The organism is Dactylosporangium sucinum (assembly GCF_014647515.1).
In the GTDB taxonomy this organism is placed as follows: domain Bacteria; phylum Actinomycetota; class Actinomycetes; order Mycobacteriales; family Micromonosporaceae; genus Dactylosporangium; species Dactylosporangium sucinum.
On sequence record NZ_BMPI01000001.1, the window covers coordinates 288,358 to 345,866 of the forward strand.

Here is a 57,509-nt window from a genome sequence, read left to right on the forward strand (position 1 = left end):
GATCGAGCGGTACCGGCGATGCGGCGCCTGCGGTGGCAGGCGCCGCATCGTGCGGGGGTCCGGACTATGCGGGCTTCGCGGCGGCCTTGACCGTCGTTGCCAGCAGCGCGCTCTTCACCAGGGGCGCGTAGCCGCTGGCGTGCCCCGCCTGGTTGGGGTGGTAGGACTCCGACGTCGGGTTCGAGATGCCGTTGATCCACTCGGTCGCGTCGCAGACGGCGTGGCCGGTGAAGCTCGACCGGGGGTCGACGAACGCGAACCCGTGCGCCGCCGCGCGGCCCTTGATCGTGGTGGCGAGCAGATCCGCCGTGTCGTTGAGCTCGATCTGCTCCCCGGGGCTGATGCGGGCCAGCGACTGGCAGTCGCTCTCGTTGAACAGGCGGGGGTAGCCGACGACGACCACGCGGGCCTTGGGCGCCAGCGCCCGGATGCGGTTGTACAGGTTGTCCAGCGTGCCGGGCAGCGTGCTGGTGATGTACGCGTTGGCGTTGTCGATCTCGCCCCAGCACGTGTAGGGCCACGGCAGGGCGCATCTGCTGATGACGTTGCCGAAGCCGGCGTCGTTGCCGCCCACCGACACGGTGACGTGGGTCGTCGTGGCGGAGAGGCTGCCGAGCTGGGTGTTGAGCACATCGCTGACCTTCGCTCCGCTGCAGGCGGCGAAGGCGAACGTGGCGGCGCCGATCTGGCTCTTGACGAGGACCGGGTACGCCACCGGGGAGCGCTGGCAGTTCGTGCCGTCCGAGTAGTAGGAGCGGGTGCCGACGCCCGAGGCGTACGAGTCGCCGAGCGCGGTGTACACGACGGTCGCGGCGTGTGCGGGCAGGCTCCACGCCACGGACGCCGCGAGGGTGACGGCGAGGCCGGTGGCGAGGGTGAAGAGGCGCTGTCTCCAGCGTGACGCGGGGGTGGCCAAGGCGTTCCTCCTGAGGTAGCAGCCCACCGCACATGGTTCTCATCGGTACATGTCTATCGGTGGTGAGGCACTACTTTGATGGAGATCGCCGCCGATGGCAAGAGAGGATCTTCAGCGATCGCGGCGGCGGGCCGCGCGGGCGCCGCGTCCGGGCGATGTCGACCGGTTCCGCCCGACTGGGGTGGCCGTGGCCGATTACTCCACATGGCCAAGGGATCATGTCCGCTGCTACGCTCTATTCACCGTCGTGGATTTCACCGTCCTCAATGCTGCGGCCGGAAAGGCGGCTGGAGAGCGGAGCGGCATGGACATCGGCATCCTCGGGCCGGTCGAAGTCTCGGTGGACGGCCGGTCGCTCCAGCTCGGCGGGCCGCGGACCCACTCGGTGCTGGCCGTGTTGTGCCTCGAGGCGGGCCGGATGGTCCCGACCGACCGGTTGATCGAGGTGCTCTGGGGCGAGAACCCGCCGGCCACCGCGCGCTCCCAGGTCCAGATCTGCGTCTCCACCCTCCGGCGGGTGTTCGCCGCCGCGGCGTCGACCGGCCCGCCGGTGGTCATCGAGACCCGCCCGCCCGGCTACGCGCTGATGCTCACCGGTGCGCGGCTCGATGCGCGGCAGTTCGAGGAGCGGGCGGCGCAGGCGACCAGGCTGGCCGCCGACGGTGCGCTGCACGAGGCCGCCGGGCTGTTCCGCTCCGCACTGGAGCTGTGGCGCGGGCCGCCGCTCGCCGGGCTGACCGGCCCGATCCTGGAGGCCAGCGCCCTTCACCTCGAAGAGCGGCGGCTCGCCGTGCTGGAACGGCACATCGAGGTCGAGCTGCAGATCGGCCGGCACGCGGAGCTGGTCGGGGAGCTCGGCGAGCTCATCCTCCAGCACCCGCTGCACGAGTGGTTCTACGGCGCGCTGATGACCGCGCTGCACCGCTGCGGTCGACGAGCCAAAGCCCTGGACGTGTACCGGCAGGCCCGTACCGTCCTGGTCGGCGAGCTCGGCCTCGAACCGGGGGCGGAGTTACGCCGCATCGAACAGCTCGTGCTCGCCGGAGCCCCGGAGGGACCGGCCGCAGCGGAGCCGACTCGTGAACGGGCCGAGGTGCCGGTGCCGTCGGCCGACGATCCGCCCGGTCCGAACCGGCTCCGTCCGGCGGCGCCGAGCCAGCTGCCGATGCCGGCTGCCGACGATTCGCCAAGGGCGGCACGGTCCCGTCCGGTGACGCCGAACCTGCTGCCGCTGGACACCGCGGACTTCACCGGCCGCGCCGCCGAGGTGGCCCGGGTCACCTCGGCGGTCACCGGCGCAACCGGCCGCAGCGCGTCCCGGCAACCGGCGATCGTCGCCATCTCCGGCCCCGGCGGGGTCGGCAAGTCCGCCCTCGCGCTGCACGTCGCGCACAGCCTGCGCGCCGCGTTCCCCGACGGCACGCTGTACGCGAACCTCTCCGACGGCACCTGGCCCGTCCAGCCGGTGGAGATCCTCGGCCGGTTCCTGCGCGCGCTCGGCGTCAACGGGCTGGCCATACCCGGTGGCGTCGACGCCCTCGGCGAGGTCTACCGCGACCTGATCTCGGACCGGCGGATGCTCATCCTGCTCGACAGCGCCGTCAACGAGACCCAGGTGCTGCCGCTGTTACCCGGCAACGAACGGGCCGCCGTCATCGTGACCAGCCGTCATCGGCTGACCGCGCTGCCCGGCGCCGAGCACGTGTCGCTCGACGTGCTGCCGCCCGAGCCGTCGGTCGACCTGCTCGCGGCGGTGGTCGGGGCAGCCCGGGCCGGCCGCGACGACCCGGCCCTGACCGAGCTGGCCCTGCTCTGCGGCGGGCTGCCGCTCGCCCTGCGGATCGCCGGGGCCAGGCTCGCCTCCCGCCCGCACTGGAAGCCCAGCCGGCTGATCGGACGGATGCGCGACGAGACCCGCCGGCTCGACGAGCTGGAGCACGGTGCGCTCGGGGTACGGGCCAGCATCGCGGTGAGCTACTCCGGCCTCGGCCCCGACGCCCAGCGACTGCTGCGGCTGCTGGCCTGCCTCGACGCGCCCGAGTTCGGCTCGTGGGCCGCCGCCGCGCTGCTCGACGTGGCCCTGGACGACGCCGAGGACCTGGTCGACGACCTGGTCGAGGCGCACCTGCTGGCGGTGCTCGCCGAGACGGCCGACGGGCCGGTCCGGTTCCGGCTGCTCGACCTGGTGCGGGTGTTCGCGCGGGAGCGGGCCCAGTCCGAGGAGCCGGACGACCAGCGGGCCACTGCGGTCCGGCGAGCCCTCGCCGGCTGGCTGTACCTGGCCGAGGAGGCGCACCGCCGCGAGTACGGCGGGCAGTACACCATCCTCCACGGCGCCGAGCCCCGCTGGGTGCTGCCGAAGAGCGCGACCGCCGCCCTGCTGGAGCAGCCGCTCAGCTGGCTGGAGGCCGAGCGGCCGGCCCTCACGGCCGGGCTGCGCCAGGCGGTGCGCAACCGCTGGGACGAGCTGGCCTGGGACCTCGCGCTGACGCTGGTCACGCTGTTCGAGGCGCGCAGCTACCTGGTGGACTGGCGGGAATCGGCCGAGCTGGCGCTCGCACTGGTCCGTCAGCTGGACAACCGGCGAGGCATCGCCGCCATGCAGTACGCGCTGGGTGCGCTGCACATCGTCGAACAGCGCCACGCCGACGCGCGCGACCGGCTGCGCCAGGCCCTCGACGGCTTCACCGCCTGCGACGATCACCACGGGCGGGGGCTGGTCCTGCGCAACCTCGCCTTCCTCGACCGGATCGCCGGACGGCCGGACCTGGCCCGCCTCGGGTACGAGCAGGCGCTGCCGATCCTGCGTGAGGCCGGCGACCAGATCGCGGTGGCGCACGTGCTGTCCAGCCTGGCCGCGCTCCGGCTGGACGCGGGCGACGCCAACCAGGCGCAGAAGATTCTCGACGACGCTTTGGCGATCACCCAGATCGCCGGCAGCCGCCGGGTCGAGGGGCAGATCCTGTTCCGGCTCGGCGAGGTCTACCTGCGGCGGGACGAGCTGGACCGGGGCGCGGAGGCGTTCCATCAGGTCCTGCGCCTGGCCCGGGACCACGGCGATCGGCTCGGTGAGGCATACGCACTGCTGGGCCTCGGCCGGGTCCGGCACCGCGAGGGCCGGCACGGGGCGGCGGAGACCGCCTTGGCGCAGGTGTTGCAGCTGGCCGAGGCGCTCGGGGACCGGCTGGTGGAGGCGCACGCCCGGCAGGCGCTCGGCATGCTGGACATCGAGCGGGATGAACCGGCACGGGCTGACGAGTGGCTCGATGCCGCAGCGCGGACGTTCGGTGCGATCGGGGCGACCGTGCAGCAGGTCAACGCGCTGGTCGTGCTGGGGGAGCTACGGTTGCGCCTCGGCGACACGCACGGCGCCATGCGTGCCGCGGTCAGCGCGGGGGCCCTGCTGGGCGATGTCGATCGTGACGACGACACCGCGGAGGTTCGCGGGCTCCGGCAACGGATCAGCGAGCTGACCCGGCCGGCCTGAACGGGCTGCCCCAGTTGGTGTCGAGTCTGCGCGTCATCTCGGTGTCCCTCCCGATCGCCGGATACCCGTGTGGTACCGCTGGGACCACGGAAACCCCGCCGCCTTTCGATGATCTATTCGTCGGCCAATTCGGGTCGATGAATGCTCCACGGATAGCGGGCCGATAGCCCGGCGCCGCACAGTCTCCGTTTGTGGTTCACGGCGACGCACCCGAGCAATGCACCGCGCGCCTGGGGCTGACGGTCGCCGGCGCGCTGGTCAACCGCGGGGTGCTCACCGTCGGCCTGCTCGGCGCCGGTGCGCTCGCCGGCGAGTACCTCGCGCTGCTGCCCGACCTGCTGCCCACCGTCAGCCAGGTCTCGCTGTTCGACCACGACGAGCGGGCCGCCGACGAGCTGTGGGACCGGCTGGTCGAGCCGATGCGCCGCCGCGGCGTCCAGCTGTGCGTCGATCGGCACGTCCGTGACGTGGTCCGCGGCGCCGATCTGGTGCTCCCGGTCGACGCCGGGCACGCGGTACCGCTGCGGGCCAGCTGGCTCGCCGCGGGCGCGGTCGTGCTGAATCTCGGCGAACGGTGCCTGCCCACCCCGCTGCGGACCGCCGCCGACGTCCTGCTCACCGCCGCCGAGCCGCGGGCCGTGCTGCTCGCCGTCCTGGTCCGCCGGCTGCACGGGCCCCGCCTCGTCGTCGTGGACCTGGCGGGATAGCCACCGGATGCCCGCCCGATAGGCCGTCACGATGCACTGCCGCCAGCGTTCGATCGGTACTTCGAAGAGAGGCGGCCCATGAACCAAAAAATGATCAGCCTGGACCGGGTGGAGCAGCTGTCCACCAAGGAGGTGCACGAGCTCTACCGCCGCCACGTCAGCCGCAGTCAGGTCTCGTTGATGACCACCTTCGGCTTCGGCCGCGAGCTGGTCGAACGGGCCGAGGGCGCGGCGATCTGGCTGCGCGACGGCCGGCGGGTGCTCGACTTCACCGGCGGCGTCGGCGTGCTCAACCACGGCCACAACCACCCCCGCATCCTGCGGGCTCGGCAGCGGTACGCCGAGCAGGGCCGGATGGAGGTCCACAAGGCGTTCTTCTCGCCCTACCTGGCCGCGTTGAGCCACAACGTGGCCGCGCTGCTGCCCGGCGATCTGAACGTCTCGTACTTCCCCAACTCCGGCGCCGAGGCCAACGAGGGCGCCATCAAGATGGCGTACAAGTACCACGGCGGCAGCCGCGGCACGATCCTGCGGGCCGACATCAGCTTCCACGGCAAGACCCTGGGCGCCGGCAGCCTGACCGGTTCGACCGAGAACGCCTTCGCCTTCCCGGGCCTGCCGAACATCGGCGTCTACCCCTACGGCGATCTGGCCGGGCTGACCGCGGCGGTCGAGGCGGCCCGGCGCCCGGACGGCGGCTGCGACGTCTACGCGATCATGCTGGAGCCGTTCAGCGCCTCCAGCCTGCGCCACTGGTCCGAGGCCGACCTGTGGGCCGTGCGCGCGCTCTGCGACCGCAACGACATCATCCTGATCTTCGACGAGATCTACACCGGCTGGGGCAAGACCGGCAGCCTGTTCTACTTCATGCGGCACGCCGGCCTGGTACCGGACATCCTGACGTACTCGAAGTCGCTCGGTGGCGGAAAGGCGTCGATCTCCGGCTACACCGCCCGGGAGCCGGTGTTCCGCAAGGCGTACGACCGGCTGGCCGACGTGATCCTGCACAGCACCACGTACTACGGGTTCGGTGAGGAGACCGTCACCGCCATCGAGGCGGTCAACGTCGTGGTCGAGGACGACTACCCCGCCCGCGCCCGGCGGCTGGAAGCGGCGCTCGGCCCCGAACTGCACCGCGTCGCCAAGGCGCACCCGGACGTCGTCCGCGAGGTCAAGGGCACCGGGGCGCTGTGGGGCGTCTTCCTCGACGGCGGCCCGCGGATCCTGGACCTGGCCGGCAAGCTCGTGCCCGGATTCGGGCACGACCCGCGGTTCAGGACCAAGCTCATCACGCTGTCGGTGATCTCCCACCTGTTCCGCGAGCACGGGATCGTCACCTACTACAGCCCGAACGTCGAGAACCCGCTCATGGTCGCACCCAGCCTGGTCGTCTCCGACGAGGACGTGGAGCACTTCCTGGACAGCCTCGACGCCACGCTCAGCCGCGGCCTGCCCCGGCTGCTCACCTCGTTCGTCCGCGAGAAGGTGACCGGGCGATGACGGTTGTCGTGACCGGCGCGGCCGGCATGCTCGGCACGCACCTGGTCGAGCGGCTGCTCGCGACGGGCGAGCGGGTCCGCGGGGTCGACCGGCGCGGCAGCGCCGTGCCGCCGCACACCCGGCTGGAGCACGTCGAGGCCGACATCCGCGACTCGGCCGCCATGCGGCGGGCGTTCACCGGCGCGACCGCGGTCGTGCACTGCGCCTCGGCGCTGCCCAGCTATCCGGCCGACGTCATCCGATCGGTGATCGTCGACGGTACCCGCAGCGTGCTCGACGCGGCCGGGGAGGCCGGCGTGCCGCGCGTGGTGCAGATCAGCTCGACCGCGGTCTACGGCCTGCCGAAGGTCGTGCCCACCACCGAGGAGCACCCGCGCGAGCCGGTCGACGTCTACAGCGAGGCCAAGGCCGACGCCGAAGTCGTGGCGGACAAGGCCCGCGCCGACGGGATGTGCCTCACCACCCTGCGGCCGAAGACGTTCCTCGGTCCGGGCCGGATGGGGCTGTTCGCGATGCTGTTCGAGTGGGCCGAGGAGGGCCGCAACTTCCCGGTCCTCGGCCGCGGCGACGTCCGGGTGCAGATGCTGGCCGTCGAGGACCTGGTCACCGCGATCGAGACCGCCCTCGCCGCACCGCCGGACGTCGCGATCGACACCTACAACATCGCCGCCGCCGAGTTCGGCACGATCCGCGAGGACTTCCAGGCGGTGCTCGACGCCGCCGGACACGGCAGGCACGTCGTCGGGGTGCCGGGCCGGCCGGCCGTGGCGGTCCTCTCGATGCTGCAGCGTATCGGGCTGTCCCCGGTGTACGGGCGGCTGCTGCACAAGCTCCTCGCCGACTCCTACGTCAGCATCGCCAAGGCCCAGGACCGGCTCGGCTACGCGCCCACCCGGTCCAACCGGGACACGATCCTGGCCACGTTCGACTGGTGGCGCGAGCAGCGCGGCTCGCCGTCCGGGAACGGGGTCACCAGCCGGGAGCCGTGGAAGCAAGGGGCTCTCTCCGCCGCCAAGGCGTTCTTCTAGGACGGGAACCGCGATGACGACTCTGGAAACGACCCCCGCATCCACCGCCGTACCCACCCCGCTGGTGCTTGATCTCCTCCGGGTCGCCCGGCCGGCACACTGGGTCAAGAACGTCCTGGTGGTCCCGGCGGCCCTGCTCGCCGTGCCCACGGTCTCGGCGTCGAGCGCCGGGCACGTCCTGCTGGCCACCGTGGCGTTCACCCTCGCCTCGATCGCCGTGTACTTCGGCAACGACCTCGCCGACCGCGGCCGCGACCGGCTGCACGCGGTGAAGCGCCTGCGGCCGATCGCGTCCGGCCGGGTCTCCGGCGCCGTCGCCGTGACGGTCGCGACCGGCGTCCTGGGGCTGCTCGCCCTGCTGCTCATCGCCGTCCCGGACGTGCCGCCCGGCCCGATCCTGGCCTATCTGGTGCTCAACGTCCTGTACTGCCGGGTGCTCAAGCACGTACCGCTGGTGGATGCCGGCTGCGTCGCCGCCGGGTTCGTCCTGCGGGTGCTGGAGGGCTACCTGACCGTCGGTGCGCGCGTGGCCACCTGGCTGCTCGTGGCGGTCTTCTCGCTGTGCCTGCTGCTGGTCCTCGGCAAGCGGCGTCAGGAGCTGTCGGTCGGCGGCAGCGCTCACCGGCCCGCCCTGCGCGGCTACACCGTCGAGCTCACCGACCACCTGATCCAGCTGACCGCGGTCCTCACCGCCGTGGCGTTCCTGCTGTACCTGCGGGGCGACGCGCAACTCGGCGCGTTCGCGGAGCCGGCGATGCTGGCCTCGGTGCCGCTGGCCCTGTTCGCGCTCGCCCGGTACATCCAGGCGGTCCTGGTGCGCGGCGTGGGCGACCCCGTCCTCGTCCTGCTCCGGGACCGCGCGATCGTCGGTACCGGCCTGGTATGGGGCCTGCTGTTCGTCACCGCGCTGGTGCTGTCGCGCGACCCGGCGCTCGCCCACCGGCTCCAGTCCCTCATCAACTGACCAGCCGTCACCGACCAAGGAGAAGCCACCGTGTCCGTGCCCCGGGTCTCGGTCATCATGCCCAACTACAACCACGCCGACTCGCTCGACCGCACCATCGCGGCCGTCCGTGCGCAGACCGTGCCGCCGCTGGAGATCCTGTTCGTCGACGACTGCAGTACCGACGACTCCGTGGCGATCGCCAAGGCCGCCGGCGTCCGGGTCGTCAGCACGCCCGTCAACCGCGGACCGGCGGCAGCCCGCAACCTCGGCGCGCAGCTCGCGTCCGGCGACGTGCTGCTCTTCCTCGACTCCGACGTCGAACTGGCGCCGACCGTGATCGAGCGGGCCACGACGCTGCTGGACGCCCGGCCCGAGGTGGGCGCGGTCTGCGGCATGCTCGACGACGTCCCGCTCAAACGCGACAGCCTGCTGCAGGAGTGCCGGTGCCTCCAGGCGCACTACTGGCGGATCAGCTCCGAGGGCGTGGTGTCGTTCCTGTTCAGCGCGGTCTGTGCGATGCCGGCCGAGGTCTTCGCCGAGATGGGCCCGTTCGACCCGCGGCTGCGCGAGACCGAGGAGGTCGAGTACGGCCAGCGGCTCTCCACCCGATACCAGGTGCTGCTCACCTCGGCGCTGTCCGGCCGGCACCGCGACGAGCCGCGGCTCTGGCCGTTGCTGCGCAAGCTGTTCCGCCGCAGCCGGCTGCGTGTCCCGCTCTACACCAAGCGGCGCAGGTTCGCCAAGGGCTTCGAGACCTCGGCGCGCATCTTCGGCAGCGTCGCCGCCACCGCCGCGTTCCTGAGCCTTCCGGCGGTCCTGGCGGGTCCGCTCTTCGCGCTGGCGCCGGCTGCGCTGCTCGCCGCGTCGATCGGGTGCGACGCCGGGATGTACCGGTTCGTGTTCCGCCGCCGGGGAATCGGCTTCGGCCTGTTCTTCACCGGCGTGCAGGTGCTGCAGAGCGTGGCCATCGTGGCCGGCGCGGGCTTCGGCGCGCTGCAATGGCTCGCGTCGCGGGAGTTCCGCGGCCTGTACGACCTCGCCCCGCAGCCGCGGCCGATCCGGCTGTCAGCGGCATGAGCACGTGGTGCCGGGCTACCTGGCTCCTGCTTGCCGGGACCGGAGCCTGGCTGTCCTTCGTGGGCCTGCAGTGGCTGCTCACCGGGCGCTGGTGGCTCTGGCTGCTGCCCGACCTGATGCCGCCGCTGACGTTCCTGATCGTGCCGGTCCTGCTGGTCGCCGCGCTGCCGGCCGCCCGCCTGTCCGGCCGGCCGGTGCCGGCCAGCGCCACCTGGCTGGTCCTGGCGGGGACCATCACCGCCGGTGTGCTCGGCTGGCCGTACAACGGCCTCCATGTCCACGGTGGAGACTCCGACGCCGGCCCGGGGCTGCGGGTGTTCGCGTGGAACACCGAGTACTGGGGCCAGAACGTGGGGCGGGACCGGCTCTACGCGTTCCTGCGGGCACAGCACGCCGACGTCTACCTGCTGCAGGAGTACCTGCACTGGGACGAGGCGGCCGGGTTGGACGGCGCCCGGCAGGTGGACGACGAGGCGGCGCTGCGGGCCGCGTTCCCCGGCTACTCGATCGCCAGCCGCGGTGAGCTGCTGACGCTCAGCCGATTCCCGATCGTGGCCCGGCCGCCGGTCGGCCCGGACCGCGACCTGGCCGGCCTCGCGGCCGACTTCGACCAGGTGTTCGTCGCGGCCAAGGTGCTGCGCAGCGATCTCGTCGTCGACGGGCACATCATCTCGGCCTACAACGTCCACCTGCCGGTCCAGATCGACCTCGCGGTGAGCCGGCGGTTCTTCACCCTGATCCAGGAGCGGGACGAGCTTCGGCGCCGCCAGCTCGCCGGGCTGCGGGCCGACCTCGCCGCCAACAACCGTCCCGCGATCATCGCCGGGGACTTCAACACCAGCCCCGCGATGGGTGACATCGATGCGCTGCGCGCGACCCTGCACGACGCCAACACCGCACTGTACCCGGGGTCGTGGCCGGCCGGCCTGCCGCTGTGGCGGGTCGACTGGACCTTCACCACGGCCGGGCTGGTCGCCGGCGACTACCGGCTGGTGGCCACGGACGGGCTCTCCGACCACCGGGCGCAACAGGTGCGGATCGTCCTGAGAGGACAGTCTTGATGAAGGTCTCGGTGGTCATCCCCAACTACAACTACGGCAAGACCCTGGGCGCGTGTCTGCGCTCGGTCCGGCAGCAGACCCTCCAGCCGATCGAGGTGATCGTGGTCGACGACTGCAGCACCGACGACTCGGTCCGGATCGCCGAGGCGGCCGGGGCGACGGTGGTGCGGCACGCGGTCAACCGGGGCGTGTCGGCCGCCCGCAACACCGGGGTGGCGGCAAGCCGCGGCGACGTCGTCTTCTTCGTGGACTCCGACGTCGCCCTGGCCCCGGAGGCGATCGAGGAGGCCGTGCGCCTCCTGGCCGCGGAGCCGGACTGCGGCTGCGTCTTCGGGGTGTACGGGCCGGAGCCGCTCATCGACGACGGCCCGGTGGAGCGCCACCGGGTGCTGCACCTGCACTTCGCGCTGACCCGGCAGGTCGGGCGGACCGAGACCGCGGTGTTCGCGCTGGCCGCGATGCCGCGCCGGGTCTTCGACGAGATCGGCGGGTTCGACGAGCGGCTGCGCAGCGCGGAGGACGACGAGTACAGCGAACGACTCCGCACCCGCTACCGGATCCGGCTCACCGACCGGATGGTCGGCTACCACGACGAGGTGGACCGGCTGCCTGATGCGCTGCACGAGCAGTACCGGCGGGCGCAGCTCATGCCCTTCTCGGCCCGCAACCGGATGCGGCGCGGCGGGCTGGCCGTCAACCGCACCACCGGCGTGGCGGTTGTGGCGCTCATGCTGGCGACGCTGCCGCTGGGCCTGCTCGACCCGGCGCTGCTGGCGGTGCCCGGCGCGCTGCTGGCCGCCTTCGCGGTGGCCGACCCGCCGCTGGCCCGATTCGTGGCCCGCCGCAAGGGCCTCGCCTACCTGGCGTACTTCACCGGCGTCAACCTGCTCCTGCACATCGCGTTGCTGGCCGGCTGCGCCCGCGGCCTGCTGCGCGTCCTCACCGACCCGACCTTCGGCCCGAGCCGGCGCTTCACGATTGGCACGACATCATGACCACTCCCCTGGTTTCCGTGATCATCCCGAACTACAACTACGGCGCCACGATCGGCCTGTGCGTCGAGGCCGCGCAACGGCAGACCTACCAGCCGCTCGAGATCCTGGTCGTCGACGACTGCAGCACGGACGACTCGGTCGCGGTCGCGCGGTCCCTCGGCGCGCGGGTCGTGTCCACCGGTGTCAACGGCGGGGTCGCGGTCGCCCGCAACCTCGGCGCGGCCGAGGCGTCGGGCGCGATCCTGGTCTTCGTCGACTCGGACGTGGCCATGCACCCGGACGCGGTGGCCAACGCGGTCGCCGCGCTGCAGGCCGATCCCAGCGTCGGCGTGGTCGCCGGCACCTACGAGCCGGAGCCGCTCATCGTCAACGGCGTGGTCGAGCGGTACCGCAACTTCCACCAGTACTACTGGCTGGAGGCGGCGGCCGGCGAGCTGCACGACTTCGTGCCGACCGCCATCATGGCCATCCCCGCGATCGTGTACGCCGAGCTGGGCGGGTTCCTGCCGCACCTGCGCGAGACCGAGGGCGCCGACTTCGGCCGGCGGCTCGGTGCGCGGCACCGGATGCTGCTCAGCACGACGGTGCGCGGCAAGCACGACAACGATCCGACGCTGCGGGTGGTGCTGCGCAAGGTGTTCCACCGCACCCGGCTGCACATCCCGTTCTTCCTCGACCGTAGCCGGGTCGCTCAGGTGGCGACCAGCCAGCAGTCCGGCGGCTGCCTCGCCGCGGCGCTCGCCCTGGCCACTGCGCCGGCGGCGGCGTTGCTCGGCCCGATCGGTGCGCTGGTCCCGCTGGCGTTCTTCACCGCCTGGTGCCTCGGCGAGCGCCGGTTCTTCCGCGCTGCCCTGCGCCATCGGGGACCCGGCTTCGCCGTCGCCGTGGTGGCGCTGCACTATCTGGTGAACCTCACCACCGCGGCCGGGATCGCCGTCGGTCTCGCGCAGTGGGCCGGCTCCGCGCGGTTCCGCCGCCTGTACACCGGGCTCGCGACATGACCGCGACCATCACCTCGGCGCCTGCCGTGGCCGACCGGCCGGTGCGGGTCCGCATCCTGCGCATCGGACGGCGCGTCGTCGTGGCGGCCGGCGTCGCCTGGTTGGTCTTCGCCGGGCTCAACGTGGTGCTGAGCGGCCGCTGGTGGCTGTGGCTCGTGCCGGGTCTCCTGCCACCGCTGGCCTTCGCCGTGGTGCCGGCGGTGCTCACCATCGGCACCGCCCTGCTCCGGCTGGGCCGCCGGCCGCTGGTGATCGCGCTGGCCGGCCTCGCGGTCGGCGGGGCTCAGGCAGGCTTCAACCCGGCGACGCTGCTGCCGCCGCCGGGGGACGTGGCCGGCACCCACCTCAAGGTCGTGGCGTGGAACACGGAGGTGTGGGACGACTGGGACGACCCGGCGCGGTTCCTCGCCTTCCTGCGCGCCCAGGACGCCGACGTGTACCTGCTGCAGGAGTACGCGGAGAACGGCCTGCACCCCGGCGACTTCCCCGGCTACACCGCGATCGAGCGCGGCGAGCTGCTGACGCTCACCCGGCTGCCGGTTCGGCGGGTCGTCGCGCTGCCCGCCGAACCGGCCTCCGGCAGCAGCTGGCGGCAGGTGTACGAGCAGGTCAAGTCGCTGCGCGTGGACGTGACAGCGGGCGGCGGGACCCTCTCGGTCTACAACGTGCACATGCCGATCCAGCTGGACCTCGTGAGCCCGCTGTCGGCGGACTTCTACCGGCAGTTGCGCCTCCGCGACGCGGCGCGGCAGCGGCAGTACACCTCCCTGGAGGAGGACGTGCGAGGCAACCGCAACCCGATCGTCGTCGCCGGGGACTTCAACACCAGCCCGGCGATGGGCGACATCCGGCGGCTGGCCGACTCGCTGCACGACGCGGCGAGCGGCGACCGGTCCCTGTATCCGGCGTCGTGGCGCTCGTACTGGCCGGTCGACCTGTGGCGCCTCGATTGGGCGTTCACGTCCGACGCGGTGGCGGTGCGGCGGTACGAGTTCGTCGACCCCCGCGGCATGTCGGACCACAGCCTGCAGCGGATCGAGCTGACCGTGCGGAGCTCACGATGAGACGACGGGTCTTCGCGGTGCTGCGCATCCTCGCGTACGGGCTGGTCCTCCTGTTCCTCGGCAGCCAGCTGTGGTGGGCGCGGCACGGCCTGGTCGACAGCGTCCGAACGGTCGGGCTGGGCAATGCGCTGCTCGCGGCGGTCCTCGCGGGTGTCGGCGGCCTGCCCGGCATGTTCGGCTGGCGGATCCTGCTGGCCGGCCTGGGCACCCGGCTGCCGACCCGCGAGGCGCTGCGGGTGTACTTCGTGGGCGGGCTCGCCCGCTACCTCCCCGGCGGGATCTGGCCGGCCGTGGCGCACGCGAGCATGGCCACGTCGCTCGGGGAGCCGCCGGTCCGGCTGGCCGCCGCCTTCCTGGCCAGTCAGGGGCTCGCGGTGGTGGCCGGGTTGCTGGTCGGGCTACTCGCCCTGCCCGCCCTGGTGGCGGCGAGTCCACTGTGGTGGCTGCTGCTGCCGGTGCTCGCCGCCGCCGTGGTGCCCGTCCTGGCTCCCGGAACGCTCCGCGCGCCGTTGACGCTCGGCGCCCGGCTGCTGCGCCGCAACACCACGCTGGAGCTGCCCGGCCGGGCCGCACTGGGCAAGGCCACCGCGTTGATGACGCTGGGCTGGCTCATCAGCGGTACCCACGTGGCGGTCCTGGCCGTCGCGCTCGGCGCGGATCCGCTCACCACGCTCACCGTCGGCGTCGGCGGCTTCGCGCTCTCGGTGGTCGCCGGGGTGGTGGCGCTGGTGCTCCCGTCCGGCCTCGGCGTGCGCGAGCTGGTGCTCGGGCTCACGCTGGCCACCCTGCTCACCGGCCCGGCCCTGGTCACCGTGGTGGCGCTGAGCCGGATCCTCATCACCGTCGTCGACGCGGCCTCCACGTTGGTCGTCCTGGCCGCGCTGGGCGTGTTCCGCCCGGCCCGGGTTCCCGCCCCGCTCACCCTCGAAAGGATTCCGTCGTGACCCCCTTCTCGGTGTCTTCCACGTCCTCCGACCGGCCCGGTGTCCGCCGATGGGGACGGCGGGTCCGGGCCGCCGTCAGCACCTCGTCCGGCCTCGAGCTGCTCGGCGCGCTGCCGGTCCTGCGCGCGCCGGTGCGGTACCTCGACCGCCACCCGGTGCTGCACGGCACGGTGCTGTCCGCGTTCGGGCTGCGCCGCCCGCTGTTCGTCGACCACCTCGGCGATCCGCAGCCCCGCTACGGGTACGGGCGGCCGGTCCACCCGCAGCTCGCCGCGCGGTTCGCCGAGGGGCGGGACCGGTATCGCGAGCGCCTGTCCAGCTTCCGCGCGCACCTGGACGCCTTCCGGGCGATCCCGCTGCAGGCCGAGCTGACCGACCCGATGCCGTACTGGCGCAACGGCTGGCTGCCGCCGCTCGACGCGCTGGCGCTCACCGGATTCCTGGCGGAGACCAACCCGCGCCGGTACCTGGAGATCGGCTCGGGCAACTCGACGAAGTTCGCCCGCCGAGCCATCGCCGACCATGGCCTGCGCACCACGATCACCTCGATCGACCCGGCGCCGCGAGCCGAGATCGACGCGCTGTGCGACACCGTGATCCGCGAACCGCTGGAGCACACCGACCTCGGCCGGTTCGACGAGCTGGAGGCCGGCGACATCGTCTTCTTCGACGGCTCGCACCGGGCGTTCATGGGCTCCGACGTCACCGTGTTCTTCTTCGAGGTGCTGCCCCGGCTGCGGCCGGGCGTGCTGGTGCACATCCACGACATCCTGCTGCCGAGCGACTATCCGCCGGAGTGGCGCTGGCGGGCCTACTCCGAGCAGTACCTGCTGGCGGCGTTCCTGCTGGCCGATCGGGGGCGATACGTGGTGGAACTGCCCAACGCGTACCTCGCCGACGACCCGGCGCTGGGTGGCCTGTTCGACGACCTGTGGGCGGACCTGGGCCTGGGCGACCGCCTGCATCCTTCGTCGTTCTGGCTCTCGGTCGAGCCCTGAACCACAGGTCGGGCCCTCCACCGCCCCGGCGACTCGTTGCGGCGGTGGAGGGCCCGACCTGTGGGGTCGCCCAACCCGGCAGCGGATCAGGGCCGACCCGTGGGGGCGGTGCTCAGCGCGGTTGCGCCACGAGTGCGCGTTCGGTGGCGGCCCGGACCGCCGCGTCGTGCTCCGGCAGCAGCCGCATGCGGGGTGGGCGGCAGGCTCCCCCGTGGCGTCCGGTGAGGTCCATGGCGAGCTTGATCGCCTGGACGAACTCGGTCCTGGCATCCCAGCGCAGCAGCGGGTGCAGCGTCCGGTAGAGCGGCAGCGCGGTGGGCAGATCACCGGCGACGGCGGCTTTGTACAGTCGCACGCAGGCCGCCGGCAGCGCGTTGGGGAAGCCGGCGATCCAGCCGGTCGCGCCGGCCAGGGCCATCTCGACGACCAGGTCGTCGGTGCCGATCAGCACGTCCACCTCGGGGGCCAGCTCGGCGAGCTGGTAGCCGCGGCGCGCGTCGCCGCTGAACTCCTTGACGGCGACGATGGAGCCCTCGGCATGCAGTCGCGCCACCAGCTCCGGGGTGAGGTCGACCCGGGTGTCGTACGGGTTGTTGTAGGCCACGACGGGCAGGCCCACCTTGGCCACCTCGGCGTAGTGCGTGAGCACCGCACGCTCGTCGGCCCGATAAGCGTTGGGCGGCAGCAGCAGCACCGCGTGCGCTCCGGCCTCCGCAGCCTGCTCCGCCCACCGCCGCGCGTCGCGCGTGCCGTAGGCGGCGACGCCCGGCACGACGGAGAACCCTTCCGGGGCCGCGGCGACCGCGGCGCGCACCACGTCGGCGCGTTCGCGGTCGTCGAGCACCTGATACTCGCCCAGGGAGCCGTTGGGGACGACACCGTCACAGCCGGATCGAGCGAGCCAGCGCACGTGCTCGGCGTAGCCGTCCAGATCGACGGACAGGTCGTCCCGGAACGGCAGTGCGGTCGCCACGACCACACCGTGCCAGGGCAGGCTTGCCATGATGGTCCTCCTACGGTTGCGATGCGGACGGATCGGGTGCGGCGTCGGCCAGCAGACGCAGCGGTACGGGTTGCGCGATGGGCCGGCCGGCCCACGCGGCGAGGTCGGCCGGCGTCGCCGGCCGACCCCCGAAGCGGGTGACGAGTGCGGCAACGGCGTGTCCGCAGACTCGTCCCTGGCACCAGCCCATGCCGGCGCGGGTGAGCAGTTTCGCGGTGCGCAGCTGCACCGCGCCGTCCCGCTCGACCGCCGCGCGCACGTGTACTGCGGGGACCTCCTCGCAGCGGCAGACGATCGTGGCCGGCGTGAGCCAGTCGGCCCACCCGGCGGGGATCCGGTAGACGTCGTGCATGGCGGCGGCGAACCGGCGCAGTGCGGTCCGGCGGGACAGCAACCGTCCGGGGATCGCGCCCGGCCGTCCGGCGGCGGCGCGGATCGCGAGTCCGGCGATGGTCCCTTCCACCTCGGAGAGCGCCGCGCCGCCGATGCCGGTCACCTCACCGGCGGCGTAGACCGACGGCACGTCGGTGCGCTGCCCGGCGTCGACGTCGACGACCACGCTGCCGTCGGCGTCGACTCGCGTGGCGCAGCCGAGCTGCGCCAGCAGCTCGATCTGCGGGGCGAACCCGTAGCCGATCGCCAGGGTGTCGCACGCCACGCGGCGCCGGGTCCCCGGCACGGGACTGCCGGCGCGGTCCAGTCGCGCGACCGTCACCGCGTCCAGCCGCGTGTCGCCGTGCGCGGCCACGACCGCCCAGCCGTTGTGCACCGGGGTGCCGTGGCGCAGCAGCGTCGTGTGGTATCGCGCGGCCTCGGCGACCTTGCCGGCGTTGCGGGCGAGGGTCGACGCGTGGCGCAGGAACCGGCTGGTGCGCGCGGCCTCGTAGACACCGGCCACGGTGGCGCCGGCGCGGCCCAGCCCGGCGGCCACCGGCAGCAGGAACGGTCCCGACCCCGCCACCACCACGCGGTGTCCCGCGAGCACCAGATTTCCCTTGAGCAGTGCCTGGGCCGCGCCGGCGGTCAGCACCCCGGGCAGGTCCCAGCCGGGGAACGGCAGTTGCCGGTCGTAACCGCCGGTGGCGACCAGCAGCGCCCGCCCGCGGATCGTGACGCCCACCGGTCGGCGCGGCTCGGTCACGGCGCGCACGGTGACCAGGTCGTCCGCCCGTTCCACCGACCACACGTGGTGATCGGGCAGGTGTGTGACTCCAGCGAGCCGGGCCAGGCGATCGCGCAGGGCCGCGAAGTGCCGCCAGCCGTGGTGCAGCGCCTGCGGCCGGGCGGCGTGGAACGTGCCCGGCGGCTGCCGGTGGTACTGCCCGCCCAGGCGCGGTGCGGCGTCGACGAGTGCGACGCGCAGACCTGCCTCCCCCGCCGTGCGGGCGGCGGACATGCCGGCCGGGCCGGCGCCGATGACGATCGCGTCGTATGTGGTCATCACATGGTCCCGGTGCGCACGACGTCGCCGGGGCGGGCCTCGATCTGACACGCGCGCAGCGCCGGCCGGTCGTTGACGGTGACCAGGCAGTCGAAGCAGATCCCGATGCCGCAGAACAGTCCGCGGGGGCGGCCGGCGCCGCGGGTCTGCCGGGTGCTCCGCACGCCGGCCGCCCACAGCGCGGCGCCGATCGTCTGCCCCGGGACGGCGGGCACCGGCCGGTCGTCCACGGTGATCTCGAACGGCGGATCGGGATCGGCGCGGACGAGCCGCCAGGACGCCGGTGGTTGACTCACGTCGCCTCCTCGGTGAGCGCGCCGGGGCGCGGGTCGTCTGCCGGGTCGCCGAACCGGTCGGGCCGGAACGGACGCAGGTCGAGCGCCGGCTCGGCGCCGGTGAGCAGCTGGCCGATGAGGTGGCCCGAGGCAAGGGCGAGACCGATCCCGGCGCCCTCGTGACCGCACGCGTGCAACAGTCCGGGCACCCGGGGGTGGGCGCCCAGCGCCGGCAGGTGGTCCGGCAGGTACGGCCGGAACCCGAGGTAGGCCCGGATGACCGAGCTGTCGGCGAGCACGGGGAACAGGCCGATCGCCAGCGCGGCGAGCCGGGCCAGCACCGGCACCGGCATCGCCCGGTCGAACCCGACCCGCTCCCGGCTGGCACCGATGAGCACGGTGCCGGCTCGGGTGCCCTCGATGACCGGTGAGATCTGCAGGTCGGCGGCGTCGCTCAGGACGTCGCTCGTGTAGCCGGCGCCGTAGACCTTGTGCCGGACGATCACCGGCAGCGGCTGCGAGACGAGGATGCAGCCCCGCCGCGGCAGCACCGGCATCCGCACACCGGCGAGCGCGGCGACGTGACCGGCCCAGACTCCCGCCGCGTTGACCACGAACTGCGCCGGGATCACGCCGCCCGGGGTGCCGACGCTGGTAACCCGTCCGTGCCGGCCGCGACGCAGTGCGATCGCCGGCGTGTCCGGGTGGACCGTGGCGCCGCGTTCGCGGGCGAGGCGCAGCAGCAACGCCGCCGCGAGCATCGGCTGGACCTGGGCATCCTGCGGGTATTGGACGCCGCCGGCGAGTCCCGGGGCGAGGTGGGGCTCCAGTTCCGCCAGGTCGTCCGGTGCGACGACCTGGGTCTGCACGCCGACCGCTCGCTGCGCGTCCGCGAACCGGCGCAACGCCTGCATGTCGGCCTCGTCGGCGGCGACGACCAGGCCGCCCTTCGACTCGTACTCGACGGTGTCGCCGTGCTCCGCGCCGAACTGCCGCCACAACGTGCTCGACAGCAGGGCGAGGTCGAGCTCCGGCCCCGGACCCTTGTCCGAGACGAGGATGTTGCCCTCCCCCGCGCCGGTGGTGCCGCCGATGACCGGTCCACGATCGAGCACCGCCACCCGCAGGCCGGCGCGTGACGCGGCGTAGGCGCAGGCCGCGCCGACGATCCCGGCGCCGATCACCACCACATCGGTTCCGCGGGGCACATCCAGCACGCCAGTAATATGTCACACACCACAGTCGATGACAACGGGCGGCAGCGGCAGCGGCCGAATGCCGCACCCGCTCTGTCCGCCGGGCCCGGCGTAGGCGAAAATGCCAGGGCGCCGAGCCGGGGGCCGCCCGGCGCATCGAGGTGGAAGGTGGCGAGAGATGAGTCCGGAAGACCCGTCAGGGGCGGGCGGAGACGCCGGCCTCGGCCTGCCGGTCATGCGACACCGGCGCAGCCTGCGGGAGGACGTCACGCAGGCGCTCCGGGCCGCGATCATCGCCGGGCGGTTGCGTCCGGACGTGCTCTACTCCGCCCCGACCCTGGCGAGGGAATTCGGCGTGTCCCCGACTCCGGTCCGCGAGGCGATCCTCGACCTCGCGAAGGAGGACCTGGTGACCATCGCCAAGAACAAGGGTTTCCGGGTCAACTCGATCTCCGACGAGGAGCTGGACGAGATCACCCAGATCCGCGAGCTCCTCGAGGTGCCGACCGTCGCGGGACTGGCCGGCCGGCTCACCGACGAACAGCTCAGGCGCCTGCAGTCGCTGGCGGACGCCATCGTCGGCGCCGCGCGCATGTCGGACGTCGTCGGATACATCGAGGCCGACACGGCGTTCCACCTGACGCTGCTCACCTTCGCCGGCAATTCGCGACTCACCGCCCTGGTCGCCGACCTGCGCAACCGCAGCCGGCTGTACGGTCTGGGCACCCTGCTCAGCGAGGGCACGCTGATCGACTCGGCGAGCGAACATCTGCAGCTCGTCGAACTGCTGCGCACGAAGAACAAACGTGCGATCGTGGAACACACCCGCCGCCATTTGCGTCACGTCCGCGGAATCTGGGCCGATCGCCCCGAAACCGCTCATTGATCGCCGCCATCGGGAAACAGCGCCGCCGGAAACCGCGCACGAACGCCCGCCGACCCCGCGGGCGGAGATCGGCGAGGTCCGGGCTCATGTGTGGTCGTGCGTCGCCGATGAGCTAATCGCCGTGCAGCCCGGGGCTCGCGGGTGCGGCAGGAAGGCCACGAAGGTGAGGTGACCCGATGAGCGCGGTGCGGCCCCCGGAGCAGCGACCGGCGTTTCGCGCCTTCACCGCCGTGTCAGCGGTCGTCGGTGTGGCGGTCCTGGCATTGTCCGGGACGCAATGGGCAGAGAGGTTCGGCCAGCCGCACGTGCTGCAGCAGGACGCGGCCGCTGTCGCATTGACCGCGCTCGCGCTGGCCGTCGTCGCTCGATCACCTTTGGTGATGTCCGGCCTGCGCGGCGAGGTGACGATTCTTCTCGACACCACCGTCTACGTCGTCGCGGCGCACATCGTGCCGTTCAGCGTCGCCGTGCAGTGCGTCGCGGTCGGGATGATCGTCGCGTGCTGGACGCTGTCCATGAACACCATGGTCCGGGTGGCCCACCTCACCGCCGCGACGACGGTGTGGGCAGGCGTCATCGCGGTCAAGCCGCTCGTGGAGGGATGGCTCAGCGGCTTTCCCCAGCTGCTGGCCAGCACGCTGGTCCTGGGCATACTCGGCGAGACGGGCACGCTCGCCGTCGTCGCCGTGACCGCCTACTTCGCCCGCGGCCGCAACGCGTTGGCACTGTTCAACGCGAGCATCGGCGTGGAGCTGCTGGTCGGGTGCGCGCAAGGCGCGTTGGCGTGCCTGGCCGTCGCGATCATCCGCGACGCGCCGGCCGCCGCCCCGTTGCTGGTGGTGCCGATCGGCATGCTCATGGTGATCTCCCGCGCGCTGGTCCGCTCGCAGCTGGCCAACATCCGCAGCTCGGTGCTCTCCGACGCGGTGCTGCACCTGCAACAGTGCGCCGACCCGGCCGCGATCCTGCAGAGCACGCCCGACCACGCGGCCCGGATGCTGCGGTCCCGGCAGGTCCAGTACCTCGACCGGCCGGCCCGCAAGGGCGAGATCCACGCGGTCGTCCACCGGCCGGACGGCACACCGCTGCTGCTGCTCGCCGAGCCCCGCACCACCAACGAACGCTTCCGCGCCGAGGACGAGCAGGCGCTGGCGGCGCTCGCGGCGACCGCGACCGCGGCGCTGCGCACCATCGATCTCATCGCGACCATGCGCTGGCGGGCGATGCACGACGCGTTGACCCAGCTGCCCAACCGGGCCATGTTCCTGGAGCGCGCCGACGAGGCGCTGACCCAGCGTCGCCCGGACGAGCTGGTCGCGATCCTCTTCGTGGACCTGGACGGGTTCAAGGCGGTCAACGACACCCTGGGACACGACGTCGGCGACGTCCTGCTGCAGGAGACGGCCACCCGCCTGGCCGAGGTGGTCCGGACCCCGAACACGATCGCCCGGCTCGGCGGCGACGAGTTCTGCGTGCTGCTGCGCGATGCCGCCTCACCCGCGGCCGTCGACGAGGTCGTCGACGACATCTGCCGGCGCGTCGCCGAACCGGTCGTCGTCGGCGGGAGGCACGCGTGCGTCGGAGCGAGCATCGGCATCGCCACCGCGCCCGACGACGGCGTCACCACCTCCGCGCTGATGCAACGGGCCGACGAACGGATGTACAGCCGCAAGCACTCCCGGCGTGGCACCGGCGGCCCCGAACACGAGCGGGCCGCAAGCATGCAGCCTCGTTGACCGCGTCATGCCGGGGAACCGTCCTGCGACACCGCGCCGAGCCTGGGATACAGCGGCCGCCGGGACGCCAGCCCGCTCACGCGGGCGCGCAGGAGTGCCATGGCCGCGGCGTCGAGCGCCGGATGCAGCGCCTGCGCGACGATGTCGGCGACCTCGCGGAAGTCGTCCGCCTCGAAGCCGCGGGTGGCGAGCGCCGCGGTGCCGATACGCAGGCCCGACGTGACCATCGGCGGCCTGGGGTCAAACGGCACCGCGTTGCGGTTGACGGTGATGCCGATGGCGTGCAGCCGGTCCTCGGCCTGCCGCCCGTCGAGCTCGGATGTCCGGAGGTCGACGAGCACCAGGTGGACGTCGGTGCCGCCGGTCAGCACGCGCACGCCCGCGGTGGCCGCGTCGGCGGCGCACAGCCGGCCGGCGAGGATGCGTGCGCCCTGCAGGGTGCGCGCCTGCCGCGCGCGGAACTCATCGGACCTGGCGATCCGGAACGCCACCGCCTTCGCGGCGACGACGTGCTCCAGGGGCCCGCCCTGCTGGCCGGGGAAGACGGCCGCGGCGAGCCGCTTCGCCTGCTCGGCGGTGGACAGGATCACCCCGCCTCGCGGGCCGCCGAGCGTCTTGTGCGTGGTCGTGGTGACCACGTCGGCGTGCGGCACCGGATTGGGGTGCAGCCCGGCGGCGACCAGCCCGGCGAAGTGCGCCATGTCGACCATCAGCAGGGCCCCGACCGAATCGGCGATCCGGCGGAACGCGGCGAAGTCGAGGTGCCTCGGATACGCCGACCAGCCGGCGATGATCATCTTGGGCCGGTGGGTCCGGGCGAGGTCGCCGACCTCGTCCATGTCGACGAGGCCGTCGTGGTCGCGCACGTGGTACGGCACCGCCCGGTACAGCAGGCCGGAGAAGTTGCGGCGCATGCCGTGGCTGAGGTGACCGCCGTGCGCGAGGTCGAGGCCGAGGATCGTGTCGCCGGGCTCGAGCAGCGCGGCCATGGCCGCCGCGTTGGCCTGCGCGCCGGAGTGCGGCTGCACGTTGGCGTACTCGGCGCCGAACAGCTCGCACACGCGATCGATCGCGAGGCGCTCCACCACGTCGACGTGTTCGCAGCCGCCGTAGTAGCGGCGGCCCGGGTATCCCTCGGCGTACTTGTTGGTCAGCACGCTGCCCTGGGCCTGCAGCACCGCCACGGGCGCGAAGTTCTCCGACGCGATCATCTCCAGGGTGTCCTGCTGCCGGCGCAGTTCCCGGTCGAGCGCCCCGGCGACCTCGGGATCGACGACGGCCAGTGCCTCGTCGAGCACGCCGGTCACCGGGGCTCCTCGACGTCCGCGCCGACCAGGGCCGCGTAGGCCTGTGCGTCGAGCAGGTCGGGTGTGCCGGTGATCCGCAGCCGCAGCAGCCAGCCCCGGCCGTACGGCTCGGTGTTGACCAGGCCCGGATCGGCGACCACGTCGGCGTTGACCTCGACGACGACGCCGTCGGCGGGGGCGTACAGGTCGCTGACCGCCTTGGTGGACTCGACCTCGCCGCACGGCTCGCCGGCGCGCAGCGTGGCGCCGACCGCGGGCAGGTCCAGGTACACGACGTCGCCGAGCGCCTCGGCGGCGACGGCGGTCACCCCGCTGACGGACACGTCGTCGCCGATCGCGAGCCACTCGTGGTCTTTGGTGTACCGCAGGTCGCGGGGAACGGAAGGCATGGCACTCATCTCCGGACGAAGGGCATGGCGACAACGTCCACGTCGACGTGGTTTGTGCGCACGGCGTGGTGTTCGAGCAGCTCGCTGCTGTAGCGCAGCGGCATCTTCCAGCCGGCGAAGGTGATGAAGGTGGCGCCCAGGACGCGGTGCGCGTCGTGAAGCGCGGTGCGGTGCTTGACCACGAGAGGCTCCCTGATGGTGATGCCGCCGCTGCGGCACCGATGGGTGACCTCCCCGCTCTGTCATCGGAACCTGAGAGCTTCACCGCCGTGGTCCGGCGGTTTGCACCGTGGGCGCAGGACAGCGTCCTGACTTTCCAGAGTCGCCTCGCCGCAGCGGTACCTGTGCCTGAGAGATTCCCGGGGAGGGTTGCTCCTTCGGCGCCTCGAACGATCGAGGACTCTCCCGTTGCGGGTCGACAGCCGATATGCGGTTGTGGTGCCGACCGTAGAGCTCGGACCGCCGCGCGTCAAGGCGTGCGTCAGCATGCTCCGGGACCGGCGACCGCCGTGCGCGCCGCGCTGGTTCAGCCCGGCTGGACCGTCACCGTCCGGACCGCGGTGTAGAAGTCCATCGCCGCCTTGCCCTGTTCCGGCGGGCCGTAGCTGGACGCCTTCGCGCCACCGAACGGCAGGTGGAAGTCGACACCCGTAGTCGGCGCGTTCACCTTCACCAGCCCGGTCTGCAACTCGTCGACGAAGTGCAGCGCGTGTCCCAGGTCGGCCGTGTACACCGCGCTCACCAGCCCGTACGCGCCACTGTTGGCCATCTCGACCGCGGTCGGCAGGTCCGCGGCCGGCTGCAACAGGCAGAACGGTCCGAACGTCTCGCGCCGGGCCAGCGCGTGGCCCTCGGAGAGGCCGCCGACGAGCATCGGCGCGACGAGGTTGCCCGATGCGGTGCCCCCGGCCAGCACGTGACCTCCCGCCTCGCGGACCTCGCGAGCCGCGGCGAGCAGCCGGGTGCGGGCGGTCGCTTCGATCACCGGGCCGCACGCCGTCTTCGGGTCGGTCGGGTCCCCGCAGGGCAACTCGTCGATCGCCATCAGCAACGCCTCGCGCAGCGGCTCGGTGGCCGTGCCGACACTGATGATCCGGCGGGTGGCCGTGCACTTCTGTCCCGCATAGCCGTAGGCGGCGGCGACGATGTGCCGGGCGGCGCGGTCGACGTCCGCGTCCGGCAGCACGATCGCCGGGTTGTGCCCGCCCATCTCGGCCTGCACCGGAACGCCGGTGGTGACCGCCCGCGCCGCCACCACCGTTCCGGCTTGCACCGAGCCGGTGAACGACACGACGTCGGTGGTGGAGGTCAGCACCTGACCTTCCGTCGCGTAGCCCGGGACGACTGCGACGAGCCCGTCGGGCAGCGCGCCGGCCAGCAGGTCGAACAGCCGGATGGCGCACGCGGTGGCCTGCGGCGCGGGTTTGAGCACGACGCCGTTGCCCGCGGCGAGCGCGGGCGCGGCCTTCCAGACCGGGATGGCGAACGGGAAGTTCCACGGCGTGATGAGACCGGCGACGCCGAGCGGGCGGCGACGGGTGAACAGCAGGCCCGTGCCGCTCGGCTCGTGCACGGCACCGGCCGGGTCGAAGACCTGCTGCGCGTAGTACCGCAGGATCGCCAGGGTCCGGTCCAGTTCGGCGGTCGCCTCGGTGACCGGCTTGCCGACCTCCCGGACGGCGAGCGCGATGAGTTCGTCACGGGCGGTGTCCACCCGCTGCGCGGCGGCGGTGAGCGCGGCGCTGCGCTCGGCGGCGCTGCGCCCGCCCCACTCGCGTTGCGCCAGCCGGACCCGCTCGACGGCGGCCACCACGCCGCTCATCCCGGAAGCGGGCACGGTGATGACGATGTCGTCCGGTTGCTGCGGCGATCGGCTCTGCACGGAGTTCACAGCAGGAAACCCTTCGGGAAGGGGTCGGTGGGATCGAGCAGGTACTGTGCCGTCGCGGTGATCCAGGCCCGGCCGGTGATCGCCGGCACGACCGCGGGCCGCCCCGCCACGGTGGTGGCCGCGACGAGCCGCCCGGTGAACTGGCTGCCGATGAACGACTCGTTGCGGAAGTCGGTGTCCAACGGCAGTTCGCCGCGGCTGTGCAGCTGGGCCATGCGCGCACTGGTGCCGGTGCCGCACGGGGACCGGTCGAACCAGCCGGGGTGAATCACCATCGCGTGCCGCGACCGGGTGGCGTCCGAGCCCGGCGCGGCAAGATAGACGTGCCGGCAGCCGGCGATGCTCGGATCCTCGGGATGCTCCGGCCGGCGCTGCTCGTTGATCGCCGCCATGACCGCCAGTCCGGCATCGAGGATCCTCCCGGCAGCACCCCGTTCGAACGGCAGCCCCAACCGCTCCAGCGGCAGGATGGCGTAGAAGTTGCCGCCGTACGCCATGTCGTAGCGGACGTCGCCGAAGCCGTCGACGGCGACGGTGAGGTCGGCCGCGTCGAGGTACGACGGCACGTTGGTGAGCGTGACGGCGGTCGCGGCGCCGTCCCGGACGTGCACGTCGACGACCACGAGTCCGGCGGGGGTGTCCAGCCTGATCGTGGTGATCGGCTCCGTCACCGGCACCATGCCGGTCTCGACGAGGACGGTCGCGACGCCGATCGTGCCGTGCCCGCACATCGGCAGGCAGCCGGACACCTCGATGTACACCACACCCCAGTCCGCGTCGGAGCGCGTGGGCGGTTGCAGGATCGCACCGCTCATCGCGGCGTGCCCGCGCGGCTCGTACATCAGCAGGGTCCGCAGATGGTCGAGGTGCTCGATGACATGCCGGCGTCGCTCGGCCATGCTGCCGCCGGGAATGACGCCGACTCCCCCGGTGATGACGCGGGTGGGCATGCCCTCGGTATGCGAGTCCACCGCGTGGAAGAGGTGCCTGGAACGCATTCGGGTGGCCTCCGGGTGCTGGGTTCGATCGTGACGGTGGCGGGCGGGTGAGCGATCGGCCGGTGCGGTCCCAGACCCTTGCCCCCTGCCCAGGCACGAGGACAGGGGGCAACGGGCCCCTCCCCACGGAGCAGGTCTCGTTGGACGCTTACGCGTCAGGCGGCGACCCGGTGCATCCAGGCCTCGACATCCGCGGCGGTGCGCGGCAGGTCGGCCGACAGGACGCGGTAGCCGTCCGAGGTGATGAGGATGTCCTCCTCGATGCGGAATCCCATGCCGCGCAGCTCGGCCGGGATGAGCTCGTCGTCGGGCTGGAAGTAGAGGCCGGGTTCGACGGTCAGGACGTGCCCGGACCTGAGCACACCGTCGAGGTATCGGTTGGCCGGGGCCGCCGCGCAGTCATGGACGTCCAGCCCGAGCATGTGCCCCGACCCGCACAGGGTCCACCTGCGGTGGACGCCGAACTCCTCGTCGAGCGCCTCGGCGGCCGAGCACGGCAGGACCCCGAGGTCCTCCAGGCCTTGGGCGAGCACCGCCATGGCCGCCCGATGGAAGGCCCGGAACGGCGCGCCGGGGCGCAGGCAGGCCAGCGCCACGTCGTTGGCCCGCCGGCACAGCTCGTACAGATCCCGCTGGAGCGGGGTGAAGTGCCCGGAGATCGGCAGGACCCGCGTGATGTCGGCGGTGTACAGCGTCCGGGTCTCGACTCCCGCGTCGAGCAGCAGCAGGTCGCCGTCGCGGACCGGGCCGTCGTTGCTGGTCCAGTGCAGCGTGGCGGCGTGGGCGCCGGCCGCGACGATCGAGTGGTAGCCGACGTCGTTGCCCTCCACCCGGGCCCGCGTCCAGAAGACGCCTTCCAGGTATCGCTCCGAGGTGCCACGTGCCTGCGGCAAGGCACGGACCACGTCCTCGAACCCACGGGTGGTGGCGGCGACCGCCTGCTCCAGCTGCGCGACCTCCCAGTCGTCCTTGACCAGCCGCAGCTCGTCCAGCGCCGCCGCGAACTCGGCGTCGGCGCCGCTGTCGTTCGGCGGCACCAACCGGTCGACACGCGGGTCCACGTCCCGCAGGACGAGCGTCGCCGCGGGCGCCCGCAGCTCGTGTTCGAGTTCGGTGATGTGCCGGGTGGGAATCCCGCAGCGGCGCGCACTCTCCAGCAGGGTGCGACGCCGGCCGTTCCACAGCTCGCCGTAGCGGCGGTCGCGGTAGAACTCGTCGTCCTTGCGATCGCTGCGGGGACGCAGGAACAGCGTGGCCGCCCCGTCCGGGGCGAAGACCAGGACACCGTCGGAGGACTGGTCCGCGGTGAGCCACGTGTAGCTGGAGTGCGGGCGGAACCGGAAGTCGGTGTCGTTGCTGCGGCGCAGGTCGCCACCGGCGGGCACCACCAGGCGGTGGCCGGCGAACTGCGCGTGGAGCAGTTCGCGGCGGGCACGCGTGTACGGTACGACGGGGTCCGCGGGCAGGTCGGCCTGCTCGGTGTCCGCCCAGCCGGTCCGCATGAACTCGGCCAGGGTGCGGCTGACGGGCAGGTCATGGCTGCCTCTGCGCAGGGGCGGCTGTGTCACGGGTTCCTTCCACGAGGTCGGTGGCGTGCTGGACCGAGCGCTGCTCCGGTGACCCGGAAAGCGACTGCCCCCGGCCGGCGTGCGAGGTCCAGCGTCGCACCGCCGGCACGGGTCGGCTCATCAGCGCGGGCATAGGAATTCGCTATGGTCGCGCGCGGTCACCGGCACCGTCCCGGGCCCGGTCCGCCCGCGGCACCGCACTCCCGGCGGCGTGGACAATGTAATATGTTACAGATAACATCGCACACTGCACGGGGCCCGAACCCGCACAGGGCCGCACCGGCCCCGGTCGATTCGAGGGGTCGCCATGCAGGTGCTGCGCCCGACGTCGTCGGCAACCGTTTCCCCCGCCGCACCGGCACCCGACCGGTCGCGGACCGTCCGGCACGCGACCCGCTCCAGGGTCGGTGTCGTGCTCGTCGCCGCGCTCGTCCTGGGTGCCTGTCACGACGACGGCGACGAGCGGCCGCCGGTCCCGCGCGACGGCGGAACCCTGCGCGTGGTGATCGGCGGCGCGCTGGCGCATCTCGACCCGCAGCGGGTGTATGCCGTCACCGAGGCCAACGTCAGCCGGTTGCTGACCCGGACGTTGACGACGTTCCGCTCGGTGCCGGGCTCCGCGGCGAGCGAGGTCGTCGGGGATCTGGCCACGGACGCGGGCCGGCCGAGCGAGCGCAATCAGGTGTGGGACTTCACGCTCAAGGACGGCGTGCGGTGGGAGGACGGCAGCCCGGTGACATGCGCCGACGTCAAGTACGGCATCCAGCGCAGCTTCTCGCCGCAGTTCGCCGACGGCGCGCGGTATCCCAGCCAGTACCTGCGACCGAACCCGCAGCCGTACACCGGCCCGTTCGCGGCGGGCGCCGACGGCGCCGGCCTGCGCTCGATCGAGTGCTTGACGCCACAGAGCATCCGCTTCCATCTCAAACAGCCCGTCGGCGACTTCGGCTACGCAGTGGCGCTGTCGGTGTTCGCGCCGGTGCCCGCCGCGAAGGACACCAAGGAGGCCTACGACCACCGCCCGTTCTCCAACGGGCCCTACCGGATCGAGTGGTCGACCGCGCAGGAGCTGGTGCTCGCCCGCAATCCGTTCTGGCAGCGGCGCACCGACGCCGTTCGCGGCGCGCATCCCGACCGGATCGTCATCACCTGGCGCAACGACACCACCGTGGTGACCGCGAAGCTCGTCGAGAGCGACGGCGCCTGGGCGGACACGATCGCGATCGACCGGGACGCGGCCCCGAACTTCGTCCAGCAGATCATCAACGATCCGGTGCTGTCCCGCCGCGCGGTCGTCGGCAGCACCGGCGGGGTGCGGTACTTCGCGCTCAACACCCGCACGCTGCCCGAGCTCTCCTGCCGGCAGGCACTCACCTACGCGCTGAACAAGCGGCGGCTGCGGGCCGCGCTCGGTGGCTTCGTCGTCGGGGAGTTCGCCACGACGATGCTCGCGCCGCAGTTGAAGTCGCACCGGGCGTTCGACCTCTACGGCTCGATCGCGAACCCGGACGGCGACCCGGAGCACGCGCGGCGACTGCTGCAGCAGGCCGCGGCGGCAGGCCGGCCGTGCCCGGCCCGCATCCGGCTGGCGTATCCGGATTCGAGCGACGTCGCGCGGGCGATCAGCACGGTGGTGGAGTCCTACCAGCACATCGGGATCGAGGTCGTCCGCAGGCCGTATCCCTCGCAGTCGTACTACTCCACCGGCATCGGGAACCCGGCCAACGGCAACGACATGATGTGGGCCGGATGGGTGCCGGACTGGCCGAACGGCTCGGCGGTGATCCCGCCGCAGTTCGACGGCCGGCACCTGCCGAAGGACGGGTCCGCGGGCAACACCGACTACGCCAACTTCAACGACCCGCGGATCAACGCGCTGATCGACGAAGCGCTGGCCGAGTCGGACCTGGAGCGGCAGTACCGGCTGTGGGGCGCGCTGGACGAGGCGATCCAGGCCCAGGCGGTCAGCATCCCGGTGTTCTACATCAAGGCGTTGCGGATGGCCGGTGCGCACGTGCGCAACGGGTTCATCCATCCGCAGTTCGGCCAGCCGGATCTGTGTGCCCTGTACCTCGCCTGAGGCGGGGCCCGGAGACCGGCGCCAAGCGCGATGCTCCCCGTGCCGGGACACGGCACGGGGAGCATCCTGGCGCGGGTTCGGTCAGTAGCGGGTGCTGACGGTGACGCCGGAGCAGGCGGTCCGGCCGTACAGGCTGATGTAGTTGTAGCCGGCGGTCGGGTTGGTGATGGTCAGCGTCTCGGCGTTGGTGGTGCCGGTGGACGAGCGCGTGGCGCTGGTGGTCGTCGCCCAGCTGGTCGGGCTGTAGTAGAGATCGCAGTTGCCGGTGCCGCCGGCGGCGGTGACGGTGAGGGTCGCGACCCCGGACGGCAGGTAGATGTAGAGGTAGTCGTAGTTGCCCGCGGTGGCGGAGCGTGCGGCGCGCTGGCAGTTGCGGTCGAGCGTGCGCACGTCGGAGCCGGTGCACTCGGGCAACGTGGTGCCGCCGCCGCTGGTGACGGCGACCGACTGGCTCGTCGTGGCGGTGGCGCCCTGGTTGTCGGTGACCTTCAGGGTGACCGTGTAGGTGCCGGCCGCGCTGTAGGTCTTGCTCGGGTTGGTGGCGGTGGAGGTGGTGCCGTCGCCGAAGGTCCACTGGCGCGAGGCGATACTGCCGTCACTGTCCGTCGAGCGGTCCGTGAAGCTGGCGGTGAGGCCGGTCGTAGCGACGGTGAACGCCGCGGTGGGCGGCTGGTTGGTGGGCGGAGTGGTGCTGCCGCCGCAGTTGCCGGCCGCGCAACGGGTCAGCCACGCGTCGAAGTCGGCGTCGTACCGGCTGCCGATGGTGCCGGTCAGGTAGCTGCGGGCGGTCGTGTACGCGCCGGACCGGTAGTAGCCCAGCAGGGTCATGACGTCGGAGCGGTGCGACTGGAGCATGTACCGGACGGCCAGGTAACCCCAGTTGTAGATGCGGGTCTGGTCGTTGCTGTACGTGGTGTCGAACAGCGTGCGCAACGTGTACGTGTGGTAGCCGGCCTGCGTCTGCGCGCTGGTGTAGGTCACGCCGCGGTACGAGTACGAGATGTACTCGGCGAAGCCCTCGATCCACCAGATGGTCGGCGTGGTGACGTTCGCGGAGAAGTCACCGTACATGTTGTACCGGCCGTCGAGGTAGTGGGTGTACTCGTGGTTGAGGTTCCAGATCTGGAAGGTGGGCCGGACCCACTCGGCCTCGTAGGCGATGAACCGCGCCTGGTTGTTCGGGTCCGACGGGTTGCCCTCCAGGTACATGCCGCCGTTGTTGGTGTCGATGCCGTAGATCGCGCCGGCGTAGGTCTGGTAGTCGGTGCTGGAGTCGAACACCACGACCTCGATGTCCGTGTTCACGTCACCGGACACCGGGCCGCTGTCGGACACCACGCTGTGGAAGTACGCGTCCTGTGACTGCAGGCTGCTGCAGCTCTGGCTGAGCTCGGACGAGGTCATGCTCTGCGCGATGATGCGGATCGACGCGCTGCAGGTGTAGTTGATCGGCAGCACCGAGCTGGTCAGCCGCGCGGCGAGGTTGCAGGTGTTGTAGTAGCTGCAGTTCGCCGCGTCGTAGTACTGCGTCATCTCGGCCACGCCGACCCACAGCGGTGCGGTGCGGCCGGTGATGCTGCTGCTGTTCAGCAGTCCGGCGGCCAGCGGCCGGACGGTGGGCTGCAGCGCGGTCTCCTGCAGGAACCGGCCCAGCTCCCGGCCCGCGTTGGAGGTCAGGAAGCTGTTGTCGGTGCCGAGCAGGTCGAGGTGGCCCGCCGCGAAGTTGTACAGGTTGTTCAGCACGGTCCGGTCGGACTGCACCGCGGTGACGAACGCGGGCACCTGGTGGCCCCGGAACAGCACCGTGTAGACGTTGTTGACCGCGTTGAGCATGTACCACGACGCGTTGTAGGACGAGTTGTAGCTGGTCAGCAGCCGGTTGACGACGTACAGGTAGCGGGCGTTCTCCTGCGCGCTGTCGATCAGCGTCACCGCCTCGGAGAGCGTCTCGCCGTTGGCGTCGCTGACGTCCCACACGCGCGAGCTGGCGAAGAACGCGTCCAGGCCGGCCCGGATGGCCGTCTGCAGCGTCGTGCCGTAGGTGCCGACGGAGGTGTCGTACCACTGCACGTAGTAGCCGGCGCGCAGGTAGAGCACCAGCTGCGGCATCCCGGTGCTGGAGTTGCCGGGGTAGCTCGACGCGCCGTCGCGCACCGCGTAGGCGACGCTGGCCATCTGCGCCTCACGGAAGGCGTAGTAGGCGTCGCTGCCGGAGAGGCTGAACAGGCCGTTGATGCAGTCGACCGAGGACGCCTTGATCTGACTCACCAGGGCCGATCCGGTCCGGCTGGTGAAGTCCGAGACGTTGCAGGCGGCTGCCGCGAGCGAGGCGCGGTCCGACGGGCGGGCCCGGCGCGCGGTGGCGTCGGGCCGGTCGTAGTCGGTCCGCGTGGCGGTCGTGGCGGCCGGTCGCGGCGCGCGGCGGTCGACCGGTTGCGCCTGCCTGTTCAGGTGCCGGTCGGTGGTGGCGGGGTCGGCGGCGGTGGGCGGCGCCTGGGTCGCCCCGGCCGAGGCGGCCGCCGCACCGGAGGGTGCGGGCGGGCCGGCGGCGGCCGGCACTGCCGTCAACCCGCCGGCGAGCGCGAGCAGCAGCGCCGCGCCGGACAGCCGGGCGATTCTTCGCCGGATCTGACTTGTGGTCATGCGATCTCCTTGGGGGTTTGGCGAGCCGAAGCACGAACCAACCATCAGATGATTACGTGCTTCGATGTTTTGCTCGGCGCTGGACGCTAACCACCGCGGGAGACCGCCGACAACCGGTCCACATGGGACGGTCAGGTTCGACCGCGCGACAGCTTTCCACAACCTTTACGGGACGACGGCGAACCCACGGCGATCAGCGGACGCTATGGCGCCGGCTATGAGGACCGGGCGCGCGGGCGTGAGATTCTGCGATCGTTCGGACCCCAACCTCGGATGGCTGACGTGGCGAACCTCCTGATCATCGACGAGGACTGCGCATACCGCCGGACCCTGGCGACCGGGCTGACGCAGTACGGACACGTCGTGTCGGACGTGTCGTTGCACGCGGCCGGCCGGGTGCTGGCCGACCTCACGTGCCACACCCATCAACGGCCCGATGTCGTCCTCATCGACCCGTTCCTGCCGACGGTGGACGGGTTGCTGCTGCTGCGGTTGGTGTGCCTCGGCTCTCGCCGGCCGGTGATGCTGCACACGGCGGACGGCGCCGAGGAACAGGTGCTGCAGGCGCTGCGCGGCGGCGCCGACGGCTACCTGCCCAAGCCGGCGCAACCGGCGGTGCTGGACGCGAAGATCGGTGCGTTGCTGCGCCGGGTGCCCGCCGCACCGCCACCGGCGCCGTGCGTGGTCGGCGCGTTGCGCGTCGACGTGGCGGAGCGCCGGGTGTCCCTGGACGGCGTGCCGGTGGCCGTCACTCGCCGGGAGTTCGACCTGCTGGCGTGCCTCGCCGAACATCCGGGCCGCGTGGTGTCCCGCGCGGTGTTGCGGACCCGGCTCGGCCCCGGCGGGACGACGTCGACCAACGGGATCGACGTGCTCGTCCACCGGCTGCGGGCCAAGCTCGGTGAACCGGCGGCGCGGGTGCGCTACCTGCACACCGTGCGCGGCAAGGGCGTGTCGCTGCACGCGACCGACCGCGCCGGCGAGCATCACCGCACGTGACAGGCCGCCTGGTGCCCGTCGGCACGGACCGTGAGCGCCGGCTCGGACTCGGCGCAGACCGGCACGGCCACCGGGCAGCGCGCCCGGAAGCGGCATCCCGGCTGCGGGCCCGGCTCCACCGCGGGCGCGGAGGGTGGGACGTCACGGCTGCGCCGCACCCCTCCCCCGCGCAGCCACGCGATGTCCGGGACGGCGGCCAGGAGGGTCTGCGTGTACGGGTGCCGCGGATCGGTGTAGAGCTGGTCGCGCCCGCCGATCTCCACGATCCGCCCCCGGTACAGCACGGCAACGCGATCGCAGAAGTGGCGCACCACGGCAAGGTCGTGGGAGATGAACAGGAACGCCAGGCCGAGGTCGGCGCGCAGGTCCTCCAGCAGGTTCATGACCTGCGCCTGGATCGACACGTCGAGCGCCGAGACCGGTTCGTCGGCGACGATGAGCCGCGGCTGGACCGCGAGCGCGCGGGCGATGCCGATACGCTGCCGTTGCCCGCCGGAGAACTCGTGCGGGTAGCGGCCGGCGTGGGCGGGGTCGAGCCCGACCTGACCGAGCAGCTCCCGGGTGCGGGACGCGACCTGCGGCTTGGGCACCGTGTCATGGACCCGCAACGCCATGCCGAGGATGTCGCCGACGGTGTGGCGCGGGTTCAGCGAGGAGTACGGGTCCTGGAAGACGAGCTGCACGTCGCGCCGGTGCGGGCGCATGGCCCGCGCGGACAGCGCCGCGACGTCGCGCCCGGCGAGCCGGATCTCGCCGCGGTCCGGCCGCAACAACCGCGTCACGAGTCTGCCGATGGTCGACTTGCCGCTGCCCGACTCGCCGACCAGGCCAAGCGTCTCGCCCTCGCGCACGGTGAAGGCGACCCCGTCCACCGCCGCGACCGTGCGCCGGCCGCGGCCGGGCCGCGCGGTGAAGTGTTTGACGAGGTCGCGGACCTCCAGCAGCGGTACGTCAGGCACGGCGTCGACCTTTCCGGGTGCTCAGAGCAGGCGGGGTGCGATCTCGGCGGCGAAGACCGCGTCGGGAACGGCGAGGTGGCAGCGGGAACGATGCGCGTCGTCGCCGGTGCGCACGGCGAGGTCCGGCAGGTGCGTGCGGCACCGGCCGTCGGCGACCCGGTCACGGAACTCGCACCGTGCGTGGAACGGGCAGCCGGGCAACGGTTCGAGCGGGTCCGGTGGCGCGCCGGGGATGGGATGCAGCCGGCCGCCCGCCGGCCCGGACAGCGACGGCAGGCTCTCCAACAGGCCCCAGGTGTACGGATGGGTCGGGCTGCCCAGAACGCTGCGCACCGGGCCGTGCTCGACACCGCGGCCGGCATACATGACCAGTACGTCGTCGCACACGTCGGTGACGACCCCGAGGTCGTGGGTGATGAGGATGACGGCCGAACCGAACTCGTCGCGCAGACCGGCGATGAGCCCGAGGATCTGGGCCTGGACGGTGACGTCCAACGCGGTGGTCGGCTCGTCGGCGATGAGCAGCTTCGGGTCGTTGACCAGCGCCATGGCGATCATGACGCGCTGGCACATGCCGCCGGAGAACTCGTGGGGATAGTCGTCCGCGCGGCGCGCCGGATGGGGGATGCCGACGCGGCCGAGCATGTCGACGGCGTGCGCGCGGGCGGCACGGCGGGTGGTGCGGTGGTGCAGCCGGTACGCCTCGGCGATCTGGTAGCCGACGGTGAGGTACGGATGGAGGCTGGCCCGGGCATCCTGGAAGATCATCGCGGCCGTGTTGCCGCGATGGTGGCGCAGCTTCGCCTCCGGCATGCCGACGAACTCGCGACCGCCGATGCTGATCGAGCCGGTGATGACGCTGCGCCGCCGGTCGTGCAGGCCGAGCAGGGCCAGGCTGGAGACGCTCTTGCCGGATCCGGACTCGCCGACGATGGCCAGCGTCCGACCCAGGTCCACGTCATAGCTGAGGCCCTGGACGGCGCGGATCATCCTGCCGGCGATCGGGAACTGCACGGTCAGGTCCCGCACCTGGACGAAGGCATCGCTCATGCCAGCCGTACCCGCGGGTCGAGCACCGTGTACAGCAGGTCCACGATCAGGTTCATGGCGACCAGCACCACGGCGCCCACCAGGACGCCGCCCATGAGCACCGGCAGGTCGAACTGGTTGAAGGCGCGCAGCGTGAGCACGCCGAGCCCGGGCAGGCCGAAGATGCTCTCGGTGAAGATGGCACCGGTCAGCTGCAGCGCCAGGTCCAGGCCGAAGATCGTGGCGACCGGGGTGAGTGCGGCGCGCAGGCCGTGCCGGTAGACGACCCGTCGCGGCGAGGCCCCCTTGGCCCGGGCGGTGCGCAAGAAGTCCTCGTTGAGGATGTCGACCATCGCGGCGCGGGAGTAGCGGGTGTACGCCGCGGCGTTGGCGAGCCCGAGCGTGAGCCACGCGGCGCTGAGGCCGCCGGCCCAGGCGAGCGGGTCGTCCAGCGGCGAGTGGTAGGCCGAAGGCGGCAGCGCGGTCGCGTACAGCGCGACGATCAGCGCGACGACGAAATAGGGCACCGAGCTCACCGTGAGGGTGACCCCGACGGCGGCGCGGTCGACGAGCGTGCCGCGCCGCCGCGCGGCGTACGTCCCGGCGAGCACGCCGACGACCAGGTACACGACGGCGGCCCCGACGACGATCGAGAGGGTCACCGGCACGGCCTGGGCGAGCAGGGTCGTCACCGGCTGTCCGAGGGTGTACGAGTAGCCCAGGCACGGCGCCGAGCAGTGCACCACGGCCCCGCCGGCGCTGAAGTCCCGGCCGGCGAACAGACCCGTGACGTAGTCGCGGAACTGCACCGTGACCGGGCGGTCGAGGCTGAGGCTGCGGGTGATGTCGGCGGCGCGTTGCGGGGTGCAGCGGTTGCCGCAGATCGCCCCGGCCGGGTCGGTGGGCGCGACGAAGAACAGCGCGAAGCTCACCACGAGGGTGGCCGCGATGACGCAGACGGCGCTGACGAGCCGTTTGAGGGTGTACAACAGCACGATGTCCTGCCTGGGTTGCTGCCGGGCCCGGCCTGACGGATCGAACGTCTGACCGAGCCCGGGGATCGGGTGGCGGTCAGCCCTTGAGGAACATGCTCTTGTAGTTCGGCATGCCCATCGTGGAGTCGACGAGCGCGCCGCCGATGTTGGTGCCCATCACGATGGCGACCTTGTAGTAGTACCGCGGCAACACGATGTAGCGGCCCATGATCTCGCGGTCGAGGTCGGCCCACTTGCCGACCGCCTCGTCCGGCGGGAGCGCGGCGATCGCGTTGATCCGGGCGTCGAGGTCCTTGTCGGTGAGCATGCCGATGCTCTGGCCGTCGGCGATGCTGTGCGTCTGGAACAGCACCGGGAACCAGCTGCTGCCGGAGGGCCAGTCGGAGCACCAGCCGGACGGCGAGGCACCGAGGTTGGTCGGGGCGTTGTAGTCGCCGACCTTGCCGCGAAGCTCGGCGGTGGAGACGCCGATCGGCTTGGTCGTGAACCCGGCCGTGGTCAGCGCGTCGGAGAGGATCTGCGTGGTCTGCTGGGTCAGCGGCTTGGTGTTGTCGTAGTACCAGCTCACCTCGAAGTTGAGCTTGCCGGCGTCGGTGAGCATCTTCTTCGCCGCGGCGGGGTCGCCGGCACCCTTGCCGGACAGGCCCGGCAGCGGCGGGTAGGCGCGGTAGCCGGGGACGCTCGGCGGCATGATGGTGCTGGAAGCCTGCTGGCCGTAGTCGTTGAATCCGGAGGCCTTCCACAGCTGGTCGTACGGGTAGGCGACGGCGATCGCCTTGCGGACCTCGAGCGGGATCTTGCGCGAGTCCAGCTGGGTCATCTGGTGGCACGGGCTGGCGCCGCGCAGCAGCTGGCCGGCCTTGGCGCCGTTCAGCTGCGGCAGCAGCGATGCATCGATGTTCTGGTAGTTCAGCGCGTTGGCGTCGGCGCCGTTGCTGTTGAGGACCTGCTGCTGGGTCTTGACGTCCTGCTCGCCGAACTTGAAGTGCCAGCCGTCGACGTACTGATGGCGGGCCGGGTCGGTGTTCGCGTCCCAGTTCGGGTTGCGCTTGAGCTTGAGCTCGGCGCCGGGGGTGTAGCTGTCGAACTCGTACGGTCCGGTCGCCATCGGCTTGTTCTTGTACTCCTGCCGGGTGTCCTTCGCCTTCGGAATCGGCGTGAACAACGGGTAGCTCATGTAGAACGGCAGGTCCGGGAACGGCTGGGCGAGGTGGATGACGAGCGTGCCCGGGTCGGGGGTCTCGACGCCGGCGTACGTGTCGCCGCCGGTGTACGGACCCTTGTACGCACCGGGTTTGTTCGGGTCGCCGTCCTTGAAGTAGGTCATCTGGTACGTCGGACCGTTGGGGTACACGTCGTGCGCGAAGGACCGCTTGATGGCGTACGCGATGTCCTCGACCTTGACCTCGCTGCCGTCGGCGTACTTGATGCCGCGCTGGAACCGGAACGTCCAGGTGAGCTTGTCGGCCGATACGGTGCCGAGGTCGGTCAGGTCCGGAACGAGCACCGCGTCGCCGTTCGGGCGGATGTCGAACTGGGTGGGGGTGCGGAAGACCAGCTTGTCGATCTCGTTGGCATCGACGTAGTACGTGTCGGTCGGGTCGAACGTGTTGGGCGTCGGCTGGGAGTACACGGTGATCGTGCCGCCCTTGCGCGCCCCGGGCACCTCTTTCGCGGGTCCCTTGGCGTCGCGGTCCATGATGACCTTGTCGGTGGCGATGGCGGGCTGGCCGTCGTCGGCGGATTTCCGCTTCGACGACGGGCTGCCGCAACCGGCGGCCGCGGCGGCGATCACGGCGACCACCACCGCGACCGATCTGACGTGCTTCATGCAATGCCTCGATTCTGCGGGGGGTACGGGCGGTCAGCGGTGCGTCTTCGGGTCGAAGGCGTCCCGCACGGCGTCACCGAGCAGGCTCAGGGTGAGCACGAGCGTGGTGATGCCGAGCACGGGCAGCCACAGGTACAGCGGATCGGCTCGGTAGTAGTTCTGGGCCGCCGCGACGGTGACACCCCACGACGGCGTCGGCTCGGTCAGCCCGACCCCGAGGAACGTCAGGCCGGCCTCGGCGACGATGTAGCCCGGCAGTGACAGCGACGCCGACACCACGACCGGCGCCACGAGGTTGGGCAGCAGCTCCCGCACCAGCACCGTGCGGGTGGGCAGGCCGAGGACCGCGGCGGCGGCGACGAAGTCGTGCTCCCGCAACGACAGCACCTGCCCGCGCACGAGCCGGGCGAGCCCGGCCCAGCCGAAGAACGCCAGCACGACGATCAAGGAGATGAAGCGCACGCGGGCCACCTGTTGCGGTGGTGCCTCCGCGCCGCCGGTCACGGACAGCAGCACCGCCGGGGTGGCGATGGCGAACAGCAGGTACGGCAGGCTCAGCACCAGATCGATGAGCCAGGACACGACCCGGTCCAGCCAGCCGCCGACGAACCCGGCGAGCATGCCCGCGACCAACCCGACGACGGTGGCCACGAGCGTCGCGGCCCCGGCGACGAGCAGCGAGGGCCGCGCGCCGTAGACCCAGCGGGCGAACAGGTCACGGCCGAGCCGCGGCTCGACACCGAACCAGTGCTCGGCGCTCGGGCCGACCGTCGGGAAGCCGTAGTCGTCGATGAGATCCTGGTGCAGCGCGGTCGGGCTCTGACCCTCCAGTGCCGCCAACGCCGGCGCGAACACAGCCACGGCCACGAACAGCACGACGATCCCGACGCACACCATCGCGACACGGTCGCGACGCAGCCGGGCGAGCGCCACTCGGGACGGTGACCGGCCCGCCGCCGCGGTGGCGCTGGCGGGCCGGTCGACGGGCGGACCGGGATGCGGTCCGTCGGCGGCCACGACGATCGGGTCCATACGCGGTCGCTCTCTTCGCTCGGCGGTGGGAACGATGGTGGATGTTGAACGCGCATCGGAGTCTCACAGCGGTTGTGGGTGAGGGGTCATCGCCGGCGGCATAATGTTTGGCTATGGGAATCGACGTGCGGCATCTGCGCGCGATCTGCGTCATCGCCGAGGCGGGTAGCGTCACCGCCGCGGCGGCGCAACTCAATCTGTCGCAGCCGGCGCTCACCGCGCAGTTGCACCGGATCGAGGAGCTGCTCGGTGGTGTGTTGTTCGTGCGCAGCCGCACGGGTGTGGAGCCGACCGACCTCGGCCGGCGGGTCCTGAGCCGGGCCCGGGTGGTCCTCAACGAGGTCGACGCGTTCGTCGACGATTTCCGCGAGGCGCACCGGGCGCCGGGGTTCGTCCGGTTCGGCACGGTGCATCTGGCCTGCGCGGCGAGTCTGGTCGACCGGGTGAAGGAGGCGTTCCCCGGCACCGAGGTCGCCCTGCGGATCGAGCCGTCCTCACGGCTGCTCGTCGACGCCGTCACGCACGGACAGCTCGACGCCGCCCTCGTCGGGATCATGGAGGGTTTCGAGATCCCGCTGGGCGGCACGCTGGCCAGCCGCACCCTCATCCCGCGATACCCGATCTTCATCGCGGTGTCCGCGTCGCACCGTCTCGCCGGGCAGGACAGCGTCGATCTGGCCGACCTGCGCGACGAGCGGTGGGTCGGCCCGCCCGGGCCGGACGACGGCTCGCTGAGCTCGCTACGCCGCGCCTGCCGGGCGGCCGGGTTCGAGCCCGACATCCGCTACGACGCCCCCAGCGGCGCCGGCCAGCCCCTGGTGCGCTCCGGCAACGGCGTCCGCCTCGTCGACCCCACCTGGCCCCAGCCGCCCGGCACCGCCGTCCTGCCGCTGCGCGGCGAGCCGCAGATCGCCCGCCTCCTCGTCGTCTGGCGCCGCGACGCGTTCAGCCACACCGAGACCGAACAGCTCTACCGCGCGGTCACCCAGGCATTCCTCGATCACGTCCCGAACAACCCCACCTTCGAGCGCTGGTGGCACGCCAACCCCCAAGCACACCCGATCACCGAGTAGGCGTGAACGGCTTCGAGCAGCCCGTGCGGCCCGCGTGACGATCAGTCCGGCGCGCCTGAGGGATCGCAGACCAGGTCGACCTCAATGGCCTGGCCGGCAACGTGCCGTCCGGCGGCTGCGGCGTGGATCGCGCGCAGCTGCCGCGCGTCGAGAGCCATAGCCAAATGTTATGCCGGTGGTGATGACCCCACATCCGCCACCGCTGTGAGACTCCGATGCGCGCTCACGTTCCGCCATCGTTCCCACCGCCGATCGAAACAGGACGCCTCCTGTGAACCCGATCGTCGTGGCCGCCGACGGACCCCATCCCGGTCCGCCCGCCGACCGGCTCGCCCCCGCCACCGCGGCGGCGGGCCGGTCACCGTCCAGAACGGCACTCGCCCGGCTCCACGCACGGCGACGCCGGACACCACGCGGCCGCGATCAGGCGTTGTCACCGCTGCCGCCGACCTTCGACCTCGGTGCCGGCCCGTTTCGCCCGGGTGTATGCCGACGCGATCGCGGCGCCGACGCTCATCCCGACATCGTCTGATCCGGAAAGGAAATCTGTGGGCGAGCGGAGATGGCTCCGTGTCGGGGCCGCCGTGGCGGTCCTGACCATGGGGCCGGCCATGTCGGCGTGCGGTGCGAACACCGGCGGGTCCGCTGCCGCCGGTGGGCGTCCGGTCGACGGCCTGCGGATCCTGGTGCCCAACAGTCCCGCCAGCGGTTACGACACCACCGCGCGGACGGCGGCGAAGGTCATGCAGGATGCCGGCCTGGCGCGGGACGTGGCGGTCTTCAACGTCGCCGGCGCCGGCGGCACAGTGGGCCTGCGGCGCGTCGTCGACGAGCAGGGCGACGAGAACCTGCTCATGCAGATGGGGCTCGGCGTCGTCGGTGCGGTCTACACGAACAGGTCCAAGGTGACGCTGACGGACACCGTGCCTGTCGCCCGGCTCATCGAAGAGGTCGAGGCGGTGGTGGTACCGAAGGAATCGCCGTACAACACCTTGCAGGACCTCGTGGCCGCCTGGAAGGCCGATCCCTGGAAGGTCCCGGTCGGTGGCGCGTCGGCGCCGGGCGGTCCGGATCACCTGTTGCCGATGCTGCTGGCGAAGGCGGTCGGAGTGGCGCCGAAGCGCGTCAAGTTCGTCAGCTACGGCGGTGGCGGCGAACTCCTGACCGCGGTCCTCGCCAACGAGGTGGCCTTCGCGGCCACCGGCATCGGCGAGGTCGCCGAGCAGGCCAAGGTGGGCGAGGTGAAGATCCTCGCGGTGACCGGCGCGAAGCGGGTCGCCGGCGTCGACGCACCCACCCTCGAGGAGCAGGGCGTGGACCTGGTCTTCGCGAACTGGCGCGGGCTCGTTGCGACACCGGGCCTGTCCGCCGCCCAGCGGCAGCGGCTGGTCGACCTCGTCACGAGGATGCACGACTCGGCGGAGTGGAAGGTCGCGCTGGCGACGCGGGGCTGGACCGACGCGTTCATGACCGGCGACGAGTTCGCCGCGTTCCTGACGAGCGAGAACGAGCGGGTCGCCAAGGTGCTGCAGGAGTTGGGGCTCGGCTGAGCTCCGGACGGAGGCTTTCATGATCAACTCGACGCGGCCGGCCCGCGAAGCCATCGCTCACGAGCATGTCGTCATGGCGGCCAGGGCGAAACTTGCCCGGCAGGAGCGACGTCGCCGGGTCACGAACCGGGCGGTGCAACTCACGGCCCTGGCCATCGTGGTCGGCGGTTGGCAGCTCGCCGGGATGTACTGGCTCGACCCGTTCCTCTACAGCACGCCCGCGGCGGTGTGGCATCGGCTGGTCGAATGGTTCACCACCGGCACGCCGATCGGCTCCGTCTGGGAACAGATCCTGACATCCTTGCGGGAGTCCGCCGTCGGCCTCGGCGTGGGCGGGATCGCCGGCATCCTGTGCGGCATCCTGGTCGGTGCCAGTCGCGTGCTCGCCGACTTCTTCGGCCCCTTGATCAGGGCCGCCAACATCGTCCCCAGCATCGTCCTGGTCACCTTGTTCTTCATCTGGTTCGAACTGGGCACGTCCTCGAAGGTGGCGACCGTCATCGCCATCATCTTCTTCGCCACCTTCTTCGCCACGTTCAGCGGCATCCGCGAGGTCGACACGCGGATGCTGCAGGAAGCCGAGCTGTTCGGGGTGGGCGCCGTCGCCCGCGTCACGACGGTCATCGTGCCGCTCGCCGCCACGCGGATCGTCGCTGGGCTACGCTCGGCCGCCGAGCTCGCTTGGATCGGGGCGATCATGGCAGAGTTCATCGGCGGGCGAAAGGGACTGGGCCTGCTCGTCCGCTACGGCGAGGCAACCTTCGACGCGACCGGCATTCTCGCCGCGATGATCGTGATCACCGCGATCGCGGTCGGCGGCAAGGTAATCCTGACAAACCTCGAACAATGGCTCCGCCGGTCACGATGAGCGAACCTTTCCGTAGGGTCATCGTGCTGGCTATGACTCGGCGTGCCGGTCGAACTCATCGGTGATCCGTGGATCGGCGTGTCAGGCGGGTCGCTCGACCTTGCGGCTGCGGGCCTGCTGAGGTAAGTGGATCGGAGCCCTCAAGCGTGTCTAGGGCGTGGGGCAGTTGGAGTTGTCAGGCCATCACCGACGCGCCGTGATCGATGTTGTGGTCTCCGCCAGTGATGCCGCGGCACCGATCAGGAAATCCCGGTGCTCGAGTCAGGTCGTGGCCCGAGGCCGATGCTGCCTTGGTCACAGCCGGTCGAATGGGCCGGCATAGGAGAAGTGGCCAGTCATGCCGTCGTACTGGGCGAGGGTCCGGACCTGGAAGTAGTCACCCCATGATGAGTCCGGCGCGGTAATCCCAATCGACCGGGAGGGAACAAAGCCGAAACGATGGTAGAAGGCAGGGTCGCCCACCAGCCCGATCAGGGGCTCGCCGAGCGCGTCGGCAGCACCCAGAACGGCGTGCATCAGGGCAGCACCGATACCGGCTCTCTGCCGGTGCGGGAGAACGCTCAGGGGCCCGAGACCAAGAGCCGGCTGGGCATCGACATGGGCACGGGTAGCGACCACGTGGCCGACCACGAGGTTGTCCTCGACCGCGACCAACGACAGCTGCGCAACCCAACTGGCATCGTCTCGCAACCGCGAGACCAGGGTCGCTTCGCCCGGATCTCCACCCGGCTCCGCCGGCGGTGCGCTGTGCGCGACGCCACGGAACGCGGCGGCCGTGACCGCACGGATCACCTCGACATCATCGGGAAGTTCACGTCGAATCATCACCATGGAACCATCGGACTCTTCGCTGACCCTCGTCAACGCCTTTCCAGGCTGGCGATGGAGTCCATCGGTCGACACCACTGACGAAACCCGGACGTTCGCAAGATTCAGGCGGACGCGACAAAGCGTGCCGCTTCGGCGTGTCGTACGGTGCCCATCGGCGTGTCCGACACGTGTTCGATTTCAAGTCGTGTCGGTGCTGTCGGCGGGGTCGCGAGTGTCCTACGGTGCGTGTCGTCACCGGCCTTTCGGGGGCCGGTCGGATCGAACGGGGTGGGCCGATGCCGAGGATGTCGTTGCCGGTACCTTCGCCACGCGATCGGCGGCTGGCCGGGCGCACGGTGGACTTCATGATCGGCGGTACGGCGGGCGCGATGACCACCGGGCACACACCCGATGGTGTGCTGTGCCGGGTGGACCTGCGGGCCGGGATCCACGGCTCGACGCTCGCCGGGTTGGCCGACGCGCTCGCCACCGTGATCACGCTGGGCCTGCAGCACGGGGCGCCGCCTGCCGCGTACGCCGACGTCCTGCGCCGCCTCGAACTTGATCCACCCGCCGGCGACGACGCCGACGCGCAGGGCCACCCGCTCGTCGAGGTCCTGGCCATCGGCGCTGCTGACGCCACCTGAACGCCCCGCCCGCGGGCGCCGCCCCCGGACCACCTCACCCGTCGCCGCGAGTCGCCGGCACGGTCGAAGCACCGTTGCACGGCGTCTGCGCTGCCGGCAGACGGCCGGGTAGGTGACTTCTCCGACGGCCGTGAGCAGATCCGCCATCCGCGGGCCATGCTGTGGGTGAGGTCCGGGGAAGAGGACGGGAGGGGTACAGCCGGGAGGATGAGCCTCGGTCTGTTGGCGCTGATCTGTGTGGCCGGCCTGGCCGGTCCACTGCTGGCGTTGTCTCGGCGTTGGGGACCGCCCGTCGTCGTCGGGGAGTTGCTGGCGGGGGTGGCACTCGGCCCGTCGGGAGCGGGTGTGCTGCACGCCGACGACGCGTCCTTCACGTTCCTGGCCAACATCGGCTTCGCGCTGGTCATGTTCGTTGCGGGTTCGCACGTGCCGGTCCGCGACCCGGCGTTGCGGACGGCACTGCCGCTGGGGGCCCTGCGCGCGGCGCTCGTCGCCGCGGCGGCGGTTCCCGTCGCGTTCGTGATCGCCCGCGCGTTCGGGACCGGACACGTTGCCCTCTACGCGGTGCTTCTCGCGTCGTCCTCGGCTGCGCTGGTCCTGCCGATCGTCGATGCGATGCAGCTGACCGGCCCGCCGGTCCTGCAGTTGCTGCCTCAGGTTGCGCTCGCCGACGCCGTCTGCATCATCGCGCTGCCGCTGGCGATCGACCCGGCGCGGGCCGGTCAGTCAGCTCTCGGCGCGGCCGTGCTCATCGTCTGCACCATCGGGCTGTTCGCCGTGCTGCGGCTGGCGGAGCGCCGGGGGTGGCGCAAGGCGGTCCACCAACTGTCCGCGCGGCGAAAGTTCGCGCTGGAACTGCGGATCAATCTGGCCCTGCTGTTCGGCCTCGGCGCGGTGGCGCAGGCAACCCGGGTCTCGATCATGCTCGCCGGGTTCGGCTTCGGACTCGCCGTGGCCGCCGTCGGTGAGCCGCGCCGACTCGCGCGCCAACTGTTCGCGGTCACCGAAGGGTTCATCGGCCCGGTGTTCTTCGTCTGGCTCGGCGCGTCGCTCGACCTCGCCGCACTCGGCCACCGGCCGGCGCTGATCGGGCTCGGCATCGCCCTCGGCGTCGGCGCAACGCTGACGCATCTCGTCGCACGGACAACCGGGCAACCGGCCCCCCTGGCGGGCCTCGCCACCGCCCAGGTCGGTGTGCCCGTCGCCGCGGCGACCCTCGGCACGCAGGAGCACTTGCTGGCCGACGGCGAACCCGCCGCGCTGATCCTCGGCGCGCTGATCACCATCACCGTCGCGACCGCCGCGGCGGTCCTCGCCGCACGGGCCGGACCGGCCGCAGCGCCCCGGCCCGGCCCTACCGGATGAGTGGCCGTCCCAGCACCCGGGCCTTCGGGACGCCTGGCCCCAACCGCCACCGCTGGCCCGTGCCGCTCGGCCGGGACCAGCTCCGGGACTGGGTTAAAGATTCTTGACACCATGTCGGGCCTTCTTTACATTCGAGATGTCAAGTTTTTCATACATGAGGAGCGGGACATGTCCTCCGAGGAGAAGCGCACCTGGATTTACGCCGTGGTCGGCGTCGTCGTCCCGGTCGCCTACCTGGCGACCGTACTGTCCAAGGTGCCGGGTACGGACGTGGCGAGGATCGCCTACGTGGGGCCGATGCTCACTGCGATCGGCGTCGGGATCGGCGCGGGCATCGTCCTGGCCATCGTGACTGCCATGGCCTCGCCCAAGGATGCGGACAGGACCGACGAGCGCGATCGGGAGATCAATCGGCGGGGTGAGTACGTCGGGTTCTACGTCATGAGCACCGCCGCGATCGTGCCGCTGGTCCTGGCGATGGCGAAGGTCGAGCACTTCTGGATCGCGCACGCGCTCTACCTGGCGTTCGTTCTGGCCGCGCTGACCTCGGCAGTGGTGAAGATCGTCGCGTACCGGCGGGGCTGACAGCAGCGCCCGCAAACCCCTCAATGCCTCGCCCGGATCGAGACGGAGCCACGATGCCCGCGCTGACCCGTACCGCCCGCATGACCGGGCTGTTCTACCTCGGCAATGCCATCACCGGCATTCTCGGGTTCCTCATTGTCCGCCCGCAGCTCTTCGCGGCCGACGACCCCGATGCGACACTGGCCAACCTGGTTACGCACGAGTCGCTCGCCCGCGCCGGCGTTGCCTTGGAACTGGGCATGGTCGTCACCCAGACCCTCGCCGCCGTCTGGTTCTGTCGCCTGTTCCGCACCGCAGACTCCTTCGCCGCGCGCGGGATCGCCGCCTTCGGCCTGGTCAACGCGATCGTGGGCCTCGTGAGCGCGGCACTGCTGGCCACGGCGGTCGAGGTAGCGGTCGACCCGGTCGGCGACGCGGCCGCCAACGTCCAGGTGCTGTACCTGGTCAGCGACAGCCTGTGGGGCGTGGGAGCACTGTTCTTCGGCCTGTGGCTGGTACCCATGGGCTGGTGCGTGCTGCAATCGCGCTGGATGCCCCGCGTCTTGGGCTGGATCCTCGTCGGCGGCGGCGTCGGGTACGTGCTCAGCGCGTTCATCAGATACCTCGTCCCGGACGCGCAAGTCGTCGCCGAGGCACTTGCGTATCCCGCCTCCGTCGGCGAGTTCTGGATGATCGGCTACCTGCTCATCCGCGGCGTGCGCCGGCAGGCACCGGACGAAGCGCCGCCAACCGTTCGCACGCCGGCGCCGGTGGCGAGCTGAGGCGTTGCCCGACGCGCGAATCAGCAGCCCAAGAAGCTACTCCGGGTGCGTCGACGCACGCTGCTGCCGCGGCGGGCGATGGGCGCCGCGGTCGCTGCCGGTGGAGCCCAACCGGTCCGCCGTCCGGACATGGTCACTGCCTTCCCGGTCGCCTCGGTAGGGGTCCCGCGCGATACGCAGGCGCCGTCGATACCGTCGCTCGGGTCCGCTGCCGGGTCGTGCGGGCCGGATCGGGACGGCCGTCAGCAGCACCAGCCCGGTGATGGCGTGGATGTTCGAGCCGACCTGGTAGCCCACGGTGTCGGGGTCCTCGAAGAGCCACACGACCTTGGTGGCCATCATGGCGTAGACGCCCACGGCGAGCAGCCGGAACCAGTGTCTGCGCCAGCCGGTGGCGCCGCTGTCGAGCAGGATCAGCACCGCCGGCAGTTGCCAGACCAGGTGATGCACCCAGCTGATCGGGCTGACCAGGCACATCGCCACGCCGGTGAGGGCCAGGCCGGCCCAGTGGTCGGGTAGCGCACCCGCCTTGCGGACCCGGAACGCCCATACCGCCAGCACCACGGCGACGAGCGCCGGCCACGCGGCCGTCAGGTGCAGCCGGTGCAGTGCGCCGGACATCGACTGGTTGCCGACCACCACGATGTCGCCGACCCGGTCGGTCTGCCACAGCAGATCCGTCCAGTATGCGCGGGAGGCGCCGGGTGCGACGAGCCAACCGAGGCAGACCGTCACCAGGGCGGTGCCGCCGGCGACGAGCGCCGCCCGGTACCGGCGGGTGAGGACGAGATAGACGACGAACAGCGCCGGGACGAGCTTGATGCCAGCGGCGATACCGATGAGGACGCCCGCGGCGGGGCGCCGGTCGAGGAGGAACAGCAGGTCGACCCCGACCATTGCCAGCAGTACCAGGTTGATCTGGCCCAGGCTCAGCGTGTCCCGCCACGGCTCGGTCGCGAACAGCAGCACCACCCCGGCCAGCACCGGCAGGGGCCGGTGGAGCCGCCGCCACAGCAAGGCCACGGTGCCGGACAGCGACGCCACGGCGAGGAGCACCGCGGCGACCGGCAACGCGGCCGCGGCCAGCGGCACCATGACGAGCGCGGCGAACGGCGGGTAGGTGAAGCCGAACGCGCGGGTCGGGGCCGGTTGCCGGTACGCATAGAGGTCGCCGCCGTGCAGCCACGACCGCACCGCGCCGTGGTACACGCGGAGATCGAACAGCCCCTGCCAGCGTGCGGACGCCGCGACGAAGGCGGCCACCCCGAAGGCCAGCATGACGAGCCCGACCCACGCCCGCAACCGTTTCACGCCCGCGTCACCCCACGATCAGCCGTCGCTGCGCGGCGAAGCGTTCGGCTCAAGCCGGGCGGTACCCCGGCAGCGGGATCACGACTGCCCGGCGATCGGCGCGACTAACACGTCTCGCACGAAAGACCCAGGGGATCAGCTCGGGGGGCCGTCGGAGACTACGGATGGCAGCTCCGAGAAGTAGTCACGGAGCTTGGCGATCTGCCCGTCACGGAGGCGGAAGATCTGCAGGAGCGACATCGTCGTGCGCCGCCCGTCGGCTTCGTCGAAGGCGACGTCGATCTCGGCGATGAACACATCGGGATCCGCGGTGTCGTGCAGGACGTAGGCGGACCGTTCCAGGTTCATCGTGGCCTGGTAGGTCGGCTGCTGGTGATACACGCTGGTTCCGGCCCGGATCGCATCGCGGCCCACCAGGTGCCGGAGCGGATGGTCGTCGGGAGCCAGCGGCGAGTCGTACACACCGTCCTCGGTGAACATCGCTGCGATCGCGTCCGGGTTCCGGGTGATCGCGCCGGCGTACATGTACCGCTCGAAGACTTCCTTATGCGTAAGAGCCACTCTCCATTATAGCTCCCCCGACGTACTGCTGCGGCGGGAACACGGCGGCGCGGCACCTGCTTCGGCAGGGCACCGGCGATCCGGGCGATGCACTACGCTGTCGTCGTGTCCACTGAGCCGATCGACACCGCTGTTGCACACCCCGCGCGGCGCTACAACTACTGGCTCGGCGGCAAGGACAACTTCGCCGCCGATCGCGCATCCGCCGACGCGATCGCGGCAGCCTGGCCGAGCGCGCCGATCGCCGCGCGTGAGAACCGCAGGTTTCTCCAGCGGACGGTGCGCTATCTCGCCGGCGAGGTGGGCATCCGGCAGTTCCTGGACATCGGCACGGGCCTGCCGACCGCGGACAACACCCATGAGGTCGCGCAGTCCATCGCGCCGCAGACCCGCGTGGTGTATGTCGACAACGACCCCATGGTGATGGTCCACGCCCGGGCGCTGCTGACCAGCGCGCCCGAGGGCCGCACCGCCTACCTGGAGGCGGACCTGCGCGACCCGGGCCGCATTCTGGCCCACCCGGAGCTGCGCTCGACGCTCGACCTCAGCCAGCCGGTCGGGCTCATGCTCGTCGCGGTGCTGCACTTCATCCACGGCGAAGGCGCCGGCGTGCCGATCGTGCGCGAGCTGCTCGAGGCTCTGCCGTCGGGGAGCTACCTGGTCGCGAGCAACGCGACGAAGGACCCGTCGCCGCCGCAGGTCGTCGAGCTGTATGACCGGATGCTCGCCAGCGGCCAGACCGACATCTGGCCGCGGGACAGAGCCGAGTTCAGTGCCCTGTTCGACGGGCTGGAGCTGGTCGACCCCGGCGTCGTGCTGGTCAACGACTGGCGCTCGGAGAACGAGCCGCCGCCGCGACCGACCGGCGCGGAGGTCGCCGTCTACGGCGCGGTGGGCAAGCTGCCCTGATCACCCGCGCGGCCGGCGCCGTCCGGGCCGAGGTGGATCTCGGCCCGGACGCCGTTCGTTGCCGGGTGGTACGTCAGGCGGTGTCGTCGTCGAGCACGGTCAGCCAGGCGAAGCCGTCCCCGATCGCGACGCCGACGGGTGCCGAGATCGTGATCTTGTACCGCAGGGACGCCGTGTTGACGGTGGTGTTGCCGGTGAGCGGCACCGCGATCGTCACGCTGCTCACCCCCTTCGGGATGGTGACGGGGAACGACAGCGCCGGCACCTGCCCGGCGGTCGCGGATCCGCTTGCCGACGTCTGCACCTGGACCGTGGCCGGGTCCTTCAGCGCCTTGCTCAGCGTGAGCCGCATCGTCGCGGTGCCCGGTCCGTTGCCCTCGGCGACGGTGGCGTCGGCGATGCTGGCCAGTTCCGCCCGCGTCGCCACGCCGCCGCCGACGGCCGGCGTGTCGAAGGTGAAGTCCGACAGGTACACCCCGCCGGTCGGGGTCGCCGGCCGTACCGTGATGGACCGGACGTTCTTCAGGTCGATCTTCGGCAGCGCGTCGAGCGGCACCCGGACCGTGCGCAGCCAGGTCTTACCCAGCCGGCTGATCCCGTTCGCCGTGTTCGTCGAGGCCGGGAACGGGGTCAGGGCCGGGCTGACGTCGCCGACCCGCACGGTCGCGGAACGGCCCTTGCCGTCGACGATCGTGACGTCGAGGTCGACGTCGCCGACCGCGGACTCGTCCCGCGCCGCCCGGAACGTCAGCGCGTCGTACCGGTTGACGTCGAACTGTCCCGGTGCCAGCGCGACCTGCAGCGCCGGCGAGACCGACGCGGCGCTCCACTGCAGCCGCAGGACCGGGCTGAGCGGCACCGACGGCGCGAACGTCGCCGGCGTCCAGTGCGGGACCTTCGACGTCGCGGTGGTCGACGAGCACGGGGTGTCGCCGGGGAGCACCCGCGCGGCCACGCTGTAGCAGTACGCCCCGAGGTCGAAGCCGGACATCGTGACGTTCGGGGCCGGACGTTCCAGCGGCGCCACGTCCGTCCGGGACGTGCGGGGCTGCTGGGCCTCCGAGTAGACGACGGCGCGTCCGGTCGATGCAACGGTACCGTTGGTGCCGTCGAACAGCGGCAGGAACGCCTCCTCCTTGCCCTGCACGAGCCGGAAGAAGCCGGCCATGTAGGCGGTGCCGACGGCCCGCTGCTCGGCCGCGGTCAGCCGGCTCGGGCTGGCGCTGCCGCACACCTCGTCGTTGGCCGGCGACCAGTCGTCGCTGGACGGCGCGACCGACACGCCGGGCGTCCACTCGGTGTTGAAGAAGTTGTGGTCGGCGCCCATGACCATCAGCGACGAGCGCAGCACGTCGTCGCGGTAGGAGTAGCGGGTGTCGTCGTAGAAGTGCTGCCCCTGCTGGTTGGAGACGTCGCCGTCGCAGTACGGCAGGATCACCGCCATCGGCACGCCCGGCAGCGTCGCCCGGCCGAAGTCGACCGGCGCGAGCGGCAGCACGGCCCGGATGCCGTACTGCTGCTTCCGCTCGGCGTTGAGCAGCGCGGCCTCGACGACGCCCTCGCCGCCGCGGGAGTGCCCCATCAGCCCGACGTTGTCCAGGTCCAGCCGCCCCGACAGCGGGTGGCGCTTCGGCCCCTTGGAGTCGTTCCTCGACGCCAGCAGGTCCAGGTGCGCCATGACCAGCTGCCCGCGGGCCAGCGCCCCGTTGTCGTCGGTGAAGCTGGCGTCCTTGGCGTTGATGCCGTTGGCGCTGATCGACACGACGACGTAGCCGTGCGTGGCGAGCGCCTCCGCGGTCTCGGTGTACCCCAGATAGCTGTCGATGGGGATGAAGTCGGCCGCGCACGGCCAGTTGGTGTTGTTGGTCTGCCGGGTCGTCGGGTTGTAGCAGGCCGAGTGCCGCCCGTGCAGGAACACGACGACCGGCCGCTTGCCCTTCGCCCCGGCCGGCGCGTAGACCGCCGCCCGCATCTCGACGGGCAGGTCGCTGAGGCCGGACAGCGTCGTCGCGGTGTCCCCGAGGTCGTAGTCGAGGCGCTCGACCGGGTACGGCCCGGGCTGCGCGGGATCGGTGTAGACCGGCTTCTTGCCGTGGCTTTTCACGGTCGCGGGCGGGGCGGCGGACTTCGCCGCCGCCTGGGTGCCGGGCACCACGCCGTTCCAGGCGACCTCGACGCGCTTCGCTGCGGTGACGGTGATGTCGGTCGTCTCGACGGTGAGGGTGAGCCCGTCAGGGGACTCGCTGGCCGGGCCGATGATCCGGCCGTCGACGGCGAGTTCCGGGACGGCGTTGCGGACGGGCAACGGCTCGTTGAGCCGCAGCGTCACCCGGGCACCGCCGTCGGGAAGGGTATCGACGGCGAAGCCGTTGGAGTTCGCGGACTCGTCGATCGGATCGGCTGCGGCGGGAGCGGCGACGAGGGTGGCCGCCGCCAGGCAGCCCGCGAGGATCGCGACCGGCAGCGTCGCCGCCGATCGACGCCGGTTGCGGAGGGGTGGTAACCGGAACATTTGGAGGTTCTTCCTTTCGCGCCGTGATCTTCAGCGCGAGAGCAAGCTAGGGACGGCGTGTTCCAGAAGATCACTTTCCGGGAGGCGGCCCGGTTACGAGGTGGCACGAATCCGTTTCGGATCGCTGCTCATCACCGCCCGAATGCCGCTCATCGGGCATTGGCACCCGGATCCCGGGACGGCCGGCGCTGCTCGTTCAGGACGGGGACGGGTGGCTCGCAGGTGCCGGCGACCGTGGCCGTGATGCCGATCCGGGCGCGCCGGCCGGAAGGCGCTTAGGGGATCGTCATCGCGCAGTGGGGGGAAAGCCCCCGGTCGAATTCGGGGGCGATCCGGATCGTTTTGGCGGAGGTACCGGCCGAGACTCGTCCGCATGACAGAGAGGCCCAGGTTCAGCGTCGTCATTCCGTGCTTCAACGAGGCCGGCTACCTCACCGATGCGCTCCTGTCCCTGCGTAAGCAGGACTTCGACGGAGTGTTCGAGGTCATCGTGGTCGACAACAACTGCACGGACGACACCGCGGGCATCGCCCGCGACTTCGGCGCGCGGGTGGTGGCCGAGCCGGTGCCGGGGGTGTGCAACGCCCGCCAGCGGGGCACGGAGGAGGCGCGGGGTGAGATCGTCGTGTCGACCGACGCCGACACGGTGCACGGCCGCGACTGGCTCAGCCGGATCGACGCACGGTTCCGCGACGACGAGCACATCGTCGCGGTCGTCGGGCCGTGCCGGTACGCCGACGGCCCGCGCTGGGGCCGGTACTACGGCCGGGCGCTCTTCGGCGCGGTCAACGGCGTGCACCGGCTGACCGGGCGAGCCGTGTACGCAAGCGCCACGAACATCGCCTTCCGGCGCGAGGCGTGGACGGGATACGACACCGGCCTGACGCAGGGCGGCGACGAACTCGACCAGCTGCGCCGGCTGCGCGGGCGGGGCCGGGTCGTCTACGACCACGGCAACCCAACGTACACGTCGGGCCGGCGGCTCAGCCGCGGGCTCGCGTACAACCTGTTCGTGACCCTGCCCGTGCACTATCTGCTGACGTATGCCGTGAACCGGATCGCGGGGCGGCGCGTGCTCGGATCGGCGCCGGCGTTCCGCGACGACGCGGGGTCGTTCGAGGCGACCCTGGCGGCCGGCCGGGAGGCGGAGCGGTGATCGTCCTGGCCGCGCTGGTAGTCCTGGCCGTCCTCGGCACGTTGTACTGGCTGCTGATGTCGCCGTTCGCCCCGTCGTCGCGCGACTACCCGTACCACGGCCCGGCCGGCGAGCGGGTGGTGGCGCTGACCTTCGACGACGGCCCGAACGAGCCCTACACCTCGCAGATCCTCGACGTCCTGGCGGCGCACGACATCCGGGCGACCTTCTTCCACGTCGGACAGTGTGCCGAGCGGCACCCTGAGGTCGCCGCGCGCGTCATCGACGCCGGCCACGTCGTCGGCAACCACTCGCTGAGCCACCGGTTCGGCACGTACCTGCGGCCGAGGGCGTTCGAGCGGGAGGTCGCGCGGACCCAGGGCATTTTGGCGCGCATCACCGGCCGGACCCCGGCGCTGGCCCGCACACCGTGGCTGTGGCGGCAGCCGGCGCTGCTGCGGATGCTGCGCCGGGGCGGCCTGCACCCGGTCGCCGGCGAGTTCGGCCACGCGCTGGAGGTGTTCCAGCCGTCCGGCGCCCGGATGGCCCGCCGCGCCATCGCCAAGACGCGCCCCGGTTCGATCCTCATCTTCCACGACGGGTTCGACGGCCGCGGCGGCGACCGCACCGAGACGGTCGTCGCGGTGCGCGCGACGATCGAGGGGCTGCTGGCCCGCGGCTACCGGTTCGTGACGGTGGACGAGCTGCTCGGCGTGCCCGCGTACCAGACCGCCGGGTAGGGTTCCGGCCGTGGCACCGGACCGTGCCCGCGTGCCGCGACGCCTCGGTGCGCCGACTCTACTCGGACGGGCCCGTCCACCTTGGGTCTTCACGCAGAGTGAAGGTCAAGTCGCCGCCCCGCCTTGACCGCGCCAGCCCGGCCGATCATGCTGTCCGGCAACACACCGGCGTGGGAGGGCGGCGATGATCTACAGCAGCAGGTATCCGGACGTGGCCGTGGTCGACGAGCTCATCCATGACCGGGTGCTCGGCCGGGCCGCCGCCCGAGGCGCGCTGCCCGCGCTGGTCGACGCGGTCTCCGGGCGCACGATCACCTACGGCGAGCTGGCCGTACTCGTCGAGCGGCTCGCCGCCGGGCTGTCCGCCGAGGGCATCGGCGCCGGCGACGTCGTCGCCCTGCACTCGCCGAACACGGTGCTGTTCCCGGTCGTCTTCTACGCCACCACCCGCGCCGGCGGCACCGTCACGACGCTCTCGCCGCTCGCCACCGCGCCGGAGATCGCCAAGCAGCTCGTCGACGCCAAGGCGCGGCTGCTGGTGACGGTGTCGGCGCTGCTCCCGGCGGCGCGGGACGCGGCCGAGCGGGTGCGGGCCGAGACCGGCACGGCGATCGAGGTGCTCGTCTGCGACGAGGCCGAGGGGCACCGCTCGGTACTTGGCCTGCTGCGCGACGGGGCGGCGCCGGCGCCCGCCGTCGACCCGGCCACGGGCGTCGCCGTGCTGCCGTACTCCAGCGGTACCACGGGCGTGCCCAAGGGCGTGATGCTCTCGCACCGCAACATCAGCACGAACCTGGAGCAGATCGCCGGACTGCACCGCATCGACGAGGGCGACCGCATCATCGCCATCCTGCCGTTCTTCCACATCTACGGCATGGCGGTGCTGCTCAACAACGCCCTCATGCGCGGCGCCACCGTCTACGTGCACCCGCGCTTCGACCTCGACGCGTTCCTCACCAGCCTGGAGCGCGACCGGATCACGCACGCCTACCTCGCGCCGCCGGTCATGCTGGTGCTCGCCAAGCACCCCAAGGTCGGCCAACTCGACCTGTCGCACCTCAAGCGGATCATCTGCGCCGCGGCCCCGCTCGACGCCGCGCTGCAGGCCGCCGTCGCCGAGCGGCTCGGGGTGGAGATCGGCCAGGCGTACGGGATGACGGAGCTGTCGCCCGGCTCGCACATCCACGTCGACGGCGCCGCCGACGAGCCGCCGGCCTGCGTGGGCAGCCTGTTCCCGTCGACGCAGGCGCGCCTCGTCGACGTGGCCAGCGAAGCCGACGTGGCCGCCGGCGAACCCGGCGAGCTGTGGATCCGCGGCCCGCAGGTGATGCTGGGGTACTTCGGGCGCCCCGAGGACACCGACGCGATGATCGACGCCGACGGGTGGCTGCACACCGGCGACATCGCCCGCGTCGACGCCGACGGCAACTGGTTCATCGTCGACCGGGTCAAGGAGCTCATCAAGTACAAGGGCTACCAGGTCGCCCCGGCCGAGCTGGAGGCGCTGCTGCTGGGCCACCCGGACATCGCCGACGCGGCCGTCATCGGCGTCTACGACGACGACAACGCCGAGATCCCGAAGGCGTTCGTGGTGCCGATGCCGGGCGCGGCGCTCACCGCGGAGGCGGTGATGGACTACGTGGCCGGGCTGGTCGCCCCGTACAAGAAGGTCCGCCGCGTGGAGCTCCTCGACGCGATCCCGAAGGCGGCCTCCGGCAAGATCCTGCGCCGCGAGCTCCGCCAGCGCGAACGCGCCCAGTCCTGAGCGACGATTCCGGCGCCGGCGGGCGCGTGACGAGGCAGCGTCCGGCGATTGCCTCCGACGACGGTGTCGCACCGGTCGGTTCGCGCCGTGAGCGGGGCCATACCGTCGCGCTGACCGCGTTGATGCTCGCCGCGTCACTGCTGTACGCGACCGTGTCACTCAACCGGTTCCGTACGTGGCGCGCATCGACGTACGACCTGGTCATCTTCGACCAGGCCGTGCGGTCCTACGCCCACGGGCAGCTTCCGGTGGCGATCGTCAAGGGCGTCCACAACGGATTCGGCCCTGATTTCAGCGTGCTGGGCGATCACGTGTCGCCGGTCCTTGTCCTCCTCGCCCCGCTGTACCTGGTATATGACGATCCCCGCACGCTCCTGGTGGCGCAGGCCGTGCTGCTGGCCTGTGCGATCGCGCCGCTGTGGCGGTTCACCCGGCGCGAGCTGGGTGTCACCGCGGCGTACGGTGCCGCCGCGGCGTACGCGCTGTCGTGGCCGGTGGCCGGTGCGGTCAGCTTCGACTTCCACGAGGTCGCATTCGCCCCGCTGCTGCTGGCGGTGCTCTTCGACCAGCTCTCCATGCTGCGCCACGGGGCCGGGCGCGGGTGGCGGCTCGCGCTGGCCGCCGCGGCCGTGTTGTGCGTCAAGGAGGACCTCGGCCTGGCCTTGGCGGGTGTCGGGCTGTGCCTGCTGCTGCCGTACCGCGGCCGGCCGCCCGGGCGCGGCGATGTGCTGCTCGGACTCGGCTGCCTGCTCGGCGGGCCGGCCTACACCGCGTTCGCCACGCAGGTGATCATTCCCGCGTTCGGCGGCCGGCCCGACTACTACTGGTCGTACGACCATCTCGGCCCCACCGTGCCGGCCGCGCTGTGGCACGTCGTCAGCCAGCCGGTCGACGCCTGGTACACCGTGACCCATCCGGCGACGAAGATCAACACC

The 57,509-nt window shown here is 71.8% G+C and carries 49 protein-coding genes and 2 riboswitches (1 of these 51 running past the window's edge); of the genes, 28 read left to right on the plus strand and 21 right to left on the minus strand.

Going from position 1 to position 57,509, the window contains the following annotated elements; genetic code table 11:
* Positions 1-64: 64 nt before the first annotated feature.
* Positions 65-916 (minus strand): SGNH/GDSL hydrolase family protein, encoded by an 852-nt coding sequence (locus IEZ31_RS00945; RefSeq protein WP_190247739.1) that lies wholly within the window; start codon positions 914-916, stop codon positions 65-67.
* A 304-nt stretch (positions 917-1,220) separates the two neighbouring features.
* Here IEZ31_RS00945 and IEZ31_RS00950 point away from each other — a divergent pair, with 304 nt between their 5' ends.
* From IEZ31_RS00950 to IEZ31_RS01005, 12 genes are all read left to right on the plus strand, one after another.
* On the plus strand, positions 1,221-4,403 hold the full coding sequence (locus tag IEZ31_RS00950; RefSeq protein ID WP_190247740.1) for an AfsR/SARP family transcriptional regulator: 3,183 nt from the start codon (positions 1,221-1,223) through the stop codon (positions 4,401-4,403).
* 191 nt (positions 4,404-4,594) lie between these two features.
* Positions 4,595-5,110, plus strand: coding sequence for a hypothetical protein (locus IEZ31_RS00955; RefSeq protein WP_190247741.1), 516 nt, complete (start codon positions 4,595-4,597; stop codon positions 5,108-5,110).
* A 180-nt stretch (positions 5,111-5,290) separates the two neighbouring features.
* Positions 5,291-6,610 carry an aspartate aminotransferase family protein gene (locus IEZ31_RS00960; protein ID WP_229833926.1) on the plus strand — a complete coding sequence of 440 codons (1,320 nt, stop codon included), beginning with the start codon at positions 5,291-5,293 and terminating at the stop codon, positions 6,608-6,610.
* Positions 6,607-7,638 carry an NAD-dependent epimerase/dehydratase family protein gene (locus tag IEZ31_RS00965; RefSeq protein WP_190247743.1) on the plus strand — a complete coding sequence of 344 codons (1,032 nt, stop codon included), beginning with the start codon at positions 6,607-6,609 and terminating at the stop codon, positions 7,636-7,638. The genes IEZ31_RS00960 and IEZ31_RS00965 overlap by 4 nt, the downstream gene beginning before the upstream one ends.
* A gap of 13 nt (positions 7,639-7,651) precedes the next feature.
* Positions 7,652-8,602 carry a UbiA prenyltransferase family protein gene (locus IEZ31_RS00970; protein ID WP_190247744.1) on the plus strand — a complete coding sequence of 317 codons (951 nt, stop codon included), beginning with the start codon at positions 7,652-7,654 and terminating at the stop codon, positions 8,600-8,602.
* A gap of 30 nt (positions 8,603-8,632) precedes the next feature.
* Positions 8,633-9,661 carry a glycosyltransferase family 2 protein gene (locus tag IEZ31_RS00975; protein WP_229833892.1) on the plus strand — a complete coding sequence of 343 codons (1,029 nt, stop codon included), beginning with the start codon at positions 8,633-8,635 and terminating at the stop codon, positions 9,659-9,661.
* On the plus strand, positions 9,658-10,722 hold the full coding sequence (locus IEZ31_RS00980; RefSeq protein WP_190247745.1) for an endonuclease/exonuclease/phosphatase family protein: 1,065 nt from the start codon (positions 9,658-9,660) through the stop codon (positions 10,720-10,722). The genes IEZ31_RS00975 and IEZ31_RS00980 overlap by 4 nt, the downstream gene beginning before the upstream one ends.
* Positions 10,722-11,717: a glycosyltransferase family 2 protein gene (locus IEZ31_RS00985; protein ID WP_190247746.1), complete on the plus strand. Its 996-nt coding sequence runs from the start codon at positions 10,722-10,724 to the stop codon at positions 11,715-11,717. The genes IEZ31_RS00980 and IEZ31_RS00985 overlap by 1 nt, the downstream gene beginning before the upstream one ends.
* Positions 11,714-12,718 (plus strand): glycosyltransferase, encoded by a 1,005-nt coding sequence (locus tag IEZ31_RS00990; RefSeq protein ID WP_190247747.1) that lies wholly within the window; start codon positions 11,714-11,716, stop codon positions 12,716-12,718. The genes IEZ31_RS00985 and IEZ31_RS00990 overlap by 4 nt, the downstream gene beginning before the upstream one ends.
* Complete coding sequence (locus IEZ31_RS00995; protein ID WP_190247748.1) at positions 12,715-13,782, plus strand: endonuclease/exonuclease/phosphatase family protein; 1,068 nt, start codon at positions 12,715-12,717, stop codon at positions 13,780-13,782. Before IEZ31_RS00990 ends, IEZ31_RS00995 begins: the two co-directional genes overlap by 4 nt.
* Positions 13,779-14,726 (plus strand): lysylphosphatidylglycerol synthase domain-containing protein, encoded by a 948-nt coding sequence (locus tag IEZ31_RS01000; RefSeq protein ID WP_190247749.1) that lies wholly within the window; start codon positions 13,779-13,781, stop codon positions 14,724-14,726. Before IEZ31_RS00995 ends, IEZ31_RS01000 begins: the two co-directional genes overlap by 4 nt.
* A complete protein-coding gene (locus tag IEZ31_RS01005) occupies positions 14,723-15,724 on the plus strand; it encodes a class I SAM-dependent methyltransferase (protein WP_229833900.1) in 1,002 nt (333 codons plus the stop codon). Before IEZ31_RS01000 ends, IEZ31_RS01005 begins: the two co-directional genes overlap by 4 nt.
* A gap of 112 nt (positions 15,725-15,836) precedes the next feature.
* On the opposite strand, the gene IEZ31_RS01010 is transcribed toward IEZ31_RS01005, so the two are convergent.
* The 4 genes from IEZ31_RS01010 to IEZ31_RS01025 are packed head-to-tail and all read right to left on the minus strand — an operon-like array spanning position 15,837 to position 19,660.
* Positions 15,837-16,727, minus strand: a complete 891-nt coding sequence (locus IEZ31_RS01010) for a dihydrodipicolinate synthase family protein (RefSeq protein ID WP_190247750.1) — start codon at positions 16,725-16,727, stop codon at positions 15,837-15,839.
* A 10-nt stretch (positions 16,728-16,737) separates the two neighbouring features.
* Positions 16,738-18,168, minus strand: a complete 1,431-nt coding sequence (locus tag IEZ31_RS01015; protein WP_190247751.1) for an FAD-dependent oxidoreductase — start codon at positions 18,166-18,168, stop codon at positions 16,738-16,740.
* Positions 18,168-18,464 carry a (2Fe-2S)-binding protein gene (locus tag IEZ31_RS01020; RefSeq protein ID WP_190247752.1) on the minus strand — a complete coding sequence of 99 codons (297 nt, stop codon included), beginning with the start codon at positions 18,462-18,464 and terminating at the stop codon, positions 18,168-18,170. Before IEZ31_RS01020 ends, IEZ31_RS01015 begins: the two co-directional genes overlap by 1 nt.
* On the minus strand, positions 18,461-19,660 hold the full coding sequence (locus IEZ31_RS01025) for an NAD(P)/FAD-dependent oxidoreductase (RefSeq protein WP_229833902.1): 1,200 nt from the start codon (positions 19,658-19,660) through the stop codon (positions 18,461-18,463). Before IEZ31_RS01025 ends, IEZ31_RS01020 begins: the two co-directional genes overlap by 4 nt.
* Before the next feature lie 157 nt (positions 19,661-19,817).
* On the opposite strand from IEZ31_RS01025, the gene IEZ31_RS01030 reads away from it, so the two are divergent.
* Together IEZ31_RS01030 and IEZ31_RS01035 are read left to right on the plus strand one after the other, a co-directional pair.
* Entirely contained in the window at positions 19,818-20,525 is a 708-nt protein-coding gene (locus IEZ31_RS01030; protein WP_229833904.1) for a GntR family transcriptional regulator, read from the plus strand.
* Between the two features lie 176 nt (positions 20,526-20,701).
* A complete protein-coding gene (locus IEZ31_RS01035; protein WP_229833906.1) occupies positions 20,702-22,261 on the plus strand; it encodes a GGDEF domain-containing protein in 1,560 nt (519 codons plus the stop codon).
* Between the two features lie 5 nt (positions 22,262-22,266).
* Here IEZ31_RS01035 and glyA read toward each other — a convergent pair whose 3' ends face one another.
* The 6 genes from glyA to IEZ31_RS01065 form a co-directional block, all read right to left on the minus strand.
* Positions 22,267-23,568 (minus strand): serine hydroxymethyltransferase, encoded by a 1,302-nt coding sequence (glyA, locus tag IEZ31_RS01040; protein ID WP_190247754.1) that lies wholly within the window; start codon positions 23,566-23,568, stop codon positions 22,267-22,269.
* Positions 23,565-23,957 carry a glycine cleavage system protein GcvH gene (gene gcvH / locus IEZ31_RS01045; RefSeq protein ID WP_190247755.1) on the minus strand — a complete coding sequence of 131 codons (393 nt, stop codon included), beginning with the start codon at positions 23,955-23,957 and terminating at the stop codon, positions 23,565-23,567. The genes glyA and gcvH overlap by 4 nt, the downstream gene beginning before the upstream one ends.
* Before the next feature lie 5 nt (positions 23,958-23,962).
* Positions 23,963-24,139, minus strand: a complete 177-nt coding sequence (locus tag IEZ31_RS01050) for a hypothetical protein (RefSeq protein ID WP_190247756.1) — start codon at positions 24,137-24,139, stop codon at positions 23,963-23,965.
* A 47-nt stretch (positions 24,140-24,186) separates the two neighbouring features.
* Positions 24,187-24,283: riboswitch (glycine riboswitch) on the minus strand.
* A riboswitch (glycine riboswitch) is annotated at positions 24,284-24,375 on the minus strand.
* Positions 24,376-24,483: 108 nt separating this feature from the next.
* Entirely contained in the window at positions 24,484-25,848 is a 1,365-nt protein-coding gene (locus tag IEZ31_RS01055; RefSeq protein WP_190247757.1) for an aldehyde dehydrogenase family protein, read from the minus strand.
* A complete protein-coding gene (locus tag IEZ31_RS01060; protein WP_190247758.1) occupies positions 25,845-26,846 on the minus strand; it encodes a proline racemase family protein in 1,002 nt (333 codons plus the stop codon). Before IEZ31_RS01060 ends, IEZ31_RS01055 begins: the two co-directional genes overlap by 4 nt.
* Positions 26,847-27,001: 155 nt before the next feature.
* Complete coding sequence (locus IEZ31_RS01065) at positions 27,002-28,348, minus strand: aminopeptidase P family protein (RefSeq protein WP_190247797.1); 1,347 nt, start codon at positions 28,346-28,348, stop codon at positions 27,002-27,004.
* Positions 28,349-28,721: 373 nt separating this feature from the next.
* Between IEZ31_RS01065 and IEZ31_RS01070 the strand changes: the two genes are divergently transcribed.
* Complete coding sequence (locus tag IEZ31_RS01070) at positions 28,722-30,494, plus strand: ABC transporter substrate-binding protein (RefSeq protein WP_190247759.1); 1,773 nt, start codon at positions 28,722-28,724, stop codon at positions 30,492-30,494.
* A gap of 81 nt (positions 30,495-30,575) precedes the next feature.
* Here IEZ31_RS01070 and IEZ31_RS01075 read toward each other — a convergent pair whose 3' ends face one another.
* Positions 30,576-33,137, minus strand: coding sequence for a collagenase (locus tag IEZ31_RS01075; protein WP_190247760.1), 2,562 nt, complete (start codon positions 33,135-33,137; stop codon positions 30,576-30,578).
* A gap of 282 nt (positions 33,138-33,419) precedes the next feature.
* Between IEZ31_RS01075 and IEZ31_RS01080 the strand changes: the two genes are divergently transcribed.
* Entirely contained in the window at positions 33,420-34,136 is a 717-nt protein-coding gene (locus IEZ31_RS01080; RefSeq protein WP_190247761.1) for a response regulator transcription factor, read from the plus strand.
* Here the strand turns inward: IEZ31_RS01080 and IEZ31_RS01085 are convergent.
* From IEZ31_RS01085 to IEZ31_RS01105, 5 genes are all read right to left on the minus strand, one after another.
* Positions 34,124-35,095 carry an ABC transporter ATP-binding protein gene (locus IEZ31_RS01085; RefSeq protein WP_190247762.1) on the minus strand — a complete coding sequence of 324 codons (972 nt, stop codon included), beginning with the start codon at positions 35,093-35,095 and terminating at the stop codon, positions 34,124-34,126. The two genes, IEZ31_RS01080 and IEZ31_RS01085, sit on opposite strands and share 13 nt — an antisense overlap.
* Before the next feature lie 21 nt (positions 35,096-35,116).
* Entirely contained in the window at positions 35,117-36,145 is a 1,029-nt protein-coding gene (locus IEZ31_RS01090; RefSeq protein WP_190247763.1) for an ABC transporter ATP-binding protein, read from the minus strand.
* A complete protein-coding gene (locus IEZ31_RS01095) occupies positions 36,142-37,119 on the minus strand; it encodes an ABC transporter permease (protein ID WP_190247764.1) in 978 nt (325 codons plus the stop codon). The genes IEZ31_RS01090 and IEZ31_RS01095 overlap by 4 nt, the downstream gene beginning before the upstream one ends.
* A gap of 76 nt (positions 37,120-37,195) precedes the next feature.
* Entirely contained in the window at positions 37,196-38,950 is a 1,755-nt protein-coding gene (locus IEZ31_RS01100; protein ID WP_190247765.1) for an ABC transporter substrate-binding protein, read from the minus strand.
* Positions 38,951-38,983: 33 nt separating this feature from the next.
* Positions 38,984-39,982, minus strand: coding sequence for an ABC transporter permease (locus tag IEZ31_RS01105; protein WP_190247766.1), 999 nt, complete (start codon positions 39,980-39,982; stop codon positions 38,984-38,986).
* 113 nt (positions 39,983-40,095) lie between these two features.
* Here IEZ31_RS01105 and IEZ31_RS01110 point away from each other — a divergent pair, with 113 nt between their 5' ends.
* From IEZ31_RS01110 to IEZ31_RS01120, 3 genes are all read left to right on the plus strand, one after another.
* Entirely contained in the window at positions 40,096-41,055 is a 960-nt protein-coding gene (locus IEZ31_RS01110) for a LysR family transcriptional regulator (protein ID WP_190247767.1), read from the plus strand.
* Positions 41,056-41,603: 548 nt separating this feature from the next.
* Positions 41,604-42,605 carry a Bug family tripartite tricarboxylate transporter substrate binding protein gene (locus IEZ31_RS01115; RefSeq protein ID WP_229833912.1) on the plus strand — a complete coding sequence of 334 codons (1,002 nt, stop codon included), beginning with the start codon at positions 41,604-41,606 and terminating at the stop codon, positions 42,603-42,605.
* Between the two features lie 19 nt (positions 42,606-42,624).
* Positions 42,625-43,473 carry an ABC transporter permease gene (locus tag IEZ31_RS01120; protein WP_190247768.1) on the plus strand — a complete coding sequence of 283 codons (849 nt, stop codon included), beginning with the start codon at positions 42,625-42,627 and terminating at the stop codon, positions 43,471-43,473.
* 294 nt (positions 43,474-43,767) lie between these two features.
* Here the strand turns inward: IEZ31_RS01120 and IEZ31_RS01125 are convergent, their stop codons facing one another.
* Positions 43,768-44,304, minus strand: coding sequence for a GNAT family N-acetyltransferase (locus tag IEZ31_RS01125; RefSeq protein ID WP_229833914.1), 537 nt, complete (start codon positions 44,302-44,304; stop codon positions 43,768-43,770).
* A 344-nt stretch (positions 44,305-44,648) separates the two neighbouring features.
* Between IEZ31_RS01125 and IEZ31_RS01130 the strand changes: the two genes are divergently transcribed.
* The 4 genes from IEZ31_RS01130 (at position 44,649) to IEZ31_RS01145 (ending at position 47,641) form a co-directional block, all read left to right on the plus strand.
* A complete protein-coding gene (locus IEZ31_RS01130; protein ID WP_190247769.1) occupies positions 44,649-44,930 on the plus strand; it encodes a hypothetical protein in 282 nt (93 codons plus the stop codon).
* A 207-nt stretch (positions 44,931-45,137) separates the two neighbouring features.
* On the plus strand, positions 45,138-46,295 hold the full coding sequence (locus IEZ31_RS01135) for a cation:proton antiporter (protein WP_190247770.1): 1,158 nt from the start codon (positions 45,138-45,140) through the stop codon (positions 46,293-46,295).
* 168 nt (positions 46,296-46,463) lie between these two features.
* Entirely contained in the window at positions 46,464-46,880 is a 417-nt protein-coding gene (locus IEZ31_RS01140; protein WP_190247800.1) for a hypothetical protein, read from the plus strand.
* Positions 46,881-46,933: 53 nt separating this feature from the next.
* Positions 46,934-47,641 carry a DUF4386 domain-containing protein gene (locus tag IEZ31_RS01145; protein ID WP_190247771.1) on the plus strand — a complete coding sequence of 236 codons (708 nt, stop codon included), beginning with the start codon at positions 46,934-46,936 and terminating at the stop codon, positions 47,639-47,641.
* A gap of 36 nt (positions 47,642-47,677) precedes the next feature.
* Here the strand turns inward: IEZ31_RS01145 and IEZ31_RS01150 are convergent, their stop codons facing one another.
* Positions 47,678-48,952: a glycosyltransferase 87 family protein gene (locus IEZ31_RS01150; RefSeq protein ID WP_190247772.1), complete on the minus strand. Its 1,275-nt coding sequence runs from the start codon at positions 48,950-48,952 to the stop codon at positions 47,678-47,680.
* Positions 48,953-49,087: 135 nt separating this feature from the next.
* Entirely contained in the window at positions 49,088-49,513 is a 426-nt protein-coding gene (locus tag IEZ31_RS01155) for a nuclear transport factor 2 family protein (protein ID WP_190247773.1), read from the minus strand.
* An 87-nt stretch (positions 49,514-49,600) separates the two neighbouring features.
* Between IEZ31_RS01155 and IEZ31_RS01160 the strand changes: the two genes are divergently transcribed.
* Positions 49,601-50,422, plus strand: a complete 822-nt coding sequence (locus IEZ31_RS01160; protein WP_190247774.1) for an SAM-dependent methyltransferase — start codon at positions 49,601-49,603, stop codon at positions 50,420-50,422.
* A 73-nt stretch (positions 50,423-50,495) separates the two neighbouring features.
* On the opposite strand, the gene IEZ31_RS01165 is transcribed toward IEZ31_RS01160, so the two are convergent.
* Positions 50,496-52,934: an alpha/beta hydrolase family protein gene (locus IEZ31_RS01165; protein WP_190247775.1), complete on the minus strand. Its 2,439-nt coding sequence runs from the start codon at positions 52,932-52,934 to the stop codon at positions 50,496-50,498.
* 373 nt (positions 52,935-53,307) lie between these two features.
* On the opposite strand from IEZ31_RS01165, the gene IEZ31_RS01170 reads away from it, so the two are divergent.
* The 4 genes from IEZ31_RS01170 to IEZ31_RS01185 form a co-directional block, all read left to right on the plus strand.
* Positions 53,308-54,090 carry a glycosyltransferase family 2 protein gene (locus IEZ31_RS01170; RefSeq protein ID WP_190247776.1) on the plus strand — a complete coding sequence of 261 codons (783 nt, stop codon included), beginning with the start codon at positions 53,308-53,310 and terminating at the stop codon, positions 54,088-54,090.
* Complete coding sequence (locus IEZ31_RS01175; protein ID WP_190247777.1) at positions 54,087-54,809, plus strand: polysaccharide deacetylase family protein; 723 nt, start codon at positions 54,087-54,089, stop codon at positions 54,807-54,809. The genes IEZ31_RS01170 and IEZ31_RS01175 overlap by 4 nt, the downstream gene beginning before the upstream one ends.
* A 184-nt stretch (positions 54,810-54,993) precedes the next feature.
* Positions 54,994-56,574, plus strand: coding sequence for an AMP-binding protein (locus IEZ31_RS01180; protein WP_190247778.1), 1,581 nt, complete (start codon positions 54,994-54,996; stop codon positions 56,572-56,574).
* Between the two features lie 26 nt (positions 56,575-56,600).
* Positions 56,601-57,509, plus strand: partial view of a DUF2079 domain-containing protein gene (locus IEZ31_RS01185; RefSeq protein ID WP_190247779.1) — the 5' portion only. It continues 636 nt past the right edge of the window; the window shows 909 of its 1,545 coding nt (coding positions 1-909); it begins with the start codon at positions 56,601-56,603; the stop codon falls past the right edge of the window.

Excerpts from the sequence above, each read along its gene's own strand:
- IEZ31_RS01165 (WP_190247775.1), bottom strand. The coding sequence starts at position 52,934 with ATGTTCCGGTTACCACCCCTCCGCAACCGGCGTCGATCGGCGGCGACG.
- IEZ31_RS00980 (WP_190247745.1), top strand. The coding sequence starts at position 9,658 with ATGAGCACGTGGTGCCGGGCTACCTGGCTCCTGCTTGCCGGGACCGGA.
- IEZ31_RS00965 (WP_190247743.1), top strand. The coding sequence starts at position 6,607 with ATGACGGTTGTCGTGACCGGCGCGGCCGGCATGCTCGGCACGCACCTG.
- IEZ31_RS01100 (WP_190247765.1), bottom strand. The coding sequence starts at position 38,950 with ATGAAGCACGTCAGATCGGTCGCGGTGGTGGTCGCCGTGATCGCCGCC.
- IEZ31_RS00960 (WP_229833926.1), top strand. The coding sequence starts at position 5,291 with ATGACCACCTTCGGCTTCGGCCGCGAGCTGGTCGAACGGGCCGAGGGC.
- IEZ31_RS01070 (WP_190247759.1), top strand. The coding sequence starts at position 28,722 with ATGCAGGTGCTGCGCCCGACGTCGTCGGCAACCGTTTCCCCCGCCGCA.
- IEZ31_RS00950 (WP_190247740.1), top strand. The coding sequence starts at position 1,221 with ATGGACATCGGCATCCTCGGGCCGGTCGAAGTCTCGGTGGACGGCCGG.
- IEZ31_RS01000 (WP_190247749.1), top strand. The coding sequence starts at position 13,779 with ATGAGACGACGGGTCTTCGCGGTGCTGCGCATCCTCGCGTACGGGCTG.
- IEZ31_RS01090 (WP_190247763.1), bottom strand. The coding sequence starts at position 36,145 with ATGAGCGATGCCTTCGTCCAGGTGCGGGACCTGACCGTGCAGTTCCCG.
- IEZ31_RS01010 (WP_190247750.1), bottom strand. The coding sequence starts at position 16,727 with ATGGCAAGCCTGCCCTGGCACGGTGTGGTCGTGGCGACCGCACTGCCG.
- IEZ31_RS01075 (WP_190247760.1), bottom strand. The coding sequence starts at position 33,137 with ATGACCACAAGTCAGATCCGGCGAAGAATCGCCCGGCTGTCCGGCGCG.
- IEZ31_RS01035 (WP_229833906.1), top strand. The coding sequence starts at position 20,702 with ATGAGCGCGGTGCGGCCCCCGGAGCAGCGACCGGCGTTTCGCGCCTTC.
- IEZ31_RS01015 (WP_190247751.1), bottom strand. The coding sequence starts at position 18,168 with ATGACCACATACGACGCGATCGTCATCGGCGCCGGCCCGGCCGGCATG.
- IEZ31_RS00985 (WP_190247746.1), top strand. The coding sequence starts at position 10,722 with ATGAAGGTCTCGGTGGTCATCCCCAACTACAACTACGGCAAGACCCTG.
- IEZ31_RS01170 (WP_190247776.1), top strand. The coding sequence starts at position 53,308 with ATGACAGAGAGGCCCAGGTTCAGCGTCGTCATTCCGTGCTTCAACGAG.
- IEZ31_RS01110 (WP_190247767.1), top strand. The coding sequence starts at position 40,096 with ATGGGAATCGACGTGCGGCATCTGCGCGCGATCTGCGTCATCGCCGAG.
- IEZ31_RS01030 (WP_229833904.1), top strand. The coding sequence starts at position 19,818 with ATGAGTCCGGAAGACCCGTCAGGGGCGGGCGGAGACGCCGGCCTCGGC.
- IEZ31_RS01125 (WP_229833914.1), bottom strand. The coding sequence starts at position 44,304 with ATGGTGATGATTCGACGTGAACTTCCCGATGATGTCGAGGTGATCCGT.
- IEZ31_RS01135 (WP_190247770.1), top strand. The coding sequence starts at position 45,138 with ATGAGCCTCGGTCTGTTGGCGCTGATCTGTGTGGCCGGCCTGGCCGGT.
- IEZ31_RS01060 (WP_190247758.1), bottom strand. The coding sequence starts at position 26,846 with ATGCGTTCCAGGCACCTCTTCCACGCGGTGGACTCGCATACCGAGGGC.
- IEZ31_RS01160 (WP_190247774.1), top strand. The coding sequence starts at position 49,601 with ATGCACTACGCTGTCGTCGTGTCCACTGAGCCGATCGACACCGCTGTT.
- IEZ31_RS00970 (WP_190247744.1), top strand. The coding sequence starts at position 7,652 with ATGACGACTCTGGAAACGACCCCCGCATCCACCGCCGTACCCACCCCG.
- IEZ31_RS01130 (WP_190247769.1), top strand. The coding sequence starts at position 44,649 with ATGATCGGCGGTACGGCGGGCGCGATGACCACCGGGCACACACCCGAT.
- IEZ31_RS01145 (WP_190247771.1), top strand. The coding sequence starts at position 46,934 with ATGCCCGCGCTGACCCGTACCGCCCGCATGACCGGGCTGTTCTACCTC.
- IEZ31_RS01120 (WP_190247768.1), top strand. The coding sequence starts at position 42,625 with ATGATCAACTCGACGCGGCCGGCCCGCGAAGCCATCGCTCACGAGCAT.
- IEZ31_RS01065 (WP_190247797.1), bottom strand. The coding sequence starts at position 28,348 with ATGCGGACCGGCTGGGCGGACACCGAGCAGGCCGACCTGCCCGCGGAC.
- IEZ31_RS00990 (WP_190247747.1), top strand. The coding sequence starts at position 11,714 with ATGACCACTCCCCTGGTTTCCGTGATCATCCCGAACTACAACTACGGC.
- IEZ31_RS01105 (WP_190247766.1), bottom strand. The coding sequence starts at position 39,982 with ATGGACCCGATCGTCGTGGCCGCCGACGGACCGCATCCCGGTCCGCCC.
- IEZ31_RS01140 (WP_190247800.1), top strand. The coding sequence starts at position 46,464 with ATGTCCTCCGAGGAGAAGCGCACCTGGATTTACGCCGTGGTCGGCGTC.
- IEZ31_RS01180 (WP_190247778.1), top strand. The coding sequence starts at position 54,994 with ATGATCTACAGCAGCAGGTATCCGGACGTGGCCGTGGTCGACGAGCTC.
- gcvH (WP_190247755.1), bottom strand. The coding sequence starts at position 23,957 with ATGCCTTCCGTTCCCCGCGACCTGCGGTACACCAAAGACCACGAGTGG.
- IEZ31_RS00995 (WP_190247748.1), top strand. The coding sequence starts at position 12,715 with ATGACCGCGACCATCACCTCGGCGCCTGCCGTGGCCGACCGGCCGGTG.